Source organism: Terriglobales bacterium, assembly GCA_035457425.1.
In the GTDB taxonomy this organism is placed as follows: Bacteria; Acidobacteriota; Terriglobia; order Terriglobales; family Acidobacteriaceae; genus JACPNR01.
The window spans coordinates 1-56,004 of sequence record DATIBR010000184.1; the positions used below are offsets into that span (position 1 = coordinate 1).

General features: G+C 65.9%; 56 protein-coding genes and 1 tRNA gene. 35 read left to right on the top strand and 22 right to left on the bottom strand.

Features of this window, described 5'->3' with window-relative positions; translation table 11 throughout:
* The coding region (locus VLA96_14345; protein ID HSE50383.1) for a hypothetical protein at positions 1 to 388 on the top strand (388 nt) is incomplete at its 5' end.
* Here VLA96_14345 and VLA96_14350 read toward each other — a convergent pair.
* On the bottom strand, positions 385 to 954 hold the full coding sequence (locus VLA96_14350) for an NUDIX domain-containing protein (GenBank protein ID HSE50384.1): 570 nt from the start codon (positions 952 to 954) through the stop codon (positions 385 to 387). The two genes, VLA96_14345 and VLA96_14350, sit on opposite strands and share 4 nt — an antisense overlap.
* A 206-nt stretch (positions 955 to 1,160) precedes the next feature.
* Here VLA96_14350 and VLA96_14355 point away from each other — a divergent pair, with 206 nt between their 5' ends.
* Positions 1,161 to 2,069, top strand: coding sequence for a patatin-like phospholipase family protein (locus VLA96_14355; GenBank protein ID HSE50385.1), 909 nt, complete (start codon positions 1,161 to 1,163; stop codon positions 2,067 to 2,069).
* Between the two features lie 127 nt (positions 2,070 to 2,196).
* Here the strand turns inward: VLA96_14355 and VLA96_14360 are convergent, their stop codons facing one another.
* The 5 genes from VLA96_14360 to VLA96_14380 form a co-directional block, all read right to left on the bottom strand.
* Positions 2,197 to 3,501, bottom strand: coding sequence for a citrate synthase (locus VLA96_14360; GenBank protein ID HSE50386.1), 1,305 nt, complete (start codon positions 3,499 to 3,501; stop codon positions 2,197 to 2,199).
* Between the two features lie 202 nt (positions 3,502 to 3,703).
* Positions 3,704 to 4,591, bottom strand: a complete 888-nt coding sequence (locus VLA96_14365; GenBank protein ID HSE50387.1) for a hypothetical protein — start codon at positions 4,589 to 4,591, stop codon at positions 3,704 to 3,706.
* Between the two features lie 51 nt (positions 4,592 to 4,642).
* Positions 4,643 to 4,951 (bottom strand): PilZ domain-containing protein, encoded by a 309-nt coding sequence (locus VLA96_14370; GenBank protein ID HSE50388.1) that lies wholly within the window; start codon positions 4,949 to 4,951, stop codon positions 4,643 to 4,645.
* Positions 4,952 to 5,315: 364 nt separating this feature from the next.
* On the bottom strand, positions 5,316 to 5,975 hold the full coding sequence (locus VLA96_14375; protein ID HSE50389.1) for a response regulator transcription factor: 660 nt from the start codon (positions 5,973 to 5,975) through the stop codon (positions 5,316 to 5,318).
* Positions 5,972 to 7,177, bottom strand: a complete 1,206-nt coding sequence (locus tag VLA96_14380) for a sensor histidine kinase (GenBank protein ID HSE50390.1) — start codon at positions 7,175 to 7,177, stop codon at positions 5,972 to 5,974. Before VLA96_14380 ends, VLA96_14375 begins: the two co-directional genes overlap by 4 nt.
* A 238-nt stretch (positions 7,178 to 7,415) precedes the next feature.
* Here VLA96_14380 and VLA96_14385 point away from each other — a divergent pair, with 238 nt between their 5' ends.
* The 8 genes from VLA96_14385 (at position 7,416) to VLA96_14420 (ending at position 11,948) form a co-directional block, all read left to right on the top strand.
* Positions 7,416 to 8,033 carry a GAF domain-containing protein gene (locus VLA96_14385; GenBank protein ID HSE50391.1) on the top strand — a complete coding sequence of 206 codons (618 nt, stop codon included), beginning with the start codon at positions 7,416 to 7,418 and terminating at the stop codon, positions 8,031 to 8,033.
* On the top strand, positions 8,033 to 8,869 hold the full coding sequence (locus VLA96_14390) for a transketolase (GenBank protein HSE50392.1): 837 nt from the start codon (positions 8,033 to 8,035) through the stop codon (positions 8,867 to 8,869). Before VLA96_14385 ends, VLA96_14390 begins: the two co-directional genes overlap by 1 nt.
* A gap of 11 nt (positions 8,870 to 8,880) precedes the next feature.
* On the top strand, positions 8,881 to 9,861 hold the full coding sequence (locus tag VLA96_14395) for a transketolase C-terminal domain-containing protein (GenBank protein ID HSE50393.1): 981 nt from the start codon (positions 8,881 to 8,883) through the stop codon (positions 9,859 to 9,861).
* 107 nt (positions 9,862 to 9,968) lie between these two features.
* The gene (locus tag VLA96_14400) at positions 9,969 to 10,442 is read left to right on the top strand and encodes a hypothetical protein (GenBank protein ID HSE50394.1); all 474 of its coding nucleotides are present in this window, start codon (positions 9,969 to 9,971) and stop codon (positions 10,440 to 10,442) included.
* Positions 10,443 to 10,499: 57 nt separating this feature from the next.
* Positions 10,500 to 10,574, top strand: a tRNA-Glu gene (locus VLA96_14405).
* Between the two features lie 117 nt (positions 10,575 to 10,691).
* The gene (locus tag VLA96_14410) at positions 10,692 to 10,991 is read left to right on the top strand and encodes a hypothetical protein (protein ID HSE50395.1); all 300 of its coding nucleotides are present in this window, start codon (positions 10,692 to 10,694) and stop codon (positions 10,989 to 10,991) included.
* A gap of 143 nt (positions 10,992 to 11,134) precedes the next feature.
* A complete protein-coding gene (locus VLA96_14415) occupies positions 11,135 to 11,488 on the top strand; it encodes a PilZ domain-containing protein (protein HSE50396.1) in 354 nt (117 codons plus the stop codon).
* Positions 11,489 to 11,561: 73 nt separating this feature from the next.
* Positions 11,562 to 11,948 (top strand): hypothetical protein, encoded by a 387-nt coding sequence (locus tag VLA96_14420; GenBank protein ID HSE50397.1) that lies wholly within the window; start codon positions 11,562 to 11,564, stop codon positions 11,946 to 11,948.
* On the opposite strand, the gene VLA96_14425 is transcribed toward VLA96_14420, so the two are convergent.
* On the bottom strand, positions 11,949 to 13,028 hold the full coding sequence (locus tag VLA96_14425) for a metallophosphoesterase (protein HSE50398.1): 1,080 nt from the start codon (positions 13,026 to 13,028) through the stop codon (positions 11,949 to 11,951).
* Between the two features lie 58 nt (positions 13,029 to 13,086).
* Here VLA96_14425 and VLA96_14430 point away from each other — a divergent pair, with 58 nt between their 5' ends.
* Together VLA96_14430 and VLA96_14435 are read left to right on the top strand one after the other, a co-directional pair.
* Positions 13,087 to 13,806 carry a M15 family metallopeptidase gene (locus VLA96_14430; protein ID HSE50399.1) on the top strand — a complete coding sequence of 240 codons (720 nt, stop codon included), beginning with the start codon at positions 13,087 to 13,089 and terminating at the stop codon, positions 13,804 to 13,806.
* Positions 13,807 to 13,874: 68 nt separating this feature from the next.
* Positions 13,875 to 14,051, top strand: coding sequence for a hypothetical protein (locus tag VLA96_14435; protein ID HSE50400.1), 177 nt, complete (start codon positions 13,875 to 13,877; stop codon positions 14,049 to 14,051).
* 61 nt (positions 14,052 to 14,112) lie between these two features.
* Here VLA96_14435 and VLA96_14440 read toward each other — a convergent pair whose 3' ends face one another.
* Both VLA96_14440 and VLA96_14445 read right to left on the bottom strand, forming a co-directional pair.
* Positions 14,113 to 15,912 (bottom strand): DUF885 domain-containing protein, encoded by a 1,800-nt coding sequence (locus tag VLA96_14440; GenBank protein ID HSE50401.1) that lies wholly within the window; start codon positions 15,910 to 15,912, stop codon positions 14,113 to 14,115.
* 95 nt (positions 15,913 to 16,007) lie between these two features.
* Positions 16,008 to 16,220, bottom strand: a complete 213-nt coding sequence (locus tag VLA96_14445; protein ID HSE50402.1) for a hypothetical protein — start codon at positions 16,218 to 16,220, stop codon at positions 16,008 to 16,010.
* A 102-nt stretch (positions 16,221 to 16,322) separates the two neighbouring features.
* Here VLA96_14445 and VLA96_14450 point away from each other — a divergent pair, with 102 nt between their 5' ends.
* From VLA96_14450 to VLA96_14460, 3 genes are read left to right on the top strand one after another with little or no spacing between them, the layout of a single operon-like run.
* Positions 16,323 to 17,051: an ABC transporter ATP-binding protein gene (locus VLA96_14450; GenBank protein HSE50403.1), complete on the top strand. Its 729-nt coding sequence runs from the start codon at positions 16,323 to 16,325 to the stop codon at positions 17,049 to 17,051.
* Positions 17,048 to 18,373: an ABC transporter permease gene (locus VLA96_14455; GenBank protein ID HSE50404.1), complete on the top strand. Its 1,326-nt coding sequence runs from the start codon at positions 17,048 to 17,050 to the stop codon at positions 18,371 to 18,373. The genes VLA96_14450 and VLA96_14455 overlap by 4 nt, the downstream gene beginning before the upstream one ends.
* A complete protein-coding gene (locus VLA96_14460; protein ID HSE50405.1) occupies positions 18,370 to 19,245 on the top strand; it encodes an alpha/beta hydrolase family protein in 876 nt (291 codons plus the stop codon). Before VLA96_14455 ends, VLA96_14460 begins: the two co-directional genes overlap by 4 nt.
* Positions 19,246 to 19,249: 4 nt before the next feature.
* On the opposite strand, the gene VLA96_14465 is transcribed toward VLA96_14460, so the two are convergent.
* Entirely contained in the window at positions 19,250 to 19,678 is a 429-nt protein-coding gene (locus VLA96_14465) for a hypothetical protein (protein ID HSE50406.1), read from the bottom strand.
* 182 nt (positions 19,679 to 19,860) lie between these two features.
* Between VLA96_14465 and VLA96_14470 the strand changes: the two genes are divergently transcribed.
* Entirely contained in the window at positions 19,861 to 21,480 is a 1,620-nt protein-coding gene (locus VLA96_14470; protein HSE50407.1) for a CBS domain-containing protein, read from the top strand.
* A gap of 98 nt (positions 21,481 to 21,578) precedes the next feature.
* On the opposite strand, the gene VLA96_14475 is transcribed toward VLA96_14470, so the two are convergent.
* Positions 21,579 to 22,472, bottom strand: a complete 894-nt coding sequence (locus VLA96_14475) for a hypothetical protein (GenBank protein HSE50408.1) — start codon at positions 22,470 to 22,472, stop codon at positions 21,579 to 21,581.
* Positions 22,473 to 22,623: 151 nt separating this feature from the next.
* On the opposite strand from VLA96_14475, the gene VLA96_14480 reads away from it, so the two are divergent.
* Positions 22,624 to 24,015, top strand: a complete 1,392-nt coding sequence (locus VLA96_14480; protein ID HSE50409.1) for a sialidase family protein — start codon at positions 22,624 to 22,626, stop codon at positions 24,013 to 24,015.
* 49 nt (positions 24,016 to 24,064) lie between these two features.
* Here VLA96_14480 and VLA96_14485 read toward each other — a convergent pair whose 3' ends face one another.
* Genes VLA96_14485 through VLA96_14500 form a run of 4 tightly spaced genes read right to left on the bottom strand, consistent with a single transcriptional unit; the run spans position 24,065 to position 26,805 of the window.
* Positions 24,065 to 25,207, bottom strand: coding sequence for a glycosyltransferase (locus VLA96_14485; GenBank protein ID HSE50410.1), 1,143 nt, complete (start codon positions 25,205 to 25,207; stop codon positions 24,065 to 24,067).
* Between the two features lie 46 nt (positions 25,208 to 25,253).
* Positions 25,254 to 25,823 (bottom strand): hypothetical protein, encoded by a 570-nt coding sequence (locus VLA96_14490; GenBank protein HSE50411.1) that lies wholly within the window; start codon positions 25,821 to 25,823, stop codon positions 25,254 to 25,256.
* A 3-nt stretch (positions 25,824 to 25,826) separates the two neighbouring features.
* Positions 25,827 to 26,345: a DCC1-like thiol-disulfide oxidoreductase family protein gene (locus VLA96_14495; protein HSE50412.1), complete on the bottom strand. Its 519-nt coding sequence runs from the start codon at positions 26,343 to 26,345 to the stop codon at positions 25,827 to 25,829.
* A gap of 28 nt (positions 26,346 to 26,373) precedes the next feature.
* Positions 26,374 to 26,805, bottom strand: a complete 432-nt coding sequence (locus tag VLA96_14500) for a hypothetical protein (GenBank protein HSE50413.1) — start codon at positions 26,803 to 26,805, stop codon at positions 26,374 to 26,376.
* Between the two features lie 196 nt (positions 26,806 to 27,001).
* Between VLA96_14500 and VLA96_14505 the strand changes: the two genes are divergently transcribed.
* The 17 genes from VLA96_14505 (at position 27,002) to VLA96_14585 (ending at position 47,512) form a co-directional block, all read left to right on the top strand.
* The gene (locus tag VLA96_14505; GenBank protein ID HSE50414.1) at positions 27,002 to 28,294 is read left to right on the top strand and encodes a Xaa-Pro peptidase family protein; all 1,293 of its coding nucleotides are present in this window, start codon (positions 27,002 to 27,004) and stop codon (positions 28,292 to 28,294) included.
* Positions 28,295 to 28,678: 384 nt separating this feature from the next.
* Positions 28,679 to 29,119 carry a hypothetical protein gene (locus VLA96_14510; GenBank protein ID HSE50415.1) on the top strand — a complete coding sequence of 147 codons (441 nt, stop codon included), beginning with the start codon at positions 28,679 to 28,681 and terminating at the stop codon, positions 29,117 to 29,119.
* On the top strand, positions 29,119 to 30,075 hold the full coding sequence (gene rsmH / locus VLA96_14515) for a 16S rRNA (cytosine(1402)-N(4))-methyltransferase RsmH (GenBank protein ID HSE50416.1): 957 nt from the start codon (positions 29,119 to 29,121) through the stop codon (positions 30,073 to 30,075). Before VLA96_14510 ends, rsmH begins: the two co-directional genes overlap by 1 nt.
* Before the next feature lie 162 nt (positions 30,076 to 30,237).
* Positions 30,238 to 30,423, top strand: a complete 186-nt coding sequence (locus tag VLA96_14520) for a hypothetical protein (protein ID HSE50417.1) — start codon at positions 30,238 to 30,240, stop codon at positions 30,421 to 30,423.
* Complete coding sequence (locus tag VLA96_14525) at positions 30,423 to 30,893, top strand: cell division protein FtsL (GenBank protein ID HSE50418.1); 471 nt, start codon at positions 30,423 to 30,425, stop codon at positions 30,891 to 30,893. The genes VLA96_14520 and VLA96_14525 overlap by 1 nt, the downstream gene beginning before the upstream one ends.
* Positions 30,894 to 31,006: 113 nt before the next feature.
* Entirely contained in the window at positions 31,007 to 33,160 is a 2,154-nt protein-coding gene (locus VLA96_14530; GenBank protein HSE50419.1) for a penicillin-binding protein, read from the top strand.
* An 11-nt stretch (positions 33,161 to 33,171) separates the two neighbouring features.
* Entirely contained in the window at positions 33,172 to 34,674 is a 1,503-nt protein-coding gene (locus VLA96_14535) for a UDP-N-acetylmuramoyl-L-alanyl-D-glutamate--2,6-diaminopimelate ligase (GenBank protein ID HSE50420.1), read from the top strand.
* Positions 34,671 to 36,050, top strand: a complete 1,380-nt coding sequence (murF, locus tag VLA96_14540) for a UDP-N-acetylmuramoyl-tripeptide--D-alanyl-D-alanine ligase (GenBank protein ID HSE50421.1) — start codon at positions 34,671 to 34,673, stop codon at positions 36,048 to 36,050. Before VLA96_14535 ends, murF begins: the two co-directional genes overlap by 4 nt.
* A 36-nt stretch (positions 36,051 to 36,086) precedes the next feature.
* The gene (gene mraY / locus VLA96_14545) at positions 36,087 to 37,229 is read left to right on the top strand and encodes a phospho-N-acetylmuramoyl-pentapeptide-transferase (GenBank protein ID HSE50422.1); all 1,143 of its coding nucleotides are present in this window, start codon (positions 36,087 to 36,089) and stop codon (positions 37,227 to 37,229) included.
* 23 nt (positions 37,230 to 37,252) lie between these two features.
* The gene (gene murD, locus VLA96_14550) at positions 37,253 to 38,644 is read left to right on the top strand and encodes a UDP-N-acetylmuramoyl-L-alanine--D-glutamate ligase (GenBank protein ID HSE50423.1); all 1,392 of its coding nucleotides are present in this window, start codon (positions 37,253 to 37,255) and stop codon (positions 38,642 to 38,644) included.
* A complete protein-coding gene (ftsW, locus tag VLA96_14555) occupies positions 38,644 to 39,735 on the top strand; it encodes a putative lipid II flippase FtsW (protein HSE50424.1) in 1,092 nt (363 codons plus the stop codon). Before murD ends, ftsW begins: the two co-directional genes overlap by 1 nt.
* Before the next feature lie 4 nt (positions 39,736 to 39,739).
* Positions 39,740 to 40,846 (top strand): undecaprenyldiphospho-muramoylpentapeptide beta-N-acetylglucosaminyltransferase, encoded by a 1,107-nt coding sequence (gene murG / locus VLA96_14560; GenBank protein ID HSE50425.1) that lies wholly within the window; start codon positions 39,740 to 39,742, stop codon positions 40,844 to 40,846.
* Complete coding sequence (gene murC, locus VLA96_14565) at positions 40,846 to 42,261, top strand: UDP-N-acetylmuramate--L-alanine ligase (GenBank protein HSE50426.1); 1,416 nt, start codon at positions 40,846 to 40,848, stop codon at positions 42,259 to 42,261. The genes murG and murC overlap by 1 nt, the downstream gene beginning before the upstream one ends.
* 206 nt (positions 42,262 to 42,467) lie before the next feature.
* Complete coding sequence (locus tag VLA96_14570; protein ID HSE50427.1) at positions 42,468 to 43,493, top strand: FtsQ-type POTRA domain-containing protein; 1,026 nt, start codon at positions 42,468 to 42,470, stop codon at positions 43,491 to 43,493.
* Entirely contained in the window at positions 43,456 to 44,676 is a 1,221-nt protein-coding gene (gene ftsA / locus VLA96_14575) for a cell division protein FtsA (GenBank protein HSE50428.1), read from the top strand. Before VLA96_14570 ends, ftsA begins: the two co-directional genes overlap by 38 nt.
* A 90-nt stretch (positions 44,677 to 44,766) precedes the next feature.
* Positions 44,767 to 45,993: a cell division protein FtsZ gene (gene ftsZ / locus VLA96_14580; protein ID HSE50429.1), complete on the top strand. Its 1,227-nt coding sequence runs from the start codon at positions 44,767 to 44,769 to the stop codon at positions 45,991 to 45,993.
* Between the two features lie 304 nt (positions 45,994 to 46,297).
* On the top strand, positions 46,298 to 47,512 hold the full coding sequence (locus VLA96_14585; GenBank protein ID HSE50430.1) for a penicillin-binding transpeptidase domain-containing protein: 1,215 nt from the start codon (positions 46,298 to 46,300) through the stop codon (positions 47,510 to 47,512).
* A gap of 50 nt (positions 47,513 to 47,562) precedes the next feature.
* On the opposite strand, the gene VLA96_14590 is transcribed toward VLA96_14585, so the two are convergent.
* The 7 genes from VLA96_14590 to VLA96_14620 all read right to left on the bottom strand — a co-directional run bounded on the left by VLA96_14590 (position 47,563) and on the right by VLA96_14620 (position 53,817).
* The gene (locus VLA96_14590; protein HSE50431.1) at positions 47,563 to 48,129 is read right to left on the bottom strand and encodes a hypothetical protein; all 567 of its coding nucleotides are present in this window, start codon (positions 48,127 to 48,129) and stop codon (positions 47,563 to 47,565) included.
* Between the two features lie 561 nt (positions 48,130 to 48,690).
* Entirely contained in the window at positions 48,691 to 48,894 is a 204-nt protein-coding gene (locus tag VLA96_14595; protein ID HSE50432.1) for a hypothetical protein, read from the bottom strand.
* A 7-nt stretch (positions 48,895 to 48,901) separates the two neighbouring features.
* Positions 48,902 to 49,342: a hypothetical protein gene (locus VLA96_14600; GenBank protein ID HSE50433.1), complete on the bottom strand. Its 441-nt coding sequence runs from the start codon at positions 49,340 to 49,342 to the stop codon at positions 48,902 to 48,904.
* A complete protein-coding gene (locus VLA96_14605) occupies positions 49,287 to 50,093 on the bottom strand; it encodes a DUF433 domain-containing protein (protein HSE50434.1) in 807 nt (268 codons plus the stop codon). The genes VLA96_14600 and VLA96_14605 overlap by 56 nt, the downstream gene beginning before the upstream one ends.
* 115 nt (positions 50,094 to 50,208) lie before the next feature.
* Complete coding sequence (locus tag VLA96_14610; GenBank protein ID HSE50435.1) at positions 50,209 to 51,150, bottom strand: IS1595 family transposase; 942 nt, start codon at positions 51,148 to 51,150, stop codon at positions 50,209 to 50,211.
* A 458-nt stretch (positions 51,151 to 51,608) separates the two neighbouring features.
* Positions 51,609 to 52,358 carry an ABC transporter ATP-binding protein gene (locus VLA96_14615; GenBank protein HSE50436.1) on the bottom strand — a complete coding sequence of 250 codons (750 nt, stop codon included), beginning with the start codon at positions 52,356 to 52,358 and terminating at the stop codon, positions 51,609 to 51,611.
* Between the two features lie 124 nt (positions 52,359 to 52,482).
* Positions 52,483 to 53,817, bottom strand: a complete 1,335-nt coding sequence (locus tag VLA96_14620) for an efflux RND transporter periplasmic adaptor subunit (GenBank protein HSE50437.1) — start codon at positions 53,815 to 53,817, stop codon at positions 52,483 to 52,485.
* 343 nt (positions 53,818 to 54,160) lie between these two features.
* Here VLA96_14620 and VLA96_14625 point away from each other — a divergent pair, with 343 nt between their 5' ends.
* A complete protein-coding gene (locus VLA96_14625; GenBank protein ID HSE50438.1) occupies positions 54,161 to 55,870 on the top strand; it encodes a GWxTD domain-containing protein in 1,710 nt (569 codons plus the stop codon).
* Positions 55,871 to 56,004 lie beyond the last annotated feature (134 nt).

The window sequence follows — 56,004 nt, forward strand, 5'->3', positions numbered from 1 at the left end:
GAAGCGCAACAACCTGAAGCCGATGGCGCGGATCGTGGGCTGGACGCAAGCTGGAGTGGAGCCGCGCATCATGGGCATCGGTCCAGTGCCGGCCATCGCCAAGCTGGAGAAGAAGAGCGGGCTCAAGCTCGCCGACTTCGACGTCGTGGAGCTGAACGAAGCGTTCGCCGCGCAGGTGCTCGCCTGCGACCGCGAGCTGCACTTCGACCGCGCGAAGCTCAACGTGAACGGCGGCGGCATCGCGCTCGGTCATCCTATCGGCTGCACCGGCGCGCGCATCGCGGTGACGCTCGTCCACGAGATGAAGCGGCGCGGCGCGAAGCGCGGCCTGGCGACGCTGTGTGTGTCCGGTGGACTGGGAATGACGCTCGCTTTAGAGCAGGCCTAGATCTTGTCGCTGTGCGCGGCGAGCCACTCCGCCGCTTTCTTCACCATGTCCTTCTCGCCCTTGTAGGCGAGCATGCGCTCGGCGTCGGCGAGTGGGAGCCAGCGGGCGCCGCGGACCTCGTGCTTCATCTCTTCCGAGATGTTGCCGATCTCGCCGCCCAGGTAGCGCAGCAGGTAGAAGCTGACGACCTTGAAGATGCGGGCGCCGTCGGACCACTTGCGCACGTAGACGTACTTGATGTCGCCCAGCTTGGCGACGACCTCGCAGTCCAGGCCGGCTTCCTCGCAAACCTCGCGGCAGGCGGTCTCATCCGGCTTCTCGCCCTCGTCCACCCAGCCCTTGGGAAGGGCGAGCACGGTCTTGTTCTTGTCGCCGGAATCCTCGCGGCGGGGCTCGATGACGGCGAGCTCCCACTCCCCGGTCTTCGAGGCGCTGCCGACGCGCCGGACGACCACGCCGCCGGCGGAGAACTCGCGCTCCATCTTCCCCTTGGAGCCGCTGGAGGGCGTCGCCTTGGCGGTGGGTGCTGTAGCCTTGGAAGCAGTCTTGGACGAGCGGCGCGGCATGGGCGGCGTAACCGTAGCATAGATGCGCGACGGCGGAAGGCCGCCGCTCCGGCCGGCTGAAGCCGGCGCTCCGGCTGCACAATTTGTGCGGCACCCACGCCACCTGCGGGCGGGCGGCGGCGTCTAAGGATTGAGCGCTTCCGGTGAACGAGCCGGGAGCGTCGGGGGACGCGGGCCTGGGTACACTCGGCAAAATCCGTCGCTCGGTGAAAGCCTTCACCGACGAGTTGACGCGTCCTCTCGGCCCCGGCAAACCTGCTGAGGAAGCCCCCCACGCCGTCCCCAAGCTCGGAATCGCGCTGGGCGGCGGCTTCGCGCGCGGCCTGGTGCACGTCGGCGTCCTCAAAGTCCTCGAAGAAGAGAAGATCCCCATCACGTTCCTGGCGGGGACCAGTGTGGGCGCGGTCATCGGCGCGGCGTACTGCTCCGGCGTCGGCGCGAAGGAACTGGAAGAGATCGCGCACCTGGTGCGCTTCTCGAGCTTCGCGCGCTGGACGCTCTCGCGCTACGGCCTGGCCACCAACGACCGCATGACCGGCTTCCTGGAGAAGCTGGTCAAGGCGAAGACCTTCGAAGAGCTGAAGATCCCATTCGCCATCTCGGCGACCGATTTCGTGACCGGCGAGCCGGTGGTATTCAAGTCGGGGCCGCTCATCGATCCCATCCGCGCGAGCTGCGCCTACCCGGGCATGTTCCTGCCGGTGAACGTGAACGGCCGGCTGATGGTCGACGGGCTGCTGGCGCACAGCGTGCCGGCGCAGCCGCTGCGCGAGATGGGGGCCGACCGCGTGCTGGCCATCTACCTGAGCGCGCACTGGGTGCAGAAGGCGCCGCGGCATATCTTCGACGTCATCGGGCAGTGCTTCTCCATCGCGGAATCCAAGATGTGCCAGCTCTGGAAGGTGCACGCCGACCTGGTGCTGGAGCCCGACTGCAACGGCTGCACCTACGACGGGTTCGAGCGCGCCAAGGAGCTGATCCGCGCCGGCGAACAGGCCGCGCGCGCGGTGATGCCGCAGATCCGCGGGTGGTTCGAGCAGCCCCAGACGCAGGTCGTGACCTCGCCCGCCAAGGGCGGCGGGGCGCCGAGCACGGCGCCCGCGCTGGCAAAGTAGTCCACAGTCCACGGTCCACAGTCCACAGAAGCCGCACGGGTGATCGCGCGGCTTGTGCCGAGGCGTCCGATCCATGAAAAGGGCGGCCCCGAGCGGGGCCGCCTTTTCTGTGGACCGTGGACTACTTCTAGCAACCGCCGGAGTGGACGAGCGCGCGGCGTTCCGCCGGGACGTCGCGCTTCTTCGCCCCGGTGTAGATCTGCCGCGGACGCGCGATCTTCTGCTCGCCATCCATCAGCATCTCCTGCCACTGCGCCAGCCAGCCCGCCATGCGCGGAATGGCGAACAGCACCGTGAACATCTCCGGCCGGAAGCCCATGGCCTGGTAGATGATGCCGGAGTAGAAATCCACGTTGGGATAGAGCTTGCGCTTGATGAAGTACTCGTCCTCGAGCGCGATGCGTTCGAGCTCGATGGCGATCTCCAGCTTCGGGTTTTTGCCGGTGACGGCGAAGACCTCGCCGGCGATCTGCTTGATGATGCGGGCGCGCGGGTCGTAGTTCTTGTAGACGCGGTGCCCGAATCCCATCAGCTTGCCGTGGCCCTCCTTCACGCTCTTGATGTAGGCGGGGATGCGGTCCTTGCTGCCGATCTCGTCGAGCATGCGCAGGACTTCCTCGTTGGCGCCGCCGTGCAGCGGGCCCGCGAGCGCCGCCGCCGCGCCCGCGGCCGCCAGGTACGGATCGGCGTGCGAGCTGCCGATGGAGCGCATGGCGTTAGCCGAGCAGTTCTGCTCGTGGTCGGCGTGCAGGATGAAGAGCACGTCGAGCGCGCGCGCGAGCACCGGATTGGCCAGGTACTTCGGCTCCACCATCTTCCACAGCATGTTCATGAAGTTGGCGGTGTAGCCGAGGTCGTTGTCGGGATAGACGAAGGGGTATCCCAGGCTGTGGCGATACGCCGCCGCGGCCAGCGTGGGGACCTTGGCGATGAGGCGCGTGATCTGGTGCCTGCGATTCTCCGGGTCTTCGATGTGGCGCGCTTCCTGGTACACGGTGGAGAGAAAGGCCAGCGAACTGACCAGGATGCCCATGGGGTGCGCGTCGTAGCGGAAGCGTCCGATGAAGTCTCGCGTGGACTCATGGATCATGGTGTGGTGGGTGATGGCGCCGACCCACTCCTCGCGCTGCGAATCGTCCGGCAACTCGCCGTGGAGCAGCAGGTAGGCGACCTCGAGGAAGCTGCAGCGCTCGGCGAGTTGCTCGATGGGATAGCCGCGGTACAGCAGGATGCCCTTGTCGCCGTCGATGAAGGTGATAGCGCTCCGGCACGACGCGGTGTTCATGAAGGCGGGATCGTAGGTGAGCAGGCCGAAGTCGTCGTCGCTCGTCTTGATCTGCCGCAGGTCCATCGCGCGGATGGTGCCGTCAGTCACCGGAAGGTCGTAGGACTTGCCGGTGCGTTGGTCGGTGAGAGTGACCTTTTGGTCCATAGAAATGCCTCCCGGGCAGGAGGCGGCGAGGCCGCGCTGCCGCGGCAAATGAAGTGGGGGAGAAGCCTGGCCGCATTCTAGGCCGCCTCGCGACAACCGGTCGTGACCGCCGTCACGGGAAGCGGTGATTCCCGGCGCGGCTGGGAGCGAGGTGAAAGAAACAGGGCGGCCGAAGCCGCCCTGCGAGGGATTACGAGCCCAACTACTGGCAGTGGCCGGGGCCGGTCAGACCGTTGTTGAAATCGTCCAGCGCGCTGGTGAGGGCGGAAGTGGACGCCGCCGACATGGAGGAGGTTCCCACGGGCGGGACGACTGCGTTGCCGATGAGGGCATCGGCGGCCGCGATGGTCGAAGCGATCGAAGTGCCATCCGCACCGCTGGCGATATTGAGCTTCGCCGCGATCAACTGGTGGGCGAGCGAGACGAGGCCGTTGCCCTGAGCCGGCTTGTCGAAGATGGCCTGCAACTCAAGGTCGGTGTAACTCACATTGCCCAGCGTCAGCGAGGCCACCGGCCAGACGTCGGTGTTGTTGCCGGTCGGGATGGGGCCATGGGTCTTCCAGTAGCCCTGGGTGTAGGTGCAGCCACCGGTGGGCTCGCACGGGCTGGTCGAGACGGTGATGGTCGCGCTGAAGTCGCTGCGCTGACGGGTGTTGTCGGCGTGCGAAAAGGCGCGGAAGACGTAGGTGGTGCCGCACGCCAGCGGCTGGGCGCAATTGGTGGAGCCGCCGTTGTCGAAGAGGAAGTCGCCGACCTCGACCTGAATGCTTGTTCCGGCAGCAAGGTTGTAGGCGTAGCCACTCGCGTTGCCAGAGAACGACGCCTTGCAGAGTCCGAACGCGGTGTCAGAGTTCGCGGGCCAGGCGCCGCCGTAGAGGCCATTGAAGTCGTCCAGCGTCATCCACTGGAGCGAGAAGCCGGCAGGAGCGCCGGTGGGCGAGCCCGCGGCGAACGTGATGAAGATGTTGGTGTCGCCCGCGCCGCCCGAACTGATGGACGGCTTGGACATCTTCGGCTTGGGTGCTGCCGCGAAAGCCGGAAGAGCGGCGATGAGGGCCAGAGCTACGAACGCTACCAGAACCTTGCGCATTTCTTGTTTCTCCTTAACATCGACGAGGTGACGTGCAAAAGTTTGAAACCGTCATGAATCGTGGCCCGAGCCACGGGAAAGCTGGTATTCGAGGAACTGCACTGCCAAGGTGACGCCACGCCCCTCCGCTTCACCCTGCTGTACCGTGCGGACGATGCGACCGAGGGAGACGAACTGCGCGCCCTCTTGATGCATCGCCCTCACCGCCGGGAGTCGCAGGTCGATCTCGAGCGTGCTGCCTGCCGCGTAGGTCCGGTCGCCGTGGAAGAGAAGGCCCGTGCGGCTGATGTTCCGAGTCGCCGAGTCCAGCCACTGCTCCTTACCTACCTCGCGGTACCGCAACGGAAGCCGGATCTCCATCCGTGGAGCCCGGTCCTCTTGGTTCCGCGGGTCTGGCAAACTGCGCTCCCTGGGAGGAGGTGGGGAAGTCAACCGCGAGTCTAGGGATGGATGCGCGGACCAACAATCGAACAGGGGTGGGGTGTGGGGCTAGCGCTTCGTGGCGGGAGCTACCACACTTTCGTGGGGTGTCCGGCCGCCGCGGCGCGGAGGTCGTCACCGAGGAAAGCCGCGCCAGCGCCTCACTCCGTTGCCGCCGCGCGTAGTCTCACGCACGATGCGGGCATGCCCTGCGACGCGGGCGCCGGCCACAGAAGCCGTGCACGGGATCCAGTACAGGGCGGCGGGCGCGGCAATCGCGCCTTCGGTCAGCGCCTGCGCCAGGTCACTCCAGGTCCACCAGCTTGTGGTTAATGGCGAACAGAGCCAATTCCAGCCGGTTGGAGACGCCGACCTTGTCGAAGACGTTGGTGAGGTGGTGCTTGACCGTGTCCTCGCTGATCTTGAACTTCTGAGCGATGTCCCTGTTGGTGTAGCCGGCGACGACGGCGGCCACGACGTCGGTCTCGCGCGGCGTCAGGCGGAACTTTGCCCCGGGCGCCGCCGGGTGCGCCTCATTGTCGCGCAGGTACTCCAGCATGTCGGCGACGCTGTCGCGTCCCACCCAGTATTCGCCCTTCATCACGCTGCGGACGGCCTTGATGAGCAACTGGGTGGCGGAGTCCTTCATCACGACCCCACGCGCGCCGAGCCGAAGCGCCTGGACGACCTGGGGCTTTTCGATCGACGCGGTCAGCAGGAGCAGGCGGGTGCCATGCTGGGCGTGGCCGAGTCTCCGGAGGACGTCCAGGCCAGAGCCGCGCGGCATGGCCAGGTCGAGCAAGAGGATGTCGGGCGCGGACTGGCCGACCACGGCGATCGCCTCTTCGCCGTCGGACGCCTCGCCCACCACTTCCATGTCGGGCTCAAGAGCGAGCAGGCGGCGCAGGCCGTCGCGGAAGATGGGGTGGTCGTCGGCGACGGCGATGCGGATGCGGTCGGTCATGCGGTGACTCCCTGGCGACTGCGGTCGAACGTGACCTCGATCCTGGCGCCGCGCGCGCTCGACTGGATCGCCATCCGTCCGCCGATCGCGGCCACGCGCTCCTTGATCATGATGGGTCCCTTGCGGCTGTCCAACAGGTCGTGGTGGTCGAGGCGGCCCTGGAAGGGGAAGCCGCGGCCATCGTCGTCGATGATCAGCCGGAGGCCGCCGTCGTAGGTGCCGAGCCGCACCACGACGTGCGTCGCATGGCTGTGCTTGCGGATGTTGACGAGCGCTTCCTGCACGATGCGCAGGAGCTCGGCGCACAAGCGAGGCGCCAGCGGGTCCTCATCGAGTTCGACCGCGCAATCGACGGCGATGCCGGTCTCGTTCTCGAAGCGGTAGGCCAGGTTGCCGATCTGTTCGTTGAGCTGTTGGGGGTCTGCGGGCGCGGGTTTGAGTTCGTGCATCACCTCACGCAACGTGACCGCTTGCTCGCGGACCACCTCCTGCAGCGCGGCGATCTCGCGCTCCGGGACGCCGCTGTTCGCCAGCCTGCGCAGGACGTCGAGCCGGACCTCGATCGCCAGCAGCGACTGCAGGGGGCCGTCGTGCAAGTCGCGCGCGATGCGGGAGCGTTCCAGGGCCAAGGCCGTCGTGCGCCGTTCCCGCGCCTGCGCCTCGGCCAGGTATCCCATCAAGACCGCGAGGATGAGCGCGTAGGTGGCGCGCATGATGAAACGGTTGACTTCGAATTCACCTACTACGAAAGGCGTGAGGTGGAAGGCGAGCAACGCGGCCTCGGCGCCCAGGATCCCGATCACGGCAGAGACTGTCAGCAGCGTCTCGCGCATGCCCCAGCGATAGGCTGCCGCCAGCAGGGCGAAGACGAAGAACAAGAAGAAAGGGCTATTGGGCCCATCGGTGAACAGGCTGATGGTCGCGGCCCACACGATGTCCACCGTGTGAAAGTATGCGCGAAAGCGCGTCAGGGCCGGCAGGCGCCACGTCAGCAGGAAGAGCGCGATGCTCCAAGCGCTGTAGACCAACAGCAAGCCGTAGGCGAGATGGGCGTAGCGCACCGGCTCGGTGGGATCAAGATAGATAGCCAGGAGCGAGGCGGCCGTCAGTGTCAGCCGTGCCGTGGCGAGCTGCCGCTCCTGCCGCGCGTCGATGGAGGCGGGCGACAAAGGGTCGTGGGCAATGGCAAAGGAACTGCGCAAGAGTTTCCTCGCAGGAGAGCTCGGCCTGGGGGACGCCGATTATGCCCACCTTGCGGCCGGCTGTCACGCGGTTTCGCCGGCTGAGCGGGGAGCGCCGGTTCGGTCCAGGTTTTGCACAAGCGGGGGCAGAAATGCACAGGAAACGCTGCATCCATGCCCGCTTCCGTGATTGCCGTCACTCGCAAACGCCGGTAAACTAAGAGTGTTCCCTAGTAAATCTTTTTTCAGGATCACCAGAGTGAAACGCTATCAGTCTGCGCGCGCGGTGTTGGCGGCGGTCGAGAAGGCGCTGGCCGGATCCAAGCCAGGCGTGCTCGCGACGCCGTTCGAGGACGTCCTCGGGATCCTCTACGAGGGACGCCATTACTTCTGGATCGGGATCTACCTGGTCGTCGGGCGCGAAGTGCGCCGGCAGGCATTCCGCGGCCCGGTGCCGCCGTGTCACACCTTCGCCTTCGGCAAAGGGAACGTGGGGACGACGGGCGAGCGCGGCATCACCAAGGTCATCGCCGACGTCTCGCAAGACCCGACCTACTCGATGTGCTTTCTCGAGACGAAGTCGGAGATCGTGGTGCCGATCAAGATCGCGGGACGCACGCTCGGGGTGATCGACGCCGAGAGCGACCAGCCGAACGCCTTCGGCGCAGAAGACCGCGTGTTGCTGGAGCGCGTCGCGAGGCTGCTGGCGAAGTTCCTGACGTCGAAAGGGAAGTACGTGGTGCGCAAGGCGCGCGAGGCGGACGAGCGCGCCGGCAAGACGAGAGCCGGCGTCCAGAAAGATGAGAAGCACGCGCCGGCGAGCGAGAAGTCGCAGGTGAGCCGCAAGGCCGCCGCCGGGGAGAGCCCGCGCGCATGATGAAGAACGTCGAGTCGGTCGAGGAACTGAAGCAGATCGCGCGCGCCCTGCGCGTGGACATCGTGAAGATGATCGGCTCGGCCGGCTCGGGACATCCCGGCGGCTCGTTGAGCGAAGTGGAAGTGCTGACCGCGCTGTTCTGGCGCGTGCTGCGGCACGATCCCAAGAACCCTGGCTGGCGCGACCGCGACCGCTTCATCCTGTCGAAGGGGCACGGGTGCCCGGCGCTCTACGCCGCGTACGCGCGTGCGGGCTACATCGATCCGAAGCTGCTGAGCACGCTGCGCAAGCTGGGCTCGCCGCTGCAAGGGCATCCCGACAAGCGCATGCTGCCGGTGCTGGAGGCCTCGACCGGCTCGCTCGGACAGGGCGTCTCGATCGGCATCGGTTGCGCGATGGCGGCGAAGCTCGACCAGCTCGACTACCACACCTTCGTGATGCTCGGCGACGGCGAGTCGCAGGAGGGCCAGGTGTGGGAGGCGGCGATGTTCGCGCCCTTCCACAAGCTGAACAACCTGACCGTCATCGTCGACAACAACAAGCAGCAGCTCGACGACTGGACCGATACCATCCTCTCGCTGAAGCCGTTCGCCGAGAAGTGGGAGGCGTTCGGATGGAACGTGGTGGAGATCGACGGACACGACTTCGCCCAGGTCATCCCGGCGCTCGAGAACGCGCGCCACAACAAGACCGAAAAGCCCACCTGCGTCATCGCGAATACGGTGAAGGGCAAGGGCGTGTCGTTCATGGAGAACAACATCAAGTGGCATGGCGTGGCGCCGAAACCGGAAGAGGTCGAGGCCGCGCTAAAAGAACTGGAAGCCCAACCCGTCTAAGAGGAGACCGAGTGGCGACCACAGCGATGAAAGCGACCACCACCAAATTCGAGCTGAAGATGGGGAAGGCGACGCGCGAGGCGTACGGCGAGGCGCTGGCGGAGATCGGGCGCAAGAACCCGAACGTCATCGCCATCGACGCCGACCTGGCGAAGTCCACCTTCTCGGCGACGTTCGGCAAGGAATTTCCCGACCGCTTCTTCACCGTCGGCATCGCGGAAGCGAACATGGTCGGCATCGCGAGCGGCCTGGCGCTGAGCGGGAAGATCCCGTTCGCGTCGTCGTTCGCGGTCTTCCTGGTGGACAAGGGCTACGACCAGATGCGGATGTGCGTGGCGTATCCGCACGTGAACGCGAAATTCGTGGGATCGCACGGCGGCATCTCGATCGGCGAAGACGGGCCGAGCCAGCAGTCGGTCGAAGACCTGGCGCTGGCGTGCGCGCTGCCGGGATTCGTCGTGATCCATCCGGCCGACGAGCATGCGGCGCGGGCGCTGGTGCACCGCATGGCCGAGCACAACGGGCCGTGCTACATGCGCACCGGTCGCGCGAAGGCGCCCATCGTGTACTCGGCGAGCGACAGCTTCGAGATCGGCAAGGCCAAGGTCCACGGCGAGGGCCGCGACTGCGCCATCGTCGCGTGCGGCTTCGAGGTCGGTTACGCCCTGCAGGCGCAGGCGCAGCTCGAAGAAGAGGGCATCCGCGTGCGCGTGGTGGACATGCACACGCTCAAGCCGCTGGACGAAGACGCGGTTGCCAAGGCGGCGCGCGAGTGCGGCGCCCTCGTCACCGCGGAAGAGCACCTGCTCGATGGCGGACTGGGGGCGCGCGTGGCCTCCGCCGCGGCAAAGACCCATCCGGTGCCGATCGAGATGGTCGGGGTGCGCGATACCTACGCGGAATCGGCGACGCCCGAGCAGCTCATGGAGAAGTACGGGCTGACCGCGCCGCACATCGTGAAAGCGGTCCGCGAGGTCCTGAAGCGGAAGTAGCAGATCCTTCCGCCGAGCCCGCGCTCCGCGCGGGCTTTTTTCCTGTGCTGTGACACGGGTCACGGTGGGCGCTCGCCGGCGGAGCTAGTGTCGGTGCGAGGTGCCTTATGGACCTGCTCCACTTTCATCTCGTCCTGAATCACGTGCCGGTCATTGGGATGGGCATCGTGCTCCTGCTGCTCGTGGGTGCACTGCTGCGGCGCAGCGCCGAGCTGATGCGCGCCACGCTGGTGCTCATCGTGGTCCTCGGACTCGCGGCGCTGGGCGCATTCTTCACCGGCGAGCCCGCGGAAGACGGCGTCGAGCATCTTCCGGGGATCTCCAAGGCCACGATCTCCGCGCACGAAGAGGCGGCGGAGCTGGCGCTCGCGGCGATGGAAACGCTGGCGGTGATAGCGCTGCTCGGCTTGCTGATGTGGGCGCGCAGGCCGGCCGTCCCGGGGTGGTTCGTGACCGTCATCGTGCTCGGCGCCATCGTGACCAGCGGCGCGATGGGATACACCGCCAACCTCGGCGGCAAGATCCGGCACACCGAACTGGGCGTCACGAATCCCGCGGCGACCGGGAGCGAGCGCGACTGAGAGCGGCCGATTCCGCGATTTCAGCGGCTTTGCTATAATTTTTTGGTCCCGCCAGGTGGCGCTATCGTCTAGGGGTTAGGACGGAAGATTCTCAATCTTCAAACCCGGGTTCGATTCCCGGTAGCGCTACCAACCTTCCTCCATCACTGTCTCCCCGCGTCCCGTTCCGGGAAGCCGAAGCTCCACGAGGGCCGATTCCGGTTGGAAGCTCGTCCGCCGCCTGCTGCGATAGCAGCAGGAGGTTGCCCCATGCTCGACGCGGAGCGCGAAGTGCGCGCTCTGGCCAACATGTTGGACTTCGGTTGCTTCGTGGTGATCTTCCTGCTGCACGCAGTGGTTCTGCTGTCGCTGGCGTCGGTAGTGCGCGCCGGTTGGCTGGGAGCCACCGGGCTGCTGGTGATGGTGCTGCCGCTGGGCCTGTGGCTGTTCGCCCTGATCACGCTGCGCAAGTACCTGGAGCGGCCGCGACAGCGCTTCCGCTTGCGCTGGCGGTGGGATACCCACGAGCCCAGGCAGGAGCCGGCGCAGGATGGTCCCAAGGCCGCATGAATCGCGACCTCGAGCCAGCATTACCATCGTTATCTTGCGTTTGGCGGCGGCAAGGCGCATTCTTTCCACAGAAACACCAGCAATCTCCCAGGTCAGACCCCCTTCTGGCCAAGCATGTCAGCAGTCAAGGAAGACGTAGGCACATGGATAAGCTCGTCCAGAAGCAGACGACCGCCTCCGACGCGAAGACGAGGCGGTGGGGCCGGTACAAGGTCGAGGTGCGGGTGAAGGTGGTGCTTGCCAACCGCGGCGCGGTGTATGGGCAGGGCTCGGACATCAGCGAGGGCGGCATGGCGCTGTTCATCCCCACGGAACTCGAGGTGGGGCAGACGATCAAGGCGGAGCTGACCCTGCCGTATTGCCGCGAGAAAGTGGGACTGCGCGGGGTGATCCGCAACCGCGCCGGCTTCCGCTACGGCGTGGAGTTCAGCGTGCTCAGCGACCACGAGAAGATCCTCATCCAGAGGGTCTGCCACGCGCTTTCCATGGTGCAATAGGGGCTGTTCCGATTTCCGGACAAGGACAAAGAAAACGAGGGCAGGGCGCCGCGCCTCTGGTAAAAGTTCGCTCATGGACGACGTGAACCGCAGGATCGCGCTGGTCACCGAGGAGCTGCGCAAGCTGGAACAGGACCTGATGTGGACCGCCGTGGACGACGCCGACAGCGAGAAGCTCCGCCTGCTCGACGGCGCCAACAGCACGCGGCTGGTCACCGAGTTCAAGATCGCGGTCGATGGGATGCGGCGCTTCCTGTGGGCCTACATCGAAGCGGCCGACCGCTACCGCGGCGCCGGCATGAACTACGCGTTGCAGACGGCCCGGCTGCAGCGCGCGACCGAGATGCTGCACTCGCTGCACGAAGAGCTGCCCGACGGCGCGCGCGCGGAAGCGCGTGAGCTGCTGGCCAAAGTCGCCGCGCTCGTCCAGGACCATCGCTCGCGGCAGGCGAAGGCCTAGCTACTTCTTCTTCTTGGCCGCCGAGTCGGAGTTCCCGGCAAAGCACCAGTGAACGAATGCCGGCGCGTAGCGCGCCGCCACCTCCGGCGGCACGTCCCCTTCCTTCACCTCGCGATATTCGAGCTCCAGCGCGCCGGAGGCTTCGGCGGTGACGAGCAGGTAGCCGTAGACATCGGTCTTCGAGCCGGAAGGCGCGTCGGGCGGCAGCGCGTAGCGATGCGCTCCGCCGGACCCGACGATGTACCCCGGAAGCACGCCGCCATTCTGCTTCCAGAAGGGCGTGTCGAAGGCGTTGGGCATATAGAAGTGCTGATGGCTGGCGAAGACCGTGACCGGCTTGCCGGTCTTCTGCTTGAACTCGAGCAGCATGCGGTAGACGCGCTCGCCGCTCGTCAGGCCAAGCTCCCAGTCGTCCATGGCGTGGTCCCTGCCGAACGAATGCGGCAGGGCCGCATGCGACCCGACGACCACGGCCTTGACCTCGGGATTCGCCGCGGCGCGCTGCAGCACGCCCTCGAACCACGCCATCTGCGCGGCGTCGAACTGGTCGCGGCTGGCGTTGTCGAGGTAGATCAGGTCGAGGCCGCGCTCGATCCAATGGAAGTACGTCCTCGGTTCGCGCGTCTCCGGCTCTTCGTTCCGGCGCAGCGCCTCGACGGCGGGCTGGTTCACGTAGGGGCGGAAAGCAGCCAGGAAGTCGGCGCGCGTGTTGCCGCCGTACAGTTCGTGGTTGCCGATGCCGAGGAAGACGGGAGTATCGCCCCACGCCCTGAGCTGGTGCTGTTGGAAGTCCTGCCAGGCGGTCTCGCGCTGATACTGCTCGAGCGACGGCGGCTGCCGGTCCTTCGCGTTCAGGATGTCTTCATCGATCTTGCTGCCCCAGCGCAAGTCGCCGAGGTGCCAATAGAAGGCGACGCCTTGCTCGCGCGCGTCGGCGGCGATGGCGGGCATCACGACGTCGCCGCAATTGCGCGAATCTCCGGAGATGGCGAACTTGAACTCCGCGGGAGCAGGCGGGGCCGGCTTCTTCGCCGCGGCCAGCAGCGGGAGGCAGAGCACGAGCGCCAACAGTCGCTTCATCGGTCCTCAAATCCTACCAGCCGGGGGGTACAGTAGTCAGATGCCGCACCTGCCGCGTTTGCCCCTCCTGATCCTGCTGTTCGCCGGGCTGCTCGGCGCGCAGGAGCCCTCCGAGCAGTCGTTTCGCATCATGCCGGTGCGGCCGGTCGCGCAGTTGCGCGCCGAGGCGCTGGCGGCGAAGCCTCCGGTGGAGCAAGGGAAGCGCAAGCCGGAGCTGGTCGAACTGGTGAACCTCGACCCGACGATCAAGCTCGACATCCGCTACGCCAGCGCCAACAACTTCTTGAGCACACCGATGTACACGGAGGCGCGCGCGTTCCTGCAAAAGCCGGCGGCCGCCGCGCTGGTGCGCGCGCATCGCCGACTGAAGAAGCAGGGCTACGGTCTGCTCATCCACGACGGCTACCGGCCGTGGTACGTGACGAAAATGTTCTGGGACGCGACGCCGGCGGACAAGCACGAGTTCGTCGCCGACCCGAGCGAGGGCTCCCGCCACAATCGCGGATGCGCCGTCGACCTGTCGCTCTACGACCTGAAGACCGGGCGCGAGGTCGCCATGCCGAGCGGCTACGACGAGATGAGCGAGCGCTCTTACGCCGACTACCCGGGCGGCACCGCCGAGCAGCGCCGCCTGCGCGACCTGCTGCGCCGCGCCATGGAGCGCGAAGGCTTCCAGGTCTACGAGCAGGAGTGGTGGCACTTCGACTACCAGGACTGGAAGAAGTACCCCATCCTCAACGTTCCCTTCGAAAAGCTTGGCAGCCAGATCGCGAAGTAACGGGAACCCGCAAGCGCCGGGCGGTGTCCGTAGGAATAGCAGCTTCCTACATACTTCCTAGAGGACCCATGACGGCGAAGTTGATGTTGGCCATCTTCCTAACCTCCTACGCGCTCGGCAGCACGGTCTACGAGGCGTTCTCCCGCAACCTGGGCATCGTGGCCATCGCGATCACCATCGCGTGCGCCGTGAGCGGCACGTTCCTGCTGTGGCGGACGGCCGAGGAGCAGCTCCCGAGCGAGTAGCGCTCTGTCAAAAAGCAAAAGGCGCGGCCCGACCGGCCGCGCCTTTGCTCTTGCCTGCGGACTAGCGGCTGGCGTGCGTGGCGCCGGCGGCGTGCTTCTGCTGCTGGATCCAGGCATTGATGCGTTCTTCGAGGACGTCGAGTGGCAGAGCGCCCGCGCCCAGGACCTCATCGTGATAAGCGCGGATGTCGAACTGCGAGCCCAGCTCCTGCCTCGCCTTCTCGCGCAGCGCCGCGATCTTCAGCGCGCCGACCTTGTAGGCCAGCGCCTGGCCGGGCCACGCGATGTAGCGGTCGGTCTCCGACTGGATGTCGGGCTCGTCCTGCGCCGAGTGCGCGTGGAAGTAGTCGACCACCTGCTGGCGCGTCCAGTGCTTGTAGTGGACGCCTGAGTCCACGACCAGCCGGATGGCGCGCAGCATCTCGTCCTGCAGGCGGCCGTAGTCCGAATAGGGATTCTGGTAGAAGCCGACTTCCTTGCCAAGCTTCTCGGAGTAGAGCGCCCAGCCCTCGACGTAGGCGGTGTAGCCGGCTTGCTGCCGGAACGGCGGGAGCGTCGGGAGCTCCTGCGCGATCGAGATCTGCATGTGGTGACCCGGCACGCCTTCGTGGTACGCCGTGGACTCGAAGCTGATGATCTTGCGGTCCTGGTAGTCGCCGGTGTTCACCATGATGTGGCCGGGACGCGAGCCGTCGGGCGTGCCCTGGTTATAGGAGGCGCCGGAAGCTTCCTTCTCGCGGAACTGCTCGACCGGCATCACCTCGACCTTCGCCTTCGGCATGCGGCCGAACAGTTGCGGCAGCTTGGCGTTCATCTGGTCGATGTAGCGGCGGTAGTAGTTCAGGATGTCCTCGCGCGACGTGGGCCGCAGCTTCGGGTCCTTCTCGATCGCAGCGTTGAAGCTCTTCAGGTCGGTGTAGCCCTGTTTCTTCGCGATCTCGAGCATCTCGCCCTCGATGCGCGCCACTTCCCGCAAGCCGAGCTGGTGGACTTCCTCGGGCGACATGCCGGTAGTGGTCATGTCCTTGATGCGGGCGCGGTAGCGCGCGTCGCCGTCGGGCAGCGACCAGATGCCTTCATTCGCTCGCCCGGCTGGGGCGTACTGCTCCTTCACGAACTGGTCGAACTTGGCGTACGTGGGCATCACCGCGTCCTGGATCGCGGCGAGCACGGCGGCGGAGAGCCGCTGCTTGTCGGCGTCGGAGAAAGATGCCGGGAACTTCTTCAGCGGCATGGCGAAGGGCGTGTCTTCCGGCTTCTGGCTGGTGATGCGCTCCACCTGCGCCGGGATCTTCTCGAGCAGGTACTTCGGAGGCATCAGCTTGTCGCGCATGCCGTTGCGCATCTGGACCATCGTCTCGTCGAAGGCGCGCGGGAACTGCTTCAGGCGCGCGATGTAGTCCTCGTAATCCTTCACGGTGTCGAAGGGCAGCAGCTGCACGAGTTGCGGCGCGTCCAGATGGATGCCGAAGAACTGGTTGACCGGCATCTCCCAGTTCTTGAAGTGCGCGTTGTCGAGCTGGCGCGAGAGGTCGCGGACCATCAGGCGCTTGTTCAGCTGCTCCTGCTCGGGGAAGCCTTCGGTGTCGACGGAGTTGAACTTGTCGAGGAAGACCCTGGTCTGGCGCAGGTCTTCGTCGATGGCCTTCTGGGAGAAGTCGCTCAGCTTGTCGTTGTATCGCTTGTCGCCCAGGATGGACGCGAACTCGGGGTTCGTGCGCAGCACGTATTCCCACTGCTCCTTGAGCAGCGCGTCGAGCTTCTTGCGGTTGGCGTCGACTTGTTCCTTGGTGTGCGGTTGCGCCACCAGCAGCGGCGCGCAGAAGGTCAGGGCGAGCAGAAAGACACACAGGTTTCGCATGCAGTCCTCGAGCATTTAGACGGAGCTCCCCAGGGTTGGTTAGACAGCAGGAGTCCTTAGAAGGGTACTACGGGCGAGGAGGCGGGAAGGTTCCGCTAGGCGGCAGCGGCGGGCGAGGCGTGGTCGCCCAGGCGGAACTCCGAGCCGCAGAGGGCACACTGGATCTCCCACGAGTGCCCGGAGACGCCGCGGCGCTTCTTGGCGTCGGGCAGGTGGTCGAGCAGGTTGTAGGTGAAGCAGTTGGGGCACTGCGCGCCGCGCGCGTGCGGCAGCGGCGAGACGAGAAATGGGCGCATCGGGGCCGACATATCTAGAAAGATGCGCGTCGCCCGCGCCAAGTTCGCCGGAACGCGGAGCCGCTCGGGAAACTTTGTGGCCGTTCCCAACGTAGTAACATCAGTAAATACGACATGCCTCAGCTCCTAGACAGCCCAGCCGTCGCCGTCCGCAATGTCTCCCGGCACTACCCAATGGGCCAAACGGTGGTGCGCGCGCTCGAGAACGTCAGCCTGGAGGTCGGCGCGGGCGAGTTCGTCGCGCTGCTCGGCAGCTCGGGCTCGGGGAAATCGACCCTTCTGAACCTGATCGGCGGGCTGGACCGCCCGAGCTCCGGCTCGATCACCGTGATGGCGCGGGACCTCGCCCGGCTGAGCTCGAAAGAGCTGGCCGCGTACCGGCGGAACACCGTCGGGATGATCTTCCAGTCGTTCAACCTCGTGCCTTCGATGACGCTGGCGGAGAACGTGGAGCTGCCGATGCGGTTCGCCGAGGTCGAGCGGAAGCGGCGGGGCGAGCTGGTGCGCCAGGCGCTGGAGCGCGTGGGGCTGGCCGACCGCGCGACGCACCGCCCGAGCGAGCTTTCCGGAGGCGAGCAGCAGCGCGGCTCCATCGCGCGCGCGCTGGTGAACCGGCCGGCGTTATTGCTGGCGGACGAGCCGACCGGCAATCTCGACAGCCACACCGGCGCCGAGATCATGAACCTGGTGCAAGGGCTGAACCGCGACGGCATGACCGTCGTCCTCGTCACGCATGAGCGCGCGCTCGCCGACCGCTACGCGAGCCGCCAGATATTCCTCTCCGACGGCCGGCTTTCGGCGCATCCGGTGGCCGCGGCCGAGGCCGAGGAGGTGGCGCCATGATGGCTTACGACATGCTCGAGCTGGCGGGGCGCAACCTGAAGGAATCGAAGCTGCGCAATCTGCTGACGACCGCGGGCATCGCGGTGGGCGTGGCCTCGCTGGTGGCGCTGCTCTCGCTCGGCATCGGGCTGCAGGCGTGGGCGAACCGCAACCTGAACCGCTCCGGCATCTTCGAGACGGTCGCGGTGTTCTCCAAGCGCGACTTCATGAGCTTCGACAGCGACGAGCGGCGTCAGGAGAAGACCAAGTCCAACGAGAATGCGCGGGCGCTCGACGGCGCCGCGCGCGCCGCGATCTCGAAGCTGCCCAACGTGGTCGAAGTCTATCCCGAGATGCGCTTCCAGACAGAAGCCGTGTTCGACGGGCGCTCGCAGTTCTCCACCGTCGCGGGCCTGCCGATGTCCGCCAAGGAGAGCGACGCGTTCGACGACGCGCAGGGCAAGTTCTTTTCCGGACCGGAAGCGGATGAGGCGGTGCTGCAGGAGGATTTCGCGAAGCGCATCTCGCCCAACGGCTCGCCCCTCGGGAAGCAGCTCACGCTGCGTTATGCCGAGCGCAGCGCGCTCGACGACGGCGCGCAGGAGCAGGGCTTCTCCGTACTGCGCCGCGAGCGGACCTTCACCATCGTCGGCATCGTGAAGCAGGAACCCTACGGCGGCTGGCGGAACTTCGCGCGCGGCCGCATCTTCATCCCGGTGAACATCGCGGAGAAGATGAATGTGCTGCAGCCTTCCACGCTGCGCGACGCGGTCTCGAGCGGCGGCAAGCCGAGCTACATCAGCCTGCTGGTGCGGGTGAAGAATCCGAAGGACGCGCAGGCGGTGCAGGAGGCGATCAAGAAGATGGGCTTCACCACCTGGTCGGCGCTGGACGCCAGCAAAGGCATGCGGCGGTTCTTCCTCGCGCTCGACCTGTTCCTGATCATCTTCGGCTCGCTCGGGGTGGCGGTGGCGTCGCTCGGCATCATCAACACGCTGGTGATGGCGATCCTGGAGCGGCGGCGCGAGATCGGCATCATGAAAGCCATCGGCGCCAGCGACGCCGACGTGCAGAGCCTGTTCTTCGCCGAGGCGGCCGCCATGGGCATGGCCGGCGGCGCGCTCGGCGTGGTGCTCGGCTGGGCCATCGGGCGCGTGATCAACCTCGGCACCAACTGGTGGTTCGCGCGCCAGGAACTGCCGCCGGAAAACTTCTGGCTGGTGCCGTGGTGGCTGGTGGCCGCCGCCATCTTCATGGCGGTGCTGGTGAGCCTGATCTCCGGGCTGTATCCCGCGGCGCGCGCGGCGAAACTCGATCCCGTGCAGGCGCTGCGCTACGAATGATCCCTCGGCTCCAGAGAATCGCGCTCGCGCTCGCGCTATTCTGCGCCGCGATTCCGGCCTTCGCGGCGACGCGCGCCGAGTGCGCCAGCGTCAAGAGCAAGTTCCTGCGGCAGACCGTTCGCTACTGCGTCCTGCTTCCGGCGAGCTACGACACCGACAAGCAGCGCCGGTATCCCATCCTCTATTACCTGCATGGGCTGTTCGACAACGAGCAGTCGGCGCTCCAGAACGGCGTTTGGAACATGATCGAGAACCTGCAGCAGCGCGGGCAGGTGAGCGAGTTCATCACTGTGACGCCGAACGGCGGCGCGACCTTCTATGTGGACGCGCGTGATGGCCGGCAGCCTTACGAGCAATTCTTCATCCGCGAGTTCCTGCCGGCGGTCGAAAAGAAGTACCGCGTGCAGGCGGGCCGCGGGTCACGGGGCATCACCGGGATCTCGATGGGCGGCTACGGCGCGCTGCGTCTGGCGTTCAAGTATCCGCAGCTGTTCGGCTCGGCCAGCGGGCACAGCTCCGCGATCTTTCTCAAGCTGCCGCCGAACATCCGCGAGCTGACGGGAGCGCGCAACGACGTGCTCGCGCCCATCTACGGCTCGCCCTATGACGAGAAGTTCTACGACCGCAACAGCCCGCTCGCCCTCGCGCGCGCGAATGCCGCGCGCATCCGCGGCATGAAGATCTATTTCGATTGCGGCACGGAAGATGGCTACGGCTTCTTCGCCGGCACGCGCGCGCTCGACCAGGAGCTGACCAGGCTCAAGGTGCCGCACGAGGCGCACCTCTATCCCGGCGCGCACGACTGGACGTACTTCGCCGAGCACCTGCCGGCCTCGCTCAAGTTCCATTCCAAGGCTTTCGGCGGCCGATAGCTCGCTACTTCTTCTTCAGCCAGACGTCGCGCAGATAAAGCGACGCCTTCATCCAGCCCTCGTTCACGCGCTCCACCGGCAGCTGCAGGATGGCGGCGGTGTCGTTGGCGGAGATATCGAGCGTGGTGCGCAGGATGAAGACCGCGCGGTCGGTGGGCGCGAGCAGCGGCAGCAGGTCTTCGAGTTCGTCGGTGTCGGGGAAGCGCGGCTCGGGCGTGTCCAGCTTGAGCGATTCGGAGACGGCGTTGCGGAAGAGCTTGCGCGGCAGCTTGTCGGTGGTGAGCGGTTCGTGCTCGCGCACGTACTGCACGAAGGCCTCCTGCGTGGCCAGCTCGGCCGGCTCCTCGGCGCCCAGGAACATGCGGCAGAAGCCGTACACCGAAGTGTTCCAGCGCTGGTAGAACTCGTGGAAGTCCTGTTCGTCGACGGCCATGCGAGCCGGTGATTATTGCAGAAAGGTGAGTTGCCGTGGGGGGATCGCGCCGCCGCCATCGATTTCCGTTATCGGCTCGATAAAAAGTTTGGATTGGGTTTCCACTGGTCACCTGCGCCACACTTCCGGCACACAGTACAGGCCAGCCGTGCAGCGTCGCTAACCGGGTCGGAGGTGACTGGGTGGAGACGAACGTCTATTGGCTGTGGCTGCTTTCCATGGGCAGCCTGATCTTCCTGATGCAAGCCGGTTTCTTCCTGCTCGAGGGCGGGCAGGTGCGCGCGCGCGACGTCGCCAACGTGATGATGAAGATGACCGGGCACATGGGCGTCGGCATCATCGTCTTCCTGCTGTTCGGCTTCGCCATCAAGCAGTTCGCGTGGCCGCTGGCCGCCATGCCCAACGGCTGGCACGCGCCCTGGGCGTTCATCTCCGACGGCGCTCAGTCCATCGCGTTCTACGTCTCGCTGATGTTCGCGCTCGTCTCCTGCGCCATTCCCAGCGGGTGCTTCTCCGGCCGCATGAAGTTCTCGGCGTATCTCCTGTTCGCCGCGCTCTACGTCGGGGTCATCTACCCGGTCTTCGCCTACCTGCTGTGGAACGGTCCGCTGGCGCGGCTGGGCGTGCAGGACTACGCCGGCTCGCTGGGCGTGCACGCCGTCGGCGGGATCGTCGGGCTGGTGGGCGCGAAGTTCCTCGGGCGCCGCAAGACGCCGGCCACGGCGCACGACGTCCCGATGATGGGCCTGGGCGCGATGCTGCTGATGTTCTGCTGGTTCGGCTTCAACCTCGGCTCGGTGCCGGGATACGGCAACGTGGCGCAGGACCTGCCGCTGGTCGCCATCAACACGCTGGCGGCGATGGCCGGCGGCATCGTCGGCTCGATGGCGGGAACGTGGAAGAAGAATGGGAAGCCCGATCCCATCGTCACGCCGAACGGTGGGCTGGCCGGCGCGGTGGCCATCTGCTCGAGCGTCCACCTGGTGCACCCGCTGTTCGCCATCGCGCTCGGAATCGTGGCGGGCGCGCAGATCCCGTGGACCGCGAAGTTCATCGAGCGCAAGCTCGATATCGACGACCCGTGCGGCGTTGGCCCGGTGCACATGACGCCCGGCCTGCTCGGCGGGCTCGCCGCCGGGCTGTGGGCGCCGATGATCCCCAACGGCTTCCACGGCTACACCGTGCACTTCACCGCGCAGCTCGTCGGCACCGCGACCGCCATCGCCTACGGCTTGCTGACGTCGGTCGCGTTGTTCTGGCTGCTGCAGAAGCTGTTCGGCCTGCGCGTGAGCGAGGACGAAGAGCTCAGCGGCCTCGACGTGGCCGAGCATGGCATGGCGTCGTATCCCGAGTTCTTCGCCGAGGCCGAGCGCGCGACGCCGCTGCAGGTGCTCTCCGGCGTGCGCGTGGACCAGGTGATGACGCAGCCGGCCACCGTGCGCCTCGCGGACACGCTCGAGACGGTGCAGGAACTCATGTTCAGCCGCGAGGTGTTCGCCGTGCCCGTGTTGAATCCCTACGACGAGCTGTGCGGCATCATCACCATGGCTGACGTGACGAAGATCGCGCGGGAGGAACGCGGCAGAGTCGCCGTCGCCGCGGTCTACACCAGGGAAGTGCAGTCCGCATTCCCGGACCAGACGGTGCACGAAGTCGTGGAACGGATGCGCGAGCGGCACCTGGCGAACTTCCCCGTCGTCTCGCGCAGGGAAGAGAATCGCCTGCTGGGGATGGTCAGCAAGGCGGACATCGTGCTGGCGTATCGCCGAATCGCGATCGGAGACGCTACCGCAGGAGATTGATCGGGGACGCTTGGGCCCAGGGCTGCCATGAAAAGGGCGGAAGCTTATGCTCCCGCCCTGTTTTCTTGCGGCGTGCGAGTCGCCCGCCTCCACATGCGCTAGCGCGATGAGATGGAGTAGCGGACCAGCACGTCTTCCACGTAGGTGACGTCGAACAGGTTGTCCTGCGTGAGATAGCGATACTCCTTCGAGGTGAGGCCGTCGCCCGACTTGTTCTCCACCAGCAGCGTGCCCTGGCCAAGCATGGCTTCCACGGCCGAGCGCCGCATGCCGCGCTGTAGCTGGATGGCGCTGTTGGCGGGCGCGGGCGGCGCCGGGGTCGTCTGGTCGAAGATGTTGCGCGAGTCCTTGGTCTGCTTGAAATCCACCCAGGGCGAGAGCCGCTGCATGATGGCCTCGGGCGTGAGCTCGCTTTCGGGGATGCGGCCGCTCCAGCGCAGGTTGAAGCGCGAGCCGCCCTGCGTGCGCTTCTGCGCGATCTCGCTTTGCTTGATCTGGTTGGCGATCTGGGCGCGCGAGTTTTCCGCCCACTGTTCGCGCTCGCGCCGCGAGCGCTCGCGGTCCAGGTCGCGCCGCAGCTGGTCCTTGCGGCGCGGGTCGGATTCGCGGTCGATGTCGCTCTCGAGCTGCCGCTCGTAATTGCTCTTCGGGATCATGCGCGCGGAGACGCCCGAGGTGTCGTCCCAGAAGGTGCCGTAGCCGCCGCCATCAAGCTGGAACTCGATGCGGTCCTTCTTGACGACGACGGCGGTGACGGTGGGCGTGTCTCCCTTGCGGATGGCGACGCCAAAGCCCTTGATGCGCTGCGAGTACTGCCGCCAGTCGAGCGGCTGGCCGCTGGAGAAGTTCAGGTCCACGCCCTGCTGCGTCCCGGGCATGTCGATCTTCACCTCGACCTCGCGGCCGAGGAAGGCGTTCTGCAACGACGACTGCGCGGTCGCAATGTTGGCGAGGACCAAGACGGCAGCGAACAGCAATACTGGCTTGCGCATGGGAGCTGTCCCTTCCAGGGAGAGGAGCGCGTCATTCTAAATGCCAGGACCGGCAACTCAAGCGGCGGGAGGGAACATCTACTCAGTCCAGGTAAGTAGTCCTACTACTTTCCGACGGCCACTCTTGTCCCACCATTTCAGGAGGTTACGCATGCGTGTCGACTCCGCCCTCCGCCGGACGCTCCCTCTCCTGCTCCTGCTCTGTGCGTCCATCGCTTTCGCCCAAGGCACCACCCCATTCGGTCCGCCCGTCAAAGTCACGCCGGCGGGCGGCTTCGGCTACGAGCCCAGCTTCAGCGCCGACCACTTCGGCAACCTCTTCGCGACCGCGCACAAGGAGAACTGGCAGCTGGTGATCGCGCCTGACGTGAACTCGCCCACTTCCACGCGCAGCATGTCGTGGATGTGGCATTCGAGCGACGGCGGCCAGACCTGGCCCGACATCGCCGGCCTGACCGCGCTCAGCCTGGAGCAGCACGAGTTCGGGGACGAGGGCGATACCGCGCTCGACGACGCCAATCACCTCTACTTCGTCGATACCAACGTGGCCGACGACAGCATCACGCGCTGGAAGGTGAACGGTCTGGGCGACGTGACGCTCGAGATGACGCGGCAGCTGCTGCCCGCGGTGCAACTCGTCGACGACCGGCCGTGGATCACCGCGCATGGGGACGGCCACGTCTTCTACTTCGGCAACGAAGGCGACAAGGTCACCTATCCGCTGGGAACGCAGGGCGTGGGCTGCGGCCCGGGCCGCTACACGGTCTACAAGTCGCTCGATGGCGGCAACACCTTCGATCCGCTCGGCTGCACGCTTCCGGACTCGGGCTGGTGCCGCCCGGCGAGCGATCATCGCGCCGGCCAGCACACGGTGTACGCGGTGTGCGGCAACGACGGCGGCTCCGACGACGTGTTCTCGCCCATGAACCCCAAGGGCACGCTGTATTCCTACGTCTCGCTCGACGACGGTCAGACGTGGAAGCGCTACGTCATCGGCTCGTACAAGGCGCTCGATTCCACCTTCAGTTGGCCGAGCGTGGAGGTCGCGCCCGACGGCACCGTCTATGCGATCTACGTGGACGCGCACCAGATGGAGTGCTTCACCGACATCACCGGCGCCACCGTCTGCGACCCCGATTCCAATCGCGTGATGCTCTATACCTCGAAAGATCAGGGCAAGACGTGGAAGGGCAAAGACATCACCTGGAAGCCGGGACGCTACCGCTACGCGTGGCTTTCGATCTCGCAGGACGGCTCGAACCTGGGCGTCGGCGTGTACTACCGGCCCGACAACTCGCAGCCCTGGCGCGTCTATGGCGCCGTCTTCAAGCCGAATCAGCGGCTGAGCCTGACTTCGCTCGACGAGGCGCACCCGGTGGCGGAAGCCACGGCCGAAGCGCCGGGCGATTACATGGGAAGCGGCTTCCTGCCCGACGGCACGTTGGGCGTGATCTGGACGCGGCGCGTGCTCGTGCTGGGGGATCCCAGCCTCACGACCGCGGCCGTGGAACGCGATATCTACTTCGCCCGCTCGGCGAAGTAGTAGGTTCCCTGTGGTAGGGAACCCGGGCGCGGCTCAGGCCGCGCCCGTTCTATTGGCGCGCGTCTTGCGCGCGGCCCTTCCACTCGCCGCCCCTGCCGGACCAGTAGCGCAACGCCGAGTGGATGGTCGCGCCCATGTAGAAGACCGCCGCCGCTGGCAGCGTGAGCGCCCAGAGCGGGTTGCGGCGGTAGGCGCGCAGCGTGGGGATGTAGCCGACCAGCATCAGCAGGGTCGCGACGGCGCCGAGCGCGGTCGCGACCGGCTGCCGCGAGAACAACAACGCGATGGGTGCGAGGTAGATCAGGACCATCCCGACGATGGTTGCGAGCAGCAGCGCGGCCGAGTGGCGGAGCTGGTTGAAGGCGCTGCGCGAGATCATCGCTCCGACGCCGGCGAACGAGCCGTAGCCTCGCAGGCTGCGGGATTCGCTGGTCGGGCCGAGCCAGAGGCGGCCGCCGGCGGCTTTCACCCGGGCGGCGAGCGCGCAGTCGTCGATGAGCTCGCCGCGGATGGCGGCGAGCCCGCCGGCCTGCTCGAGTGCGGCCGGCCGGATGAGGATCGCACCGCCGGCTGCGCCGGCGGTGCGGCGGGTCGGGTCCGCGATCCACTTCGGCGGATAAAGCTGGAAGAAGAAGTAGACGAACGCCGGGATGAGCAGCTTCTCAACGGAGCTCGCGCAGCGCAGCTCGACCATGGCGGAGACCATGTCGCAGCCGCGGTGGGCTTGCGCGGCGAGCGCGCCCAGGGAGCGCTCGCCGTGCGCGATGTCGGCGTCGGTGAAGAAGAAGAAATCGGCGCCGAAGCGCTGCGCCGCTTCGGCGCCCTGCTGCATCGCCCAGACTTTTCCCGCCCAGCCAGCCGGGAGCGGCTTGCCCTGCACGATCATGAGACGATTGGCCTCGCCGCAACTCACAGCGGCGCGCCGGGCGACGGCAGCGGTGTCGTCGGTCGAGCCGTCGTCGACGACGATCGATTGCAGCAGCGCGACACCTTGTTGCGTGAGGACCGACTTCACCGCGTCATAGATGTGCTCGGCTTCGTTCCGCGCCGGGATGATGGCGACGACGCGGGGCGGCGTTCCGGGCGCGGCAAGCGGCAGGAAGAAGAAGCGCCAGAACCATCCACGCAGGAAAAAGAGATAGAGCCACGCGGCGAGCGCGAGCGAGCCGGCGAGGGTGAGTGCGAGCGACATGGTGCGGGCGCTTGATTCTATCCAAGCGGCCCGCCCCTTTCGTTGTCTACGCCGGCACGACGCGCGGGAGGAAGCCCTGGCCGAGCAGCGCGCCCGCGCTCGCGATCTGCGTGAGCGCGCGGTGGCGGTAGCTGAAGGCCTCGCGCACCAGCCGCCGCGCGAACAGGCCGTGCGCCAGGCGGCCGAGCAGGCCCGGGCGCAGCCGGTAGCGCACGATGTCGCGCACCAGCGTGCCGCGCCGGCCCTCGCGCTCGAGCGCGAGGAACTCATGCTTGTGTCGCCAGCTCATCAGCCACGAGTTGTGCTCGTCGGTGAAGTGGTGTCCCCAGCGATAGCGCGTGATGTAGGCGCGGTGCCGACGTCGCCACAGCGGGAACCACGCCAGCGGCGCGTAGGACAGCACGACCTGCGAGCCGGCGCCCAGGAACGATTCGGCACGCCGCCGGAAGCGCTGCGGCACATCGGCCGGCGCGACCAGTCGCTTCTGCTCGACGCGCACGCGCATCGCCTCCGGCTCGATGCGCCGCAGGTTCTCGACGTCGGAGAAGAAGGCGAAGACGTCATCCAGCTCTGCCGGGATCCATTGTTCGGTGATGAAGGTGTAGTAGTCGCGCATAAGTCACTCCAGCCAGTCTTTGAGTAAGTTGTTGGGGACGCCGGCCAGGGCCGGCTTGAGCGCCGCCGCGCCCAGCGACTGCGGCTTCGGCGGAGGCGGCGGCGCTGCGGGGACCGCACACGCCGCCGCGCCGTAGCGCGCGAGCTCGTGCGCCACGCCCTCGTCGGTGTGCAGGCGGAAGAGCCGCGAGATCAGGATGCGGTTCTCCGAGATGAGCTGGAACGCGGTCCGCGCCAGCGGCAGCAGCCTGGGCGTCGCCAGGCGGTCCGCCCACTCGCGGTAGTCGACCAGCGCCCACAGGCACAGGATCCACGCGCGATCGTTCCTGTAGAGCGAGCCGTCGTCCCCGACGACGACCAGCTCGTTGACCTCCTTCGGCAAGTCAGGGAAGAGGTAGCGCGCGTGGTCCGAGCCTGCCGCGACGAACTCCAGGGGCAGGAACTTGGGCTGCGCCTCCAGCCACCGGCGCGCGCGCACGCAGAGCCCGCAGTGGTAGTCGTAGAGAACGGTCAGTTTCTTCATGGTCAGCCTCCTTTCGGTGTCGCGGCGCTCAGCGCGCTCCTGGCGGCGCGGAGCCGAGGAATTCGTTGGGCGCGACGGGCGGACGCTCGCCGCGCAGCAGCGCGCGCTTTCGCATGTTCGAGAACACGCGCAGGTTGAGGAAGTGCATGGCGCCCAGCACCAGCAGGACCAGGCCGACCTTCGTGCTCAGGAACTCGATGGACTGCTGGAGCGTGCTGGGCTTGTCGCCGTACTTCAGCGCGAGCGTGACGTAGCCGATGTTGATGAGGTAGAAGCCGACGACCAGCAGGTGATTGACCGAGTTCGCCAGGCGCTCGTTGCCGCCGAAGGCGTCGACCAGGAAGAGGATCCCGTTCTGGTAGAGAGTGCGCGCCACCCAGACGGTGAGCGCGACCGAGATGAGGGTGTAGAAGACGTACGACCAGACGACGAACTGATTGCTTGCTGCGACTGCCTGCATAGAGCCTCCTGGTGTTGCGGGGCCTGCCCGGGCTGAACCACGCCCTGAACATGTTCAAATGTTAAACGCGTTCAAAACATGCCGTCAAGGAAATCCTGAAGGTGTTCAAAAACGTAGAGTTTGGCGGGAAACTCTGCGCTTTTCGAGGTTTGGCGACGCTGGTGGTACATTCGTCGGTCCTTCCGAGGAGTCCGAGATGAAACCGACTCGCCGAGGTTTTCTGCAGGGCGCGGGAGTAGCGGCCGCCGCCGCGCTGGTGCCGCCGTTCGCAGCCGCCGAAGAGCAGAAGCCGCCGCTCCCTGAGCCGATCGCGCGGCTGAAGTCGCGCAAGGCGGAGGCCAAGCCCATCACCAAGGAGGAGCGCGAGCAGCGCCTCGAGCGCGCGCGAGAGCTGATGGCCGCGAACAAGCTCGACGCCCTCTTCCTCTGCGGCGGGACCTCGCTGCGATACTTCTCCGGGATCTCGTGGTGGCTGAGCGAGCGCCTGTTCGCGATGGTCGTGCCGGCGAAAGGGAAGCCGTTCTTCGTCTGCCCGGCGTTCGAGCACGATCGCGCGATGGAGCAAGTGGAGGCGGGGCTCGGCTCCAAGGATCCGGAGATGCGGCTTTGGCAGGAGGACGAAAGTCCCTACCAGCGCGTGGCCGAGGGCCTGAAGGCGCGCGGCATTGCGGGCGGCAAGCTCGGCATCGAGGAGACGGTCTACTGGGTTTACAGCGAGGGTGTGGGGAAGGCCGCGCCGGCGCTCCAGCTGGCGAGCGCCACGGCGGTCACCGCGGGTTGCCGCATGATCAAGAGCGCGCACGAGCTGGCGTTGATGCAGCTGGCGAACGAGGTCACGCTGGCCGCGTACCAGGCGGCGTATGAATCCACCAAGCCGGGCATGACGCAGCGCGATTTTGCGCGCTTCGTCGAGCAGGCGCATGAACAGCAGGGATTCGACGGCGGCGCCGGCGTCCAGGTGGGCGAGTTCTCCGCGCTGCCCCACGGCTCGGTGAAGCCGCAGGTCATCAAGGAAGGCGAGATCCTGCTGGTGGACGGCGGCTGCAAGGTCGAAGGCTACTCGTCGGACATCAGCCGCACCTTCGTGCTCGGCAAGCCGACGGACAAGATGAAGCAGGTGTTCGAGGTGGAGCACCGCGCGCAGTCGGCGGCGCTGGCGGCGGCCAAGCCGGGCGTGCCGTGCGAGGCGGTCGACGCGGCCGCGCGCAAGGTGATCACCGACGCCGGCCACGGGCCGGATTACAACCGCTTCACGCACCGCGTGGGCCACGGCATCGGCATGGACGTGCACGAGTGGCCGTACCTGGTCCGCGGCAACCAGCTCAAGCTCGCGCCCGGCATGTGCTTCTCGGACGAGCCCGGCATCTACCTGCGCGGCGAGTTCGGTGTGCGGCTCGAGGACGACATGCACATCACCGAGTCGGGCGCGGAACTGTTCACGCCGCAGAGCCCGAGCCTGGAAGACCCGTTCGGGAAATCCACAACATAGAGCGGCTCCACGGCCCGCATCACCGCGATAAACGCAATCCCTAGTGGTTCATCGGCAGCGAAGCGCGAGGCCTCGCGCTTTTTCCGGAGGGCTGCACCATCCCTGGTGCTAGTACCTTTTCCACAACCAAGACCTGCAACTTTGTTGTTGACACACAACCATTTGCGCGTAGGATGTGGTCCAAAGTGGTAGAAAGTGGTAAGCAGGCAGTTGATTTCAGGGGCACGGGGAACCGGTCGACCAACGGGTACATGCATAACGACGACCCGAAAAACGACGCGAAAGAGCCCAATGCCAACGAGTTACTGACTGCTTTGGCCGGAATCGCAGTACTGGCCGCCCGGCATAGCCGATTGAACACCCCGAAGAGTCGGGGAAACAAGTATGTTTCGCGGCAACCATCCAACGCGCGTCGACGAAAAGGGACGGCTCAAGGTCCCGGCGGAATTCAAGCGCCTGATCGACGAGAAGTATGCCAACGCGTTCTACATCACCAGCGTGGATGGCGAGCGTGCGTTGATCTACCCGATGGAGGAATGGCAGCGCATCGAGGAGAAACTGTCGCGCCTCTCCAGCTTCAACCCGACGAAGAAAAAGTTTTTGGACCGCACCAACTACTACGGCCAGGCGGTGGAGATGGACAACCAGGGCCGCGTGCTTCTGCCCTCGATGCTGCGCGAGTCGGCGCAACTGAAGGGCGAGGTGGCGGTGCTGGGGAACCTGACGCACCTGGCCGTGCGGAACATGGAGTCGTACCGCAAGGAGCTCGTAGAGAACCCGTTCACGGCTGAGGATGAAAAGACTCTCGACGAACTGGGCATCTAGTGGCGGCGGAAGAGTTTGGGGATACAGAAAATGCCCCTCGGGGCAGACATGGCGGTGGGGAAGTCAGCCATGTTCCGGTTCTTTCAAAAGAAGCGATCGACTTTTTGGCAGTCCGGCGCGGCGGCACCTATATCGACGCGACCTTGGGCTTAGGCGGGCACTCCTACGAAATCGCAAGACGCCTGGGCGCACAGGGTCGTTTGATTGGCTTCGATAAGGACACGCATGCGCTGGAACTGGCGCGCAGGCGCCTGACCAGTCCTCCGGCGGAACTCGCCGGCGACTGGCCGGAGGTGACCTTGCTGCACCGCAGCTTCGCCGAAGTCGGCCGGACGGCGCCACCGGGAACGGTGGACGGCATCCTGGCCGACATCGGGCTGAGCTCGCTGCAGCTCGGCGACGCGGCGCGCGGATTCAGCTTTCAGGCGGAAGGGCCGCTCGACATGCGGATGGACCCGCATTCCGAGCGCACCGCCGAACAAGTGGTAAACCAGCTCGACGAGAGCGATCTCGCCGATCTGATTTACGAATTCGGTGAGGAAAGGAGGTCGCGGAGAATCGCCAGAGCCATTGTCCGCTCGCGGCCGATACGAACTACCGCTCATCTAGCACAAGTTATATCGGCCGCGAGTCGGTCAATGTATTCCGGAGAAAAGATTCATCCCGCGACTCGAACCTTTCAAGCGATCCGGATCTACGTGAATCGGGAGCTGGAGGACTTGCGGGCGCTGCTGCGTGACGACGGCGCGCCCCGGGCGTTGCAAGCGGGTGGCAGGCTGGTGGTGATCAGCTTCCACTCGCTCGAGGACCGGATCGTGAAAGACGCGTTCCGGGACGGCGCCAGGCAAGGGTTCTACCAGCTGCTGACCAAGAAAGTGGTCACGGCGGGTGACGAGGAGGTCGATCGCAATCCACGGTCGCGCAGCGCGAAGCTGCGCGCCGTCGAAAAAGTTTAAAGCTGCGGGCGAGTAGAGGCGCTGAGCGCAGTGAGAGTCCGGGGCGGCGTTGCCTACCTCTACTAGGGCGAAAAGAAATTCCTCCGAATCCTTCCACTTACAACGCCGCCCCGGAAAAAGTTCAGCAGCACCGGCCCAACTCCCCCGGGCCGAAGGGGAAAGATGTACCGAGACACGCAGTACACGGGACGAATGATCGAGGACCTGATCGGCAGCGTGCAGAAGGCGGAAGCGCACGCCGGGACGGGCCTCGGGAGCTCCGAGCCAGCGGTGGCGGCGTGGTACGAGCCGTCCACCTATCCAGTCAACCACAGCAGCGTCATCGAAGAACTGCTCGGAGTCGCCTAATGGCAACGGCATCGGTAGCACACAACCAGGGACGCATCGTGGCGCAGACGGCCGCATGGCGCGGCGCGACGCCCGAGATCCACTTCGTGAAGGCGATCGACAACTCGCGGCTGGTGAAGGTCGCCGACACCGAGCGCAATCGCGAGATGATGCAGTTCACCATGGCGTGCGCGCTGCTGTTCGTGCTCGCGCTCGGCTACATGTGGCAGCACTACTCGGCGATCGAGTACGGCTACCGCATCCAGGCGATGAAGGGCGAGCGCGACCGGCTGGTGGAGATGAATCGCGCGCTGCGGCTCGAAGAGGCCTCGCTGCGCGACCCGCAGCGCATCGACGCGCTGGCGCGCGGCATGGGCATGATCCAGCCGCAGCCCGGGCAGGTGGTGCAGCTCGACGCGCCCAACCCGGACAGCGGCGGCGCGGTCCTGGCACAAGTCTCGCAGGCAGTCGTCGTGCCTTCGACGCAATAGTTCGAAGTCGGTTGGTGGTTAAGGGTTCCGGTTTGTCGACTTCAACCAAAGTTCACGACCGGTAAAGCATGGCGGTCCCGCTCGGCGGTGACCGCCATGTGGTTCTTTTGGAAATGGCAGAGAAGACACTCCGCACCGACGCGCGCCAACGGCTGTACATCCTGGGTGGGCTGCTTTGTTTCTGGGTCCTGGCCATCGGCTGCCGTCTGGTCTACCTCCAGGTCTTCCACTACGGCGATTTCGCCAAGCAAGCGCAGCGGCAGCAGCAGCGCTCCATCGAGGTCTCGCCCTCGCGCGGCGTCATCTACGACCGCAACGGCAAGGAGCTGGCCATGTCGGTCAGCGTGGACTCCATCTTCGCCGTGCCGTCGGAGGTCCCTGACCAGGAATCTGCCGCCAGCGTGCTCGCGCAAGTGCTGGGCAGCGACCGCGACGAGATCCTGGCGCGCCTGCGCGGCTCGCGCGCCTTCGCCTGGATCGCGCGGAAGGTCGAGCCGGAGAAGAGCGCGCGCGTCCGCGCGCTCAACCTGCGCGGCGTCTACTTCCAGAAAGAATCGAAGCGCTACTACCCGAAGAACGAGCTCGCGGCGCAGGTGTTGGGGTACGTCGGCCTGGATGACGAAGGCCTGAGCGGCGTCGAGCGCGAGTTCGACGAGCGGCTCACCGGCAAGCCGGGCCGCATGCTCATCACCATGGACGCGAAGCGCCGCTGGTTCGGCTCGGTCGAGCGCCAGCCGGTGCCGGGCGAGAGCATCGTGCTGACGATCGACGAGAAGGTGCAGTACATCGCGGAGCGCGAGCTGGAGCGCGCGATGGCGGAGACCCGCTCGCAGGCCGGCACCATCATCGTGCAGAACCCGCGCACCGGCGAGATCCTCGCGCTCGCCAGCCGCCCCACGTTCAATCCCAACGCCTTCCGCAACGTCTCGCCCGAGCAGATGAAGAACCGCGCGGTGAGCGACGTCTACGAGCCCGGCTCCACGTTCAAGCTCGTCACCATCGCGGCGGCGCTGGAAGAGAAGATCACCAACCCCGACGAGGTCATCGACTGCCAGAACGGCGCCATCTACATCGCGGGCGTCCGCATCCGCGACCACAAGGCGTACGGCAACCTGACGGTGAGCGAGATTCTGGCGCACTCCTCCGACGTCGGCGCCATCAAGCTGGGCCTGCGGCTGGGAGAAGAGCGCTTCGACCGCTACATCCGCGCCTTCGGCTTCGGGTCGCAGACGGGGGTGGAGCTGCCCGGCGAGACGCGCGGCATCACCAAGCCGGTGAACCGCTGGTCGAAGGTCTCCATCGGCGCCATCTCGATGGGGCAGGAGATCGGCGTGTCCGCGGTGCAGCTCGCCGCCATGACTTCCACCGTCGCGAACGACGGTGTGTACACCCCGCCACGCATCGTGGCCGCCACCGCACGGCCCGGCCAGCCCTTGCAGCGCATCTCCTACCAGGTGCCCGAGCAACGCCGTGTCGTCTCGCCACTTACCTCGGTCGAGATGCGCCGGATGATGGAAGGCGTCGTGCTAAGAGGTACGGGCAGGCGCGCGATGCTCGACGGCTACACGGCAGGCGGCAAGACCGGGACGGCGCAGAAGATCGACCCGCGCACCGGCACGTATTCGCATTGGGCGCACGTCGCCAGCTTCACCGGCTTCGCGCCGGTGAACAACCCGGCGGTCGTGGTGGCGGTGATCCTCGACTCGCCCGCCGGCCTGCATGAAGGCGGCCAGGTCGCGGCGCCCGTGTTCTCGCGCGTCACGCAGCAGGTGTTGTCGTACCTGAACGTGCCGCACGACGTGGAAGTGCGGAATCCGCAGCGCCTGCTGTTGCGCGCTGCCGCGCAGGTGAAAGATGAAGAGATCGCAGAAAGCTCTCCCGACCGCTTTGGCGGCACGCTCGCGCCGGAAGACGCGGATGCGTCCGCGAGCGCCGCGTCGCAGCCGGCCCCGGCGGCGACAGCGGCCGTACGCCCGGCGAGCCTGGTGAAGAGCCAGCCGATCGCGGCGGAGCCGGCGCGGCCGCCGCTGGAAGCGCCCGCGCTCCCGCAACCGCCCGTGACCGGCGGCACGGTCGTGGTCGACGTCGAAGGCGGCGCGGTCGTGCCCTCGTTCGTGGGCAAGCCGCTGCGGCAGGTCATCGAGCTGGCGCAGGAGCACGGCATCGAGATCGACGTGGCCGGCTCCGGCGTGGCGCGCGAGCAGGCGCCCGCGGCCGGCACGCGCATCCCCGCGGGCGCGCACGTCGCCGTGCGTTTCGCGCGGTAGAATCGAGCTCAATGACGTTCGCTTCTCTCCTCGATGGGGCCGAGGTCCTCAGCCAAAGCGGCAGCGCGTTCGTGAAGGGTGTGGACTACGACTCGCGGCGCGTCCAGCCCGGCTGGCTGTTCGTCGCCATGCGCGGCGAAGCGACCGACGGCAACCGCTACATCGACGCGGCGTTGAAGGCCGGCGCCATCGCCGTCGTCACCGATGCGGCGGAGGAGAAGCCGCGCGAAGGCGTGGCCTGGGCGGTCGTGCCGCACGGACGCCGCGCGCTGGCACGCATCAGCGCGAACTTCTACAAGCATCCCGAGAATCGGCTGAAGCTGGTCGGCATCACCGGCACCAACGGCAAGACGACCACGTCCTATCTCGTCGAGTCGATCCTCAACGCCGCGGGGCGCAAGAGCGTGCTCGTCGGGACCATCGAATACCACGTCGCCGGCAAGAAGATTCCCGCGCCGCACACGACGCCGGAAGCGCTCGAGCTCGAAAGGCTCTTTGCGGAAGCGGTCGCGAACGGCGCGACCGACGGCGTGATGGAAGTCTCGTCGCACGCGCTCGCGCTGCAGCGCGTCTACGGCATCCCGTTCGAGGTCGCGGTGTTCACCAACCTCACGCGCGACCACCTCGACTACCACAAGGACTTCGACGACTACTTCGCCGCCAAGCGCATCCTGTTCGAGGGCTGCGGCACCGAGCCGCCCACCACCTCGGTCATCAACGGCGACCACGAGTACGGGCAGAGGCTGGCGCAGTTCGCCAAGTCGCGCTCCCAGGTCTTCACCTACGGGATCGAGGCCGGCGAGTTCCGCCCGCAGGAGCTCGAGATCACGGAGAAGGGAAGCCGGTTCGACGTGGAGACGCCCGCGGGAAAGCTCGCGATCTGGACGCCGCTCATCGGGCGCGTGAACGTCTACAACGCGCTAGCCGCGATCACGACCGGGGTGGCGCGCGGACTGCCGAACGTGGCGATCGTCGAGGGCATCGCGGCGCTGCAGAACGTTCCCGGCCGGTTCCAGTTGGTGGATGAGGGCCAGCCCTTCACCGTCGTGGTGGATTACGCGCACACCGACGACGCGCTGCGCAACCTGACGCAGGTCGCGCGCGAGTTCGTGAGCCGAAACGGAGCCCGCGGGCGCGTGATCACGCTGTTCGGCTGCGGCGGCGACCGCGACAAGAAGAAGCGCCCGCTGATGGGCGAGGCCGCCGGCAAGGGCAGCGACTTCGTGGTGCTGACCTCCGACAATCCGCGCAGCGAAGAGCCGATGGCCATCATCCAGGACGCGCTCCCAGGGCTCGCCGCGACCGGGACGCGGCATGCGGTCGAGCCGGATCGGCGAAAAGCCATCGCGCTCGCCGTCGCCGAGGCGAAGCCCGGCGACATCGTGCTCATCGCCGGAAAAGGGCACGAGGACTACCAGATCACGCGCGCGGGCACGCAGCCGTTCTCCGATGCGCAGGTTGCGCGCGCGGCGCTGCAGGTGCTCGGTCACGGCGCGGCGAGGGTGGAGCGATGAAGCTGGCGTTGGAAAAAGTCGGCGAGTATCTGGGCGCGACCGGCGACTTCGACCGCCATGCCACCGCGATGGGCTATTCCATCGACTCGCGCACCATCAAGCCGGGCGAGCTCTTCTTCGCGATCAAGGGTGAGCACTTCGACGGCCACGATTTCGTCGAGGCCGCGCTGCAAGCGGGCGCCGTGGCGGCTGTGGTGAGGAAAGACCGCGTCCCCGGCGGCGAACTGGCTTACCGCTGCATCTCGGTCGACGACACGCTTGCCGCGCTGCAGCGGCTCGCGCTCGCCGTCCGCAAGCTCTGGGGCAAGACGCTGGTCGGCGTGACCGGTTCCGCCGGCAAGACCACGACCAAGGAAGCCATCGCGCACGTGCTGGCGGCGAAGTTTCGCGTGCTGAAGTCGGAAGGCAATCTCAACAACCACTATGGCCTGCCGCTGCAGTTGTTGCGCCTGGAACCGGAACACGAGATCGCCGTCATCGAGATGGGCATGAACCACGCCGGCGAGATCGCCGCGCTGTGCAAGATCGCCGAACCGAACCTGGGCGTGGTAACGAACGTCGCGCCCGTGCACCTGGGTTTCTTCAGCTCGGTGCGCGAGATCGCGTGCGCGAAGTACGAGCTCATCCAGTCGCTGCCGCGCGGCGGCACGGCGGTGCTCAATGCCGACGACCCCTACGTCTCGCAGTTCGGGCGCGACTTCCACGGGAAAGTCGTGCTCTACGGCGTCGACGGGCGCGCCGATGTTCGCGCCGAGAACGTCCGGGAACGCGGGGAGCAAGGCTCGACCTTCGATCTGGTCGCGGGTGAGAGCCATCCGGTCGAGCTGCCGCTGCTCGGCAAGCACAATGTCTATAACGCGCTCGCCGCCGCGGCGGCAGGGATGCAACGCGGCATGAGCGTGCGCGAGATCGCGGGCGCGCTTGCCTCGCTCCAGCCCGCCGACAAGCGCGGGCAGTTGCTGCGAGTGGCAGGCGCGACCGTCATCAACGACTGCTACAATTCGAATCCGAAAGCTCTCGAAGCGATGATCGATGCGCTCGCCTCGCTGCCCGCGAAGCGGCGCATCGTGGTCGCGGGCGAGATGCTCGAACTGGGCGACGCGGCCGATGAGCTGCATTTCATGTGCGGCGCGCACGCCGCGGCCCGGCGCATGGACATGCTGGTGGGGGTACGCGGCGCGGCCAGCAAGATCGTGGAAGGCGCCCGCGCGAACGGGTTGCTCGCCGCGCAGTACGTCGGGTCGCCGGAAGAGGCGGGCGAGTGGCTGGCGGCGACGGTCCGCCAGGGCGACGCGGTGTTGCTCAAGGCCTCACGCGGCGTGCGGTTGGAGCGCGCGCTCGAGCGCTGGCAGGCGCAGGTTTCGGCCACGAAGTAAGCGACGGGAAAAACCGGACGGAAGGAACGGCGACTTTTGCTCTTTTGGCTGCTCTACGAAAAGATCTTTCACCTCGACCCGTTCTTTTCGCCTTTCCGCATCTTCCGCTTCCTCACCTTCCGCACCGCGTTCGCGTCGCTCACCGCCATGTTCATGGCGATGATCATCGGGCCGGCGGTCATCCGCCAGCTGCGTGAGTTCCAGATCGGCCAGTACATCCGCGAAGAGGGCCCGAAGGCGCACCAGAAGAAGGCCGGCACGCCGACGATGGGCGGCGTCCTCATCACCATCTCCATCGTCGTGCCCACCATCCTGTGGGCGGACCTGACGAACAAGTTCGTGTGGCTGGCGGTGATGGGCACGCTCGCCTTCGCGGCCATCGGGTTCGCCGACGACTACCTGAAGATCGTTCACCACCGCAACCTCGGCCTCACCGGCCGCACCAAGCTGATGCTGCAGTTCCTCGCCAGCATCGTGATCGCGGTGCTGCTGGTGCTGATGCAGGCGCGCGGCGACTACTCCACGCACCTCATCGTGCCGTTCTTCAAGAATTTCCGGCCGGACCTGGCGTTCGCGGGCCTGGAGCACAACCCCTACCTGATGCCGATCGCGTTCCTGCCGTTCATCGCCTTCGTCGCGGTCGTGATCGTAGGCTCGTCGAACGCGGTGAACCTGACCGACGGCCTGGACGGCCTCGCCATCGGCTGCACGGTCATCGCCGCCGGCGCGCTGACCGTGCTCACCTACGTCAGCGGCCACGCGCAGTTCGCCGACTATCTCGAGCTGCAGCGCATGCCGCAGGTGGGCGAGCTCAGCATCTTCTGCGGCGCGATGGTCGGAGCGGCCATCGGCTTCCTCTGGTACAACGCGCACCCGGCGGAGATCTTCATGGGCGACGTAGGCTCGCTCGCGCTCGGCGGCGCCATCGGCATCGTCGCCGTCATCATCAAGCAGGAGCTGCTGCTGCCGTTCATCGGCGGCATCTTCGTCATCGAGGCGCTCTCCGTGATCCTGCAGGTCGGCTCCTACAAGCTGCGCAAGAAGCGCATCTTCAAGATGGCGCCGCTGCATCACCACTTCGAGCTGATGGGCTGGTCGGAGTCGAAGATCATCGTGCGCTTCTGGATCGCGTCGCTGGTGTTTGCACTCTTTGCTCTCACGACGCTGAAGTTGCGCTAGCGTCCACAGGGAACCGTGTCAGAATGGCCGCAGAGATGGAATGGAGCGGGAAACGCGTGCTGGTCGTCGGACTGGGCAAGTCCGGCGTGGCCGCGGCGTTTTTCCTGCAGGAGCACGGCGCGCGCGTCACTGTTTCCGACGCCAAGACCGAGGACCAGCTGCGCGAGCTCATTCCCGCGCTGCTCGACCGCGGCATCGTGGTCGAGGCCGGCCGCCACGGCGAACGCACCTTCCGCGACCAGGACCTCATCGTCGTCTCGCCCGGCGTGCCCTATGACGAGCCCCACCTTCAGCAGGCGCGGACACATGGCATCCAGGTCATCGGCGAGGTCGAACTGGCCGCGCGCTTCCTGAAGGGGCCCATCGTCGCAATCACGGGCTCGAACGGCAAGACCACCACGACGGCGCTCGCGGGCGAGATCCTCGCCAAGAGCGGGCTCAAGGCGCAGGTCGGCGGCAACATCGGCAAGCCGGTCATCGAGATGATCCCCACCTCGACGCCCCAGACGTGGAACGTGCTCGAGATCTCCAGCTTCCAGCTCGAGACCATCGAAACCTTCCATCCGAGGGTCGCCGTCATCCTGAATATCACGCCCGACCACCTCGACCGCCACCGGACGTTCGAGGGATACGTCGCGGCGAAGGCGCGCATCTTCGAGAACCAGGGCGACGGGGACTTCGCGGTCCTGAACATGGACGACGCGACGTGCGTCTCGCTGGCGCAGCGCGTCAAAGCGCAGGTCCGCGGCTTCAGCCGCCGCGACGCCGTCAAGACCGGCGCCTATATAAAGGACGGCAAGATCTTCTACCGCGACGCGGCTGGTGAGCACGAAGTCATGCCGACCTCGGCCATCGGGCTCAAGGGCGCGCACAACCAGGAGAACGTGCTCGCGGCGGTGTGCGTCGCGATGCTCGCCGGCGCGAAGCCGCAGCAGATCGCGAGCGCCGTCCGGGAGTTCCGCGCGGTCGAGCATCGGCTGGAATTCGTCGCCAACATCAACGGCGTCGAGTACTACAACGATTCCAAGGCGACCAACGTCGACGCCACCATCAAGGCGCTGGAATCGTTTCCCGGCGGCATCCACCTCATTCTGGGCGGCAAGGACAAGGGCAGCGACTACTCGCTGTTGAACGTGCTGCTGAAAGAGCGCGTGAAGCGGGTGTACACCATCGGCGCCGCCGCGGCGAAGATCGAGGAGCAGACCGCGGGCGCTGCGCCCACCGTGCGGGCCGAGACCATCGAGACCGCGGTCAAGAAAGCCCACGAGGCTGCTCTCGCCGGCGAGGTCGTGCTGCTCGCGCCCGCCTGCGCCAGCTTCGACCAGTTCACCTCCTACGAGCACCGCGGCCGTGCCTTCAAGGAACTGGTCCGCGCGCTCTCCGCCCGCAAGACGCCGGTGGGAGGCGCGGCCTGATGGCGAAGCGCGTCAGTGTCGACAAGACGCTGTTCATCGTCACGCTGCTGCTGGTGTTCATCGGGCTGATCATGGTGTTCAGCGCGTCGGCCGTGATGGCGAGCGAGCGTTACGGCTCGGCGTACGCCTTCCTGCTGCGCCAGGGCGTGATGGCGCTGCTCGGCTTCGCCGCGATGTTCCTCACCATGCGCGTGGACTACCGCAGGTACAAACACCCGGCGTTCGTCTTCGGCCTGGTCGGCGTCACGACGCTGCTGCTGATCGCGGTCTTCTTCGTCGACCGCGCGCACAACACGCATCGCTGGATCCGCTGGGGCTGGTTCAGCCTGCAGCCTTCGGAGCTTGCCAAGCCCGCCATCATCCTGTTCCTCGCCTGGTTCCTCGAGACGCGTACGCGCTCCATGGACGACTGGCGCAACACGCTGTTGCCTGCCGTGCTGCCGACCCTCATCCTGTGCGCGCTCATCGTGAAGGAGCCGGACCTCGGCACCGCCATCGTCTGCGCGCTCATCACCGGGGTCGTGCTCTACATCGCGGGCATGCGCCTGCGGTGGTTCGCCGCCGGATTCGCGGCCTGCCTGCCGGTGCTCTACGTCCTCATCTTCCGGGTGCAGTGGCGCTATGACCGCATCATGGCCTTCCTCGATCCCTACGCCGACCCGCAAGGCAAGGGCTTCCACATGATCCAGTCGCTCATCGCGGTCGGCACCGGCGGCATCACCGGGCTCGGCCTGATGGAAGGGAAGCAGAAGCTCTTCTACCTGCCGGAGCCGCACACCGACTTCATTTACGCGGTGCTCTCGGAAGAGTTCGGATTGGCGGGGGCGTTGATCGTGGTCGCGCTGTTCGCGATTTTCCTCTACCGCGGGATGCGCACGGCGCTCGCGACCAACGACGTCTTCGCGCGCTACCTCGCGACCGGCATCACCGCGATGGTCGTGGTGCAGGCGCTGTTCAACATCAGCGTGGTGCTCGGCCTGCTGCCCACCAAGGGCATCCCGCTGCCCTTCATTTCCTACGGCGGTTCGGCGCTGTTCGTTACACTGGCCAGCGTCGGCGTGCTGCTGAACATCACGCAGCAGACGGACTGAACCCATGAGAGCCATCCTGGCCGGCGGCGGAACCGGCGGACACGTCATCCCTGCGCTCGCCATCGCGCACGAGCTGCGCGCGCGCTACGGCGCGGAAGTCGCGTTCATCGGCACCGCGCGCGGCATCGAGACGCGGCTGGTCCCGCAGGCCGGCTTTCCGCTGGAGCTCATCGAGGTCGGCGGGCTGAAGAACGTCTCGCTCGCCACGCGCCTCCAGACGCTCGCTGCGCTGCCGCGGGCCATCGCGCGTTCGTGGCAAGTGCTGCAGGAGTTCAGGCCGCACGTGGTCATCGGCGTCGGCGGCTACGCCAGCGGCCCCGCCATGCTCGCCGCCTCGCTCAGCTCCATCCCCACGGTCGCCTTCGAGCCTAACGTGGTCCCGGGACTGGCGAATCGCGCAGTCGCGCCGCTGGTGACGACCGCGGTCGTCCACTTCGAAGAGACCGGCGAATACTTTCGGCGGTTCGTCGTGACCGGCGTGCCGGTACGCCACGCATTCTTCGACCTGCCGGAACGTCCGGCCGGGGTGCATCCGACGCTGCTGGTGTTCGGCGGCAGCCAGGGCGCGGCCGCGATCAACAAGGTCGTGATCGAGTCGCTGCCCGAGCTCGCCGGACGCGTGCGAGGGGTGCACATCGTCCACCAGACCGGCGAGCGCGACTATAATTCCGCGCAAGCGGCGTATCTGCGGGCTCCCGTGGCAGCAGAGGTTTCCCCATTCATCGACGACATGCCGGGCGCGTTCGCGCGCGCCGACCTCCTCGTGTGCCGCTCGGGCGCGAGCACCGTGGCGGAGGTGACCGCGGCAGGCAAGCCCGCCATCTTCGTCCCGTTCCCGCGCGCGGCCGACGACCACCAGCGCCGCAATGCCGAAGCGCTGGCTGCGCGCGGCGCAGCGTTGCTGATCCCTGAAGCGGAGCTGACCAGCGCGCGCTTCGTCGAAGCAGTCGCCGCGCTGCTGAACGACGCACCCGCTCGCCAGCGCATGGGCACGGCCGCCAAAGCGATGGCGCGTGCCAACGCCGCCGGCGTGATCGCCGCGATCGCGGCGCGGCTCGCCGGCGTCGCGTCGGAATCCCAGAACGATTCCCGCAAGGCGGCGGCGCACTGATGTTCGCGCGCATCCAGCGGATCCACTTCGTCGGCGTCGGTGGCATCGGCATGAGCGGCATCGCCGAGGTCCTGTTGAACCTCGGCTGGAAGGTCTCCGGCTCCGACCTGAAGGCCTCGCCGGTCACGCAGCGTCTCGCCAACCTGGGCGCCATCATCTTCGAAGGGCATCGCGCCGAGAACCTTGCCGCCGCTGACCCCGAGGTCCTCGTCACCAGCTCCGCCATCGCGCGCGACAACCCGGAAGTCGCCGAAGCGCGCCGCCGCAAGCTGCCGGTCATCCAGCGCGCGGAGATGCTGGCGGAGCTGATGCGGCTGAAGTACGGTATCGCTGTCGCCGGAATGCACGGCAAGACGACCACGACGTCGATGGTCGCGCAGGTCCTCGCCGCCGGGGGCCTCGACCCCACGGTCATCGTGGGCGGGCGCGTCGAGGCCATGGGCTCCAACGCGCGCCTCGGCAAGTCGCAGTACCTGGTCGCCGAGGCGGACGAGAGCGACCGCTCGTTCCTCAAGCTCTCGCCCATCCTCAGCGTGGTCACCAACGTGGACCGCGAGCACATGGACTGCTACCGCGACATGGCCGACGTGGAGCGCACCTTCATCGAGTTCATGGACCGCGTGCCGTTCTACGGCTTGGTCGTCGCCTGCAACGACGATGACGCGCTGCGCGCCTTGCTGCCGCGCGTCGATCGCCGCATCGTGACCTACGGCGCACGCGCCGGCTCCGACTTCCTGATCGTGGCCGTGAGCTGCGCCGGCGGCGCGGGCAAGCCGATGTCGAGCTTCCAGGTGTCGTATGGCGGAAGGTCGCTGGGCGACTTCCACCTCCACGTCCCGGGCGCGCACAACGTGCTGAATGCCACGGCCGCGATCGCGGTCGGCATCGGGCTGGACGTGCCGGTCGCGAGCATCCGCGAAGCGCTCGAGCACTTTCGTGGCGTCGATCGCCGCTTCCAGGTGAAGGGAACCGCCGCCGGCGTGACCGTGGTCGACGACTACGGCCACCATCCGACCGAGATCCGCGCCACGCTCCAGGCCGCCCGGCAGTGCGGCTACCGCCAGATCCACGTTGTCTTCCAGCCGCACCGCTACACCCGCACGCAGCTCCTGATGGATGAGTTCGCCGGCGCCTTCGGCGACGCCGATACGGTCCACGTGCTCGACATCTATGCCGCCAGCGAGCCGGCCATCGCGGGCGTCACGGGAGAGGCGCTGGCGCAGCACATCGCGCGGCGCGGCGGCCAGGTGGCGGCCTACCGCGCGTCGTTTGCGGACGCCATCGAAGCGGTGGCGAGCGCCGCCGGCGAGGGCGACCTGGTGCTGACGCTGGGCGCCGGCAACGTCTCGCAGCTCGGGCCGCAGCTGCTGGAGCGCCTGGGCGCCCGCAGCGGGAGCGCGGCGGCGCGAAAATGACTAGAAAGTAAACCCGAAGATATCGGCAACAAAGCCGACAAAAACCGGAGTTTTCCGCACTTTTCCCCTCACCATAAAGCCAATCCCGCGTTATAGTTAGCGCACGGCGAGTCTCTGCCCAAAGTCCGGCGAGGGTGATGGCGGGAAACGGAAGGTTCACGCGCGAGGATGAGTCTGAGTCGAGGCGGCGCGGCACGCGTGCCGGCGTGCAGCCGCCCGACGACGATCTGCGCGAACTCGAGGTCGACGCGCGCGATCTCGACCTCCCCGATCTTGAGAACGAAGCCGAGCCGCAATTCCTGCGCGGCCAGCGGCGCGTCTCCGTCCGCCGCGGGCCTCTCCCCAAGAAGACCGCCAACCGGCTGAAGTACGTGGCGCTGGTCGCGCTCGCGGCGGGCGTGCTGGGCACCGTGGCTTTCGCGGTCTACCGCTACGGCGCGCACTCATGGCGCTTCCGCGTCGAATCGGGCGACAGCATCGAGCTGAACGGCAACCAGAACGTCACGCGCGCGCAGGTGATGGAAGTGATGGGCGGCGACATCGGGCGCAACGTCTTCTTCGTCCCGCTCGAAGCGCGCAAGAAGCAGCTCGAGCAGATCCCGTGGGTGGAGTCCGCGGCGGTGATGCGCCTGCTGCCCGACCGGCTGCGCGTGGAAGTGAAAGAGCGCACGCCGGTCGCCTTCGTGCAGCTCGGCTCCAAGATCCTGCTCGCCGATGCGCACGGCGTGCTCATGGACCTTCCGCCGAGATCGCAAAACAAGTATTCGTTCCCGGTCATCGTGGGCGCTTCGGACGCCGAGCCGCTCTCGACGCGCGCGGCGCGCATGAAGATCTACAACGCGCTGGTGCGCGAGCTCGATTCCGACGGCTCGAACTACTCGAAAGACCTGAGTGAAGTGGACCTCTCCGACCCCGACGACGTGAAGGTGACCGTGGCCGACCCGGCGGGCGCGGTGCTGCTGCACCTGGGCTCGGCGAGTTTTCTCGAGCGCTACAAGACCTACATCTCGCACGCCGCGGAGTGGCGCGCGCAGTATCGCAAGCTTGAATCGGTGGACCTCCGTTTCGACCGCCAGATCATCGTCAATCCGGATTCGCGGAGCGCAGCGCCGGCTCCGCCGCCGGCTTCCAGCCCAACCGTCCAGCCAGCCAGGACCACCACCAGAGCGAAGGCCAGGGCCAAAGTTAAGAGCAATGGGAAAAGAGCAGCCGAACCTACTCACCGCGATTGACGTGGGCAGCGCCAAGGTCTGCGCCATCGTGGCGGAGATCACGGAAACGGGTGTGCGCTACCGCGGGCACGGCATCGCGGAATCGCGCGGCACCCGCAAGGGCGTGATCGTCGACCTCGACAAAGCCGTCGCGAGCATCCAGCGCGCCGCCGAGCAGGCCGAGAACCTGGCGGAGGCGCCGGTGGAAAGCGCGGTCGTCGGCGTCGCCGGCCCGCACGTGCGCGGCGTGAACAGCCGCGGCGGCATCGCGCTGGGCGCGCGCTCGCGCGAGATCACGCGCGACGACGTGCGCTCCGCCGTGGAACGCGCCCGCGCGGTCGCGCTGCCGCCGGACAGGGAAGTGCTGCACCTGCTGCCGCAGGAGTTCATCCTCGACGACCACAACGGCATCCGCGATCCCGCCGGGATGGTCGGCTCCAAGCTCGAGGTGCAGGTTCATCTGGCGACCGCGGCTTCGACTGCCACGCAGAACGTGGTGACGGCGGTGAATCGCGCCGGCATCCAGGTGGACGACACGGTTTTCGAGCCGCTCGCCGCCGCGGACGCCGTCCTGCGATCCGACGAGCGCGAGCTCGGCGTCTGCCTGTGCGACGTCGGCGCCGGCTCGATGGACGTGATCGTCTTCTTCGAGGGCGCGGTCGCGCACAGCGGCGTGATCCCCATCGGCGGCGACCACTTCACCAACGACGTTGCGGTCGGCCTGCGCACGCCGCTGCACGAGGCCGAGAAGATCAAGAAGCTGTTCGGCAACGCCCTGGTCACGCGCGTGCCGGAAGGCAATGAGATCGAGGTGCCCGCGGTCGGCGACAAGCCGTCGCGCCTGATGCCGCAGCGCCTGCTGGCGGAGATTCTGGAGCCGCGCGCCTACGAGCTGTTCGAGATGCTGCGCGACCACCTGCGTCAGGCCGGCGTGCTGGAGCTCTGCGGCGCCGGCTCGGTGCTCACGGGCGGAGCCGCGCGCCTGCCGTCGCTGGCGGAGGTCGCCGAGACCGTGCTGCGCAAGCCGTCGCGCCTCGGCCGGCCGTCGCCGATCGCCAAGATGCCGGCCACGCTGGCCGAGCCGGAATTCGCCAGCGCCGTCGGCCTGGTCTTCTATGGCCATCGCACGCGCCTGCTGCGCGGTCCGCAGGAGCAGGGCATCGGGGCAAGGCTGAAGTCGCTGTTTGCAAGGAAGTCAGGGTAGGGCTGAGGAAAACTTTACCGGCTCGGAGTCGGGGATTTCGGGTTACAGTCCGAACCAGACCTCCGGCCGGCGATCTGCGAGCGCAACCATATGGCTGACGACAAGAAGAGCGAAGTCCGGATCCAGTTCAACGAGGAGCCGCGCAATAACGCCCGCATCAAGGTGATCGGCGTGGGCGGCGGGGGCTCCAACGCCGTGAACCGCATGATCGACGCCAAGGTCGAGGGCGTGGAGTTCGTGGTCGCCAACACCGACCTGCAGGCGCTCCAGATGGCCAAGGCCGCGCACAAGATCCAGCTGGGCGTGAAGCTGACCAACGGCCTGGGCGCGGGCGCGAATCCCGAAGTCGGCCGCCGCGCCGCGCTCGAGGATTCCGACCAGATCATCGAGGCGCTGGAGGGCGCGGACATGATCTTCGTGACCGCCGGACTCGGCGGCGGCACCGGCACCGGCGCCGCTCCCATCATCGCTTCGCTCGCCAGCGAGATGGGCGCGCTCACCGTGGCGGTCGTCACCAAGCCGTTCGCCTTCGAAGGCAAGCGCCGGCTGCAGCAGGCCGAGCGCGGCATGCAGGAACTCATCGACTCGGTCGACACGCTCATCGTCATCCCCAACGAGAAGCTGCTGGCGGTCGCGCAGAACGCGGGTTTCTTCGAGTCGTTCCGCGTGGCCGACGACATCCTGCGCCAGGCCGTGCAGGGCATCTCCGACATCATCACCATTCCCGGGATCATCAACCGCGACTTCGCCGACGTGAAAGCCATCATGGCCGGCATGGGTCCGGCGGTCATGGGCACCGCCACCGCGAAGGGCGAGGGCCGCGCCACGCTCGCCGCGCAGGCGGCCATCGCATCGCCGCTGCTCGAGGCCGGCGCCATCGACGGCGCGCGCGGCATCCTCATCAACATCACCGGCTCCAGTTCGCTCAAGCTGAGCGAAGTCCACGAAGCCTCCACCATCATCCAGAGTGCCGCCCACGAAGAAGCCAACATCATCTTCGGCGCGGTCATGGACGAGAAGATGAAGGACGAGGTGAAGATCACGGTGATCGCCACCGGCTTCCAGACCGAGAAGCTGCACAAGAAAGACAAAGTGGTTTCGGCGGCGGCCACAGCGATCGCGCAGCAGCGGACGGCGGCCTCCTACGCGCAGCCCGCGACTCCGCCGCCTCCGCCGACGCGGCCTTCGATCCCGATCGCGGCGCGGCCGGTGCAGTCTCCGTCGCCGCTGCAGAACGCCAAGGAAGCGGTGCGCGACGTCGAGCGCGACGACCTCGACGTGCCCGCCTTCATCCGCAAGCGCGGTGACGTGCAGTAGCGCGGCGGATCACGGGAACAACATTTTCCGCATGCGCTGCTGGAATCGCGCGTCGGAGCGGTGATATCCGGCCCGTGTCGCAGGTGGTACGGCCCGCCGCAACATCATCCAGAGCTGCTGCATCGAATCAGTTGGGAGCAAAGCCATTTGCGACGTTTTCCACAGGATTTTCACCGTTGCAAATTCGACAATATGCCCCTACTATCGGGCAGCTACTCACCCAGGAATTAAGGGAGCGACGGAACTCAGGGAAGGCGGCGGGAAGCGCCGCGCCCCTGGACTCAGGCGATCAGTCAACGTGTCGATGAAAAAAGGTCACGCCCTCCACGCCGCTCTCCTCGCTCTGCTGTGGCTGTTCGCCACGACCGCGTACGCGCGCTCGGCTTCCAGCAAGAGCAGCACTCCGAAGTCTTCCGGCGCCAACGTCAGCGAAAGCGCTAGCACGAAGAAGAAGATGAGCGCGAAGCGCCACAGCCGGCGCACGCGCCGCTCGGCCAAGGGGCGTCGCCACCGCCGTTACTACGAGCGCTTCTACACCAGCTCGTACGCGGAAGACGTCACGGCCGGCGACGTCGCCACCGGGGAAGATCCCATCGTGCGGGCGGCCGCGGTCGAGGCGCTCGGCAACATGAACGGGACCGTGGTGGCGGTCGACCCGACCAGCGGGCGCATCCTCACCATGGTGAACCAGAAGCTGGCGCTCGCCGAGGGCGCGACGCCGTGCTCCACCATCAAGCTCGTCACGGCGCTGGCCGCGGTGAACGAAGGGCTGGTTGACAAGGAGACCGAGGTCCGGCTCTCGCGGCGCGCGACCATGACGCTCACGCAGGCGCTCGCGCACTCCAACAACACTTACTTCGAGGTCCTCGGCCGCAAGCTCGGGTTCGAGAAAGTCGCGTACTACGCGCGCCAGTTTGGCCTGGGAGAGCTCGCGGGCTACAAGATCCCCGACGAACAGCTCGGCGAATATCCGGAGCAGGCCATCCCGGCGAAAGAGGGCGGCGTAGGGAAGATGTGCTCGTTCGGCGAGGGCATCTCGATGACGCCGCTGCAGCTCGCCGCGCTGGTCTCCGCCATCGCGAACGGGGGCACGCTGTATTACATGCAGCACCCGCGCTCGGCGGAGCAGGTGGCGGAGTTCCAGCCGCGCATCAAGCGGCAGCTGCCCATCGGCACGCTCATCCCGCAGCTCACCGACGGCCTGGCCGGAACGGTGGAGTACGGGACCGGCCGCAGCGTGCGCTACAACTTCAGCGAGGAGCAGATCCTCGGCAAGACCGGCACCTGCTCGAAAGACGGGACGCGCTTCGGCTGGTTCGCGTCGTACGCCAACACGCAGTACGGCCGCATCGTGACCGTCGTCTTCCTGCGCGGCGGCCGCCCGACCTTCGGGCCCAAGGCCGCCGAGATCGCGGGCCGCATGTACCGCAACCTCTACGACCACAGCTTCTTTGCGGTCTCGCCTGAAGCGCCGGCGACGCAGGGCGGCGAGGGCGACGCCGTCGGCGCGCCGCACTAGAGAGAAGCAATAAGCGATAAGCGATAAGCCAGAACAAACTCGGCTGCCGCTTATCGCTTATTGCTTATTGCTTCTGCCGGCGTCTTGCCGATCGCGGCGGCTGTCTTCTCCAGCTTCGAGAGCGCGTCGGCGAGCTTCGCGGTGTCAGCGACGGGCAGGGCTGGGTCGCTCAAGCGCCGCTTCAACTGCTCGCGCAGCACCTGCCAGTCCACGTTCGCGCCGGGACGATTCGACTTCTCGACCAGCCACGAGATGCTCTTCTTGCGCAGCTGATACACGACTTCTTCGAGCCCGGGACGCGGGGTGAACGTTTGCTGCGCCTCGCAGTACTCGCCCAGCCGGTAGAACATCACCGTGCCGACGGCGTTCCGCTTATCCCGCAGCCGGACGCCGGTGATGTTGAAGGAGCGGACGACGCCGAGGCAGTCGCTCTCCTGGTCCTGCTCCCAGAGCACCAGGGGCGCGGTCTCGTTCCAGGGCGCGCCGCGGAAGCCGGCGTCGAGGTACTCCTGCAGGGCCGCGCGGACGGCGGCGCGCTGCTGGGCTTCGTGGTCGCGCGCCGCCGCCGGGACACTGGTCGCGAGCAGCAATGTAAGCACGAGGACGCGGCGGGGCATGGCTACGTTTTACTACAGGAGGACTGGTGTATACCCCCTCCCCCCGCCCTCCCCCGGGTGGCGGTCTTAGAGGGCAAGGCAAAAGGAAAAAGGCAAAAGGCAAAAACGCCCACGGACTGACGTACTTCAAGAGTTTTCCGGCGCGGTGTTTTGGAATCAGTGGGTTGCGGCGAAAAGTCTGTCGCGAGGTCTGACGGGGGTCTGTGCCCGATCCGACGAGGGTCCGTGGCTCGGTCTGACAGGATCTGCGGTCCGAGCGAGCGGCGAATCAAAAAAGAGAATTCGCCTGAATCTTTGGAATCAGCGAGTTACAGCCGAAAATCCGTCAAACGGAATTATCCCTTTCACAAACCCAAGCTAGACTCTGGCCCACTTGTGGCCCTGCTTTAATCGTTCCTATGCCCGTAGCGGTAAAAAATGAAGTAGTTCCATACTGACCACGCGACAAGAATGGCAGTCGTAATCGCGACTCCGCGAGTGAGCATGATCGCCGCAGCCATGACAATGAACCCGCCAAACAGTGAAGCGCACAACCTGACCTTATGCTGTTCTTCGGTCAACTCAGCTAGCCCTGTACTTGTGCCAGCTCTTGTCGGCTGGATTCTTCTTCGGCAGGTGTACCCAGTTCTTGTCCGCCTTGCCGCACACCGCGCACGGCGGCTTGCTGCGCTTCTTTCCCTTCGGCGGCTTTACTGTGAGGATCGCTCCCAGTGCATCCTCGAACTTCGCGGGGATGTGGGGAACGGGTTTGGATTTGTTCGGCATTTGACCTTCAGCCTTGAAGATGACGTGGAGCAACTTTTCCAGTTGCTGAAATCGAAAACACAAACGGCCCCGAGTTGTTAGCACACTTGCTTCTCATCTGTCCCTTTGCCTTACAGAGCAGATCGCCTATGTTGCCAATGCCGCCGGACGTGAAAACGAACTGGCGGACTTTATATTGCACGATGAGCTGCTGTTCGATTGCGCGCGTGCGCTGCTTCTGGTCGAACGTGATGAGTATCCACTTGCGCTTACCCACGAGCGGCAGCAGTTCGCGGTCCTCGGTCCATCCCTTGAAGTAATCCCTGTGGCGTTTATATCGGAAGCCACAGTGCCGCAGCTTGTCTACGCAGTCGTCATAATCGAGGTTGTGGCAGAGGTACAGCGTGAAACCCTTAAGCCGCTTGCTCGATTTTAATTGCTTCCTCGATTTCTGCTTCGAGTCTGCCATAGTCATTCGCCAGCTGTGGAATTGTGGCCCCACCGTTCTTGCGGCTCAGCAGAAATGCAGTAGAGATGCGGGAATCTACTAGTACGGGCATCCCAAAGGACACCGTTGGGTCAATCACTACAAACTGCGGGGCATTGGCTGGCGCGTTCAAGTATTCCTTGCGCGTGAACGGGAACAGCCGCTGGGCAATCCCATGCGTGTTCCGCTCCACTCGCCGGAGCCACGGCTGTAAGAAATTGAAGACTTGCTGGCCACCAGCCCTAAGGTTAACGAGATGCGTTGTGCCTACTCCCTTGTCTTCCAGGTAGATTGTCACTCCGCGTTTGGTTTTCTCTGTACTCAGATCGTAATCGGCCAACGGGTACTTGGATGGTTTCTCCCGACGCAGTTCCTCTACACCGTGGCGGATGCCTTGCAGACTCACATTGTGAGCGTGGCGCAGACTCTCTAGAACAAAACATTCCACCAGATTCTTAAAGGACAACAGCATTGGCTTGTGGCTGTAAATCGTAGTGAGCGGAGCGGAGTCTTCGTCGCCTATCACCCAGTAACGCAGCTTGGACGGAAGGATGTGGAGATAGCGCGCAGCTTCCTCAATCGTATAATTCGGTACTTCCAGCGGATTGGGTTGGCGTGGTCGCATGGAGTCAGCCCGAGATGCCAGAGTATAACGGACACCCCCTTGGATGACCGTGGATTGTCTTTTTGTTCTGAATCTGGAACAACACGTTGCAATCTTGGTGCGGGCCATGCGACACTCCTCCTGTCGCGGCCCGCGCCCAAGCGTTACCGTCGTCGCCTTTTAACCCGCCCTGCAAGGCGGGTTATGTTTTTGGCGAACATCTCTAGTTGTACTGGTGGGCCTATTAGCCCGCTTTCTGCTCCTTTGAGTCCCGGAGCATGAGCCTCTTTCCTGCGCTCTGCTGAATAGCCATCAACGTGCGCTGCCCATCTTTCAGCTTGCGCGTGTTGTACCTGAAATCGAACTCGCCCAAGTAGCGGTGTAGGTGGTGCTGGCCCACTTGGTGATAGACACCAGTGAGGCCGCGCTTCAACGTGGCGAACAAGCCTTCGCAACTGTTGACGTGTACCCACTCGCGGCTGTACTCGCCCTTGCTATGGGTGACGGTGTGATGCCCACCTTCAAACATATGCCCAATGTTCTTGTAGCTCGGAAACTCATCCGTGCAGAACGCTGCGGAACGGTCAACGTTCTTGCGGATGATCTCGCTCAGGTTCTCGCCCGTCACTCGCGTAACGGGAAAGGAACGCGCATCGCCGTCGCGTTGAATGACGGAGACTACTGCCGTGCGCGTCTTGCCAGTAGCGCGGCCCATGAACTGAGTCTTGCCCTTGCCGCCTACATAGGTTTCGTCTGCCTCAACGATGCCCCGAAGCTTCTCCTTAAATGATGGTTGGCTCATCGCGTACCGAATACGATGAGCCATGAACCACGCAGACTTGTACGTCACTCCAAGCATCCGGTGTAGCTGGTGGGCACTCATGCCCTTCTTGGAAGCGCACAGAAGATGAATCGCAAACAGCCACTTGTGGAGAGGGATGTGGCTGTCCTCGAAGATCGTGCCGACTGTCACCGTGAACTGCTCGCGGCACCTCGCACACTTGTACACGCCAACGCGGACGTGCTTGCCCTTCTTGCTGGTCTTGGGCGTGAGCTTATAAATCTCCGTGCTGTCACAGTGCGGACAGACAGGGCCGTTCGGCCAACGCTGCCCCTCTAGGAACTGACGGGCCTTGTCCGCATCGCTGAAGTGTTCCGCCAGACTCGCTAGATTCAGGCTGTCCATATCGTCCCTCTCTATGGGGCGAAATGTTAGCGAATACCACTGGGTTTGTCAAGTATATAATTCCGCCGTCAAAATCCCCGGGGATTCGTGAAAAATCCCCGGGGGATTCGCCTCAATCCCCGAGATCAAGATGGAAAAGAGCCGCGGAGCTGCAAGCGATGAGAAGGCGAAAGTCAGAGTAGCCGGTGGATAACAAGATGTCAAGATAATTATCAGGATTCGGTCCCACCCTTTCGCTCGCACAGATCGCTCGCGAAAAGGATGGGGCACCCTCAGGAGTGTTCACGCTGTGAAGACTTCGACTCAACCAGAAGGGTGGGCCACCCGCCGCTGGTTATGGTGGGCCGGGCGGCTGAAAAGTCAAACGCGCTACGTCAGGGTGGGAGAAGCGATCGCCACAGCGAGAGCAAAAGGAAAGCGCCGGCGAGTCGCCGGCGCTTTCCTTAACAAGATTTCGCCTACATCTTGCGGTTGGTGTTGGCCTCATCGATCTCGACCTTGCCGTCCTTGATGTGGATGACGCGGTGGGCGTACTGCGCGATGTCGTGCTCGTGGGTCACCAGGATGATGGTGTTGCCCTGAGCGTGCAACTGGTCGAACAGCCCCATGATCTCGAGCCCGGTCTTGGAGTCGAGGTTGCCGGTGGGCTCGTCGGCCAGGATGATGGAGGGGTTGTTGACCAGGGCGCGGGCGATGGCGACGCGCTGGCGCTGGCCGCCGGAAAGCTCGTTCGGCTTGTGCATCATGCGCGATTCGAGGTCGACCTTGCGGAGCGCGCCCTTGGCGCGCTCGATGCGTTCCTCGGCCGCGGTGCCGTTGTAGATGAGCGGCAGCTCGACGTTGTGGAGCGCGGTGGCGCGGGCGAGCAGGTTGAAGGTCTGGAAGACGAAGCCGATCTCCTTGTTGCGGATGCGGGCCAATTCGTCGTCGTCCATCTCGCTGACGAGGTTGCCGTTGAGCCAGTACTTGCCCTGGCTCGGGGTGTCGAGGCAGCCGATGAGGTTCATGAGCGTGGACTTGCCCGAACCGGACGGCCCCATGATGGCGACGTACTCGTTCTTGCGGATGGTCATGGAGACGCCGCGCAGGGCGTGCACCTGCTCCGAGCCCATGTCGTAGGTCTTCCACAGCTCGTCGGTGACGATCATGCCCTCGCGGGGCGGGGTGTTCAGGGCGATCTCGTTGATGGCGGCGCTCGATTCAGACATGCTCAGTAGTCCCGTTCCCATGTTGGCGGTCTCCCCGTTTGGCACCCGGCCCCAGCGGGGCGGGGTACACGTCTCTCAGGCTAGTAAACGGATTAGACGGCCCTGCGGTTCCAAGGTTTAGGGATTATCCCTCTTTTTTCGGGGCGGCGTTGTTTACCTTCACGGTGGCGCCGTTCTTCAGGCTGCGCAGCACCTTGTAGCTGCCGGTGACGATCTCGTCGCCCTCGGTCAGGCCGCTGGTCACTTCGACGTCGGTGGTGCCGGTGATGCCGGTCTGCACGGGCTTGAACTGGACCTTGGCCTGCTTGCCCTTGCCGGTGACGACGAAGACGCCCTGCAGCTCTTCCTTGGCGTCCTTGGCCGACGATGGAGCGGCCGCTTCCACGCCGCCCTTGCCTTTCTTCTCCTCCAAGTCGCCCTTGGTGCGCAGGGTGAGAGCCTGGAGCGGGATGGCGAGCGCGTTCTGGCGCGAGGCGGTCGTGATCTTGGCCGTGGTCGAGAGGCCCGGCCGCAGGTTCTCCGGCGGGTTGGTCAGGGTGACGACCACCTTGAAGTCCTTCGCCTCCTGCGTGCCCGCGGTGGTCTGCGAGGTAGCCAGGCCGGTGGAGCGGAGGATGGCGATATTGCCGATCTCGGTCACCTTGCCGGGGAACTTCTTGCCGGGAATGGCGTCGATGGAGACTTCGGCGTCCTGGCCGAGCTTCACGTTGACGATGTCGGTCTCGTCGACGCGGACCTCGGCGGTGATGACCGACATGTCGGCGAGGGTCATGAGGGTGGAGCCGGGGGAGTTCTGGATTCCGACGACGACGGTCTCGCCTTCGCGCACCGGCAGGCTGGTGACCACGCCGTCGTAGGGAGCGAGGTACTGCGTCTTGCTGAGGACGTCGGAGGCGCGCGTCAAGGTGGCGGAGCTCTGCGCGATGCGCTTATTGGCGGATTCGTTCTGCGCCTTGGCCTGCGCCAGCGCGGCGGCGGCGGAATCGAAGGCGCTCTTCCTGGCGTCGAAGTCGGACTTGGGGATCAGGCCGGACTGGTAGAGGCCCTGCGCGCGCTGCCAGTCGAGGCGGGTGCGCTCCTCGTCGGCCTTGGCGCGCTCGAGCCCGGCCTGGGCCGCGACCGCGTCGGTGCGCGAGACGTCGAGCCCGGCGCGCATCGCGTTCACGTCGGCGGAGGACTGCACGTTCTCCAGTTGCGCCAGCAGCTGGCCGCGTTTCACGTGGTCGCCTTCCTTCACATACAGGCGCACGATCTTGCCGAACGCGTTGGCCCCGATGTTGACGTAGGTCTTGGGCTTGATCTCGCCCGACGCGCTGACGATGCTGGCCAGGTCCTCGCGCCCCACCTTGCCGGTGGTCACCTCCGGCGCGCTCGACCCGGAGAACGCCACCGAGCCCCACACCACGAGGCCCAGGACCACAGCTACCACCACGATGATAATGACGCGCTTCTTAGTCATGCGACCTCAACGAGTGACCCCACAGAACAGATACGGGGAACGGGGGCACACGGCTCCCTCTTTTTTGCGGCCCGCGGAATGCGCAAGCTGGCTTGCGACAACTCGCTTGGGTGGGTTTTTCCCGGGTGCTACCCCGCATTATACCTTTGCTCCCCGCCACTTACGTAGCACGAAGTGGCAAGGTGTCGCGGTCGCCTTCCGGCCGCCGCCGACGTCTAATCGGCAGGGGTGGGTCGCAGCCGGATTAAGGTGAATTGAGGTGCCGCATGCCTTGCCACTCGGAACCGAATGAACCTACAATGAATGCACCTCGAAAGCGCCCCTGAAGGAATGGTGTCTGCGTATGAACTTCCGTAAGATCCGTCATTTTGCTGCCCTTGCCTTGGCGCTGCTGCTCTGCCTCGGCGGCAGCCTGCTGAGCGCCCAGGATGCCAAGACGACGGCCCAGCCGGAGGATCCGCTCAATCGCCCGCTGACGGACAAGGAGAAGAAGGAGAAGGCCAAGTCCCTCAAGAAGGAGCTGAGCCAGACGTACAAGAGCTGGCTCAACGAGGACGTGCGCTACATCATCACGGACGAGGAGATGGCGGCATTCAAGCAGCTCTCCAACGACGAGGAGCGCGACAACTTCATCGAGCAGTTCTGGCTGCGGCGCGATCCCACGCCCGACACCATCGAGAACGAATACAAGGAAGAGCACTACCGCCGCATCGCGTACGCGAATGAGCACTTCGCCGCCGGCAAGCAGGGATGGCGCACCGACCGCGGCCGGATCTACGTGGTCTTCGGTCCGCCCGACCAGATCGATTCGCACCCCTCCGGGGGCCGCTATAACCGCCCGATGGATGAGGGCGGCGGGAGCACCTCCACCTTCCCGTTCGAGACCTGGCGCTACCGCTACCTGGATGAGATCGGCCAGGAGGTGGAGATCGAGTTCGTCGATACCTGCATGTGCGGCGATTACCACATGACCATCGACCGCTCGGAGAAGGACGCGCTGCTCAACACGCCGAACGGGGGCCTGACGCTCTACGAAGAGATGGGCATGGCCGGCAAGGCGGACCGCTGGACCAGGGGCGGCCCGGAGCGCATCGGACGCGGTCCGTTCAGCGGCCGCGAGAACATGGACACGAGCAAGTACTTCGACCGGCTCGACCGAATGGGCAAGCTGTTGCGGGCGCCGGCGATCAAGTTCAAGGACCTGGACGAGGTCGTCAGCCACAAGATCCGCTACAACCTGATGCCGTTCGACGTGCGTACGGACTTCGTGCGCGTGACCAGCGACACCGTGCTGGTGCCGGTCACCATCCAGGTGAAGAACAAGGACATCACGTTCGCATCCAAGGAAGGCATCCAGCGCGGGGTGGTCAACATCTTCGGCCGCGTGACGTCGATGACCGGGCGCATCATGCAGACGTTCGAGGACACGGTACAGATCGACGTCCCGAACGAGCTGCTCGACAAGACGCGTGAGAACGTTTCGCTGTACTGGAAGGCGCTGCCGCTGCGCCCGGGGCGCTACCGCCTCGATGTCGTGGTGAAGGACGTGAACGGCGACCGCCTGGGAACGTGGCAAAGCCGCGGCGGGCTGGTGGTGCCGAGCTACGATGAGGACCGCCTCGCAACCTCGAGCCTGATCCTGGCCGACCAGATGGAGAAGGTCGCGACCAAGGACATCGGCGGCGGCAACTTCGTCATCGGAAATACCAAGGTGCGTCCGCGCGTGGAGCCCTCCGACGGCAAGCCCGCGACGTTCAAGCGTTCGCAGCGCATGAACCTGTGGATGCAGGTCTACAACCTCGGAATCGACGAGAAGACGAAGAAGCCGTCGGCGACCATCGAATACGACGTGGTGAACACCGCGACCAACAAAGCCGTGTTGCACACCAGCGAATCGACCGCGCAGATGGGCAACGTGGGCGAGCAGGTGACGCTGGAGAAGTCGCTGGCGCTGAACGGACTGGAGCCCGGCACCTACCAGATCACGGTGAAGGTGAACGACTCGGTTTCGAAGCAGACGCTGATGCCGACCGCCAAGTTCACGGTCGAGTAGAGGAACGAAGGCGCTCCCGGAGCTGTACGCGCGAGGTTAGAGAATTGACCCGTAGGCTCCCATGGATCTCGTTGTTGCTGGTGCTGGCGCTGCCGGCCTGGGCCGCGCCGCGCACCGCGACGGTCTCCGGCCTG

Coding starts and splice junctions, on each gene's coding strand:
- VLA96_14350 (HSE50384.1), bottom strand. CDS start 954: ATGCCGCGCCGCTCGTCCAAGACTGCTTCCAAGGCTACAGCACCCACC.
- VLA96_14360 (HSE50386.1), bottom strand. CDS start 3,501: ATGGACCAAAAGGTCACTCTCACCGACCAACGCACCGGCAAGTCCTAC.
- VLA96_14365 (HSE50387.1), bottom strand. CDS start 4,591: ATGCGCAAGGTTCTGGTAGCGTTCGTAGCTCTGGCCCTCATCGCCGCT.
- VLA96_14370 (HSE50388.1), bottom strand. CDS start 4,951: ATGGAGATCCGGCTTCCGTTGCGGTACCGCGAGGTAGGTAAGGAGCAG.
- VLA96_14375 (HSE50389.1), bottom strand. CDS start 5,975: ATGACCGACCGCATCCGCATCGCCGTCGCCGACGACCACCCCATCTTC.
- VLA96_14390 (HSE50392.1), top strand. CDS start 8,033: ATGAAGAACGTCGAGTCGGTCGAGGAACTGAAGCAGATCGCGCGCGCC.
- VLA96_14400 (HSE50394.1), top strand. CDS start 9,969: ATGGACCTGCTCCACTTTCATCTCGTCCTGAATCACGTGCCGGTCATT.
- VLA96_14410 (HSE50395.1), top strand. CDS start 10,692: ATGCTCGACGCGGAGCGCGAAGTGCGCGCTCTGGCCAACATGTTGGAC.
- VLA96_14415 (HSE50396.1), top strand. CDS start 11,135: ATGGATAAGCTCGTCCAGAAGCAGACGACCGCCTCCGACGCGAAGACG.
- VLA96_14420 (HSE50397.1), top strand. CDS start 11,562: ATGGACGACGTGAACCGCAGGATCGCGCTGGTCACCGAGGAGCTGCGC.
- VLA96_14425 (HSE50398.1), bottom strand. CDS start 13,028: ATGAAGCGACTGTTGGCGCTCGTGCTCTGCCTCCCGCTGCTGGCCGCG.
- VLA96_14435 (HSE50400.1), top strand. CDS start 13,875: ATGACGGCGAAGTTGATGTTGGCCATCTTCCTAACCTCCTACGCGCTC.
- VLA96_14440 (HSE50401.1), bottom strand. CDS start 15,912: ATGCGAAACCTGTGTGTCTTTCTGCTCGCCCTGACCTTCTGCGCGCCG.
- VLA96_14445 (HSE50402.1), bottom strand. CDS start 16,220: ATGTCGGCCCCGATGCGCCCATTTCTCGTCTCGCCGCTGCCGCACGCG.
- VLA96_14450 (HSE50403.1), top strand. CDS start 16,323: ATGCCTCAGCTCCTAGACAGCCCAGCCGTCGCCGTCCGCAATGTCTCC.
- VLA96_14455 (HSE50404.1), top strand. CDS start 17,048: ATGATGGCTTACGACATGCTCGAGCTGGCGGGGCGCAACCTGAAGGAA.
- VLA96_14460 (HSE50405.1), top strand. CDS start 18,370: ATGATCCCTCGGCTCCAGAGAATCGCGCTCGCGCTCGCGCTATTCTGC.
- VLA96_14465 (HSE50406.1), bottom strand. CDS start 19,678: ATGGCCGTCGACGAACAGGACTTCCACGAGTTCTACCAGCGCTGGAAC.
- VLA96_14475 (HSE50408.1), bottom strand. CDS start 22,472: ATGCGCAAGCCAGTATTGCTGTTCGCTGCCGTCTTGGTCCTCGCCAAC.
- VLA96_14480 (HSE50409.1), top strand. CDS start 22,624: ATGCGTGTCGACTCCGCCCTCCGCCGGACGCTCCCTCTCCTGCTCCTG.
- VLA96_14485 (HSE50410.1), bottom strand. CDS start 25,207: ATGTCGCTCGCACTCACCCTCGCCGGCTCGCTCGCGCTCGCCGCGTGG.
- VLA96_14490 (HSE50411.1), bottom strand. CDS start 25,823: ATGCGCGACTACTACACCTTCATCACCGAACAATGGATCCCGGCAGAG.
- VLA96_14495 (HSE50412.1), bottom strand. CDS start 26,345: ATGAAGAAACTGACCGTTCTCTACGACTACCACTGCGGGCTCTGCGTG.
- VLA96_14500 (HSE50413.1), bottom strand. CDS start 26,805: ATGCAGGCAGTCGCAGCAAGCAATCAGTTCGTCGTCTGGTCGTACGTC.
- VLA96_14505 (HSE50414.1), top strand. CDS start 27,002: ATGAAACCGACTCGCCGAGGTTTTCTGCAGGGCGCGGGAGTAGCGGCC.
- VLA96_14510 (HSE50415.1), top strand. CDS start 28,679: ATGTTTCGCGGCAACCATCCAACGCGCGTCGACGAAAAGGGACGGCTC.
- VLA96_14520 (HSE50417.1), top strand. CDS start 30,238: ATGTACCGAGACACGCAGTACACGGGACGAATGATCGAGGACCTGATC.
- VLA96_14525 (HSE50418.1), top strand. CDS start 30,423: ATGGCAACGGCATCGGTAGCACACAACCAGGGACGCATCGTGGCGCAG.
- VLA96_14530 (HSE50419.1), top strand. CDS start 31,007: ATGGCAGAGAAGACACTCCGCACCGACGCGCGCCAACGGCTGTACATC.
- VLA96_14535 (HSE50420.1), top strand. CDS start 33,172: ATGACGTTCGCTTCTCTCCTCGATGGGGCCGAGGTCCTCAGCCAAAGC.
- murF (HSE50421.1), top strand. CDS start 34,671: ATGAAGCTGGCGTTGGAAAAAGTCGGCGAGTATCTGGGCGCGACCGGC.
- murD (HSE50423.1), top strand. CDS start 37,253: ATGGCCGCAGAGATGGAATGGAGCGGGAAACGCGTGCTGGTCGTCGGA.
- ftsW (HSE50424.1), top strand. CDS start 38,644: ATGGCGAAGCGCGTCAGTGTCGACAAGACGCTGTTCATCGTCACGCTG.
- murG (HSE50425.1), top strand. CDS start 39,740: ATGAGAGCCATCCTGGCCGGCGGCGGAACCGGCGGACACGTCATCCCT.
- murC (HSE50426.1), top strand. CDS start 40,846: ATGTTCGCGCGCATCCAGCGGATCCACTTCGTCGGCGTCGGTGGCATC.
- ftsA (HSE50428.1), top strand. CDS start 43,456: ATGGGAAAAGAGCAGCCGAACCTACTCACCGCGATTGACGTGGGCAGC.
- ftsZ (HSE50429.1), top strand. CDS start 44,767: ATGGCTGACGACAAGAAGAGCGAAGTCCGGATCCAGTTCAACGAGGAG.
- VLA96_14585 (HSE50430.1), top strand. CDS start 46,298: ATGAAAAAAGGTCACGCCCTCCACGCCGCTCTCCTCGCTCTGCTGTGG.
- VLA96_14590 (HSE50431.1), bottom strand. CDS start 48,129: ATGCCCCGCCGCGTCCTCGTGCTTACATTGCTGCTCGCGACCAGTGTC.
- VLA96_14595 (HSE50432.1), bottom strand. CDS start 48,894: ATGCCGAACAAATCCAAACCCGTTCCCCACATCCCCGCGAAGTTCGAG.
- VLA96_14600 (HSE50433.1), bottom strand. CDS start 49,342: ATGGCAGACTCGAAGCAGAAATCGAGGAAGCAATTAAAATCGAGCAAG.
- VLA96_14605 (HSE50434.1), bottom strand. CDS start 50,093: ATGGCCCGCACCAAGATTGCAACGTGTTGTTCCAGATTCAGAACAAAA.
- VLA96_14610 (HSE50435.1), bottom strand. CDS start 51,150: ATGGACAGCCTGAATCTAGCGAGTCTGGCGGAACACTTCAGCGATGCG.
- VLA96_14615 (HSE50436.1), bottom strand. CDS start 52,358: ATGTCTGAATCGAGCGCCGCCATCAACGAGATCGCCCTGAACACCCCG.
- VLA96_14620 (HSE50437.1), bottom strand. CDS start 53,817: ATGACTAAGAAGCGCGTCATTATCATCGTGGTGGTAGCTGTGGTCCTG.
- VLA96_14625 (HSE50438.1), top strand. CDS start 54,161: ATGAACTTCCGTAAGATCCGTCATTTTGCTGCCCTTGCCTTGGCGCTG.